50 protein-coding genes and 2 pseudogenes (2 of these 52 running past the window's edge) are annotated in these 56,558 nt (G+C 73.7%); 39 read left to right on the top strand and 13 right to left on the bottom strand.

Features of this window, described 5'->3' with window-relative positions; translation table 11 throughout:
* Nucleotides 1–51 carry the 5' end (the start) of a hypothetical protein gene (locus tag EDJALFJO_RS21620; protein ID WP_088288424.1) on the bottom strand. The gene continues 294 nt to the left of window position 1, outside the view, so only the first 51 of its 345 coding nucleotides appear in the window; the start codon lies at nucleotides 49–51; its stop codon lies off the left edge, out of view.
* 200 nt (nucleotides 52–251) lie between these two features.
* On the opposite strand from EDJALFJO_RS21620, the gene EDJALFJO_RS21615 reads away from it, so the two are divergent.
* Nucleotides 252–1,313, top strand: a complete 1,062-nt coding sequence (locus tag EDJALFJO_RS21615) for a YbhN family protein (protein ID WP_143448688.1) — start codon at nucleotides 252–254, stop codon at nucleotides 1,311–1,313.
* On the opposite strand, the gene EDJALFJO_RS21610 is transcribed toward EDJALFJO_RS21615, so the two are convergent.
* Both EDJALFJO_RS21610 and EDJALFJO_RS21605 read right to left on the bottom strand, forming a co-directional pair.
* Nucleotides 1,244–3,961 (bottom strand): HAD-IC family P-type ATPase, encoded by a 2,718-nt coding sequence (locus EDJALFJO_RS21610; RefSeq protein ID WP_088288358.1) that lies wholly within the window; start codon nucleotides 3,959–3,961, stop codon nucleotides 1,244–1,246. The two genes, EDJALFJO_RS21615 and EDJALFJO_RS21610, sit on opposite strands and share 70 nt — an antisense overlap.
* 140 nt (nucleotides 3,962–4,101) lie before the next feature.
* The gene (locus EDJALFJO_RS21605) at nucleotides 4,102–5,004 is read right to left on the bottom strand and encodes a LysR substrate-binding domain-containing protein (RefSeq protein ID WP_088288357.1); all 903 of its coding nucleotides are present in this window, start codon (nucleotides 5,002–5,004) and stop codon (nucleotides 4,102–4,104) included.
* Between the two features lie 75 nt (nucleotides 5,005–5,079).
* Between EDJALFJO_RS21605 and EDJALFJO_RS21600 the strand changes: the two genes are divergently transcribed.
* From EDJALFJO_RS21600 to EDJALFJO_RS21590, 3 genes are read left to right on the top strand one after another with little or no spacing between them, the layout of a single operon-like run.
* Complete coding sequence (locus tag EDJALFJO_RS21600) at nucleotides 5,080–6,279, top strand: thiolase family protein (RefSeq protein WP_088288356.1); 1,200 nt, start codon at nucleotides 5,080–5,082, stop codon at nucleotides 6,277–6,279.
* Nucleotides 6,276–6,941, top strand: a complete 666-nt coding sequence (locus tag EDJALFJO_RS21595) for a 3-oxoacid CoA-transferase subunit A (RefSeq protein WP_088288355.1) — start codon at nucleotides 6,276–6,278, stop codon at nucleotides 6,939–6,941. Before EDJALFJO_RS21600 ends, EDJALFJO_RS21595 begins: the two co-directional genes overlap by 4 nt.
* 59 nt (nucleotides 6,942–7,000) lie before the next feature.
* Nucleotides 7,001–7,633, top strand: coding sequence for a 3-oxoacid CoA-transferase subunit B (locus EDJALFJO_RS21590; protein WP_088288423.1), 633 nt, complete (start codon nucleotides 7,001–7,003; stop codon nucleotides 7,631–7,633).
* A gap of 35 nt (nucleotides 7,634–7,668) precedes the next feature.
* On the opposite strand, the gene EDJALFJO_RS21585 is transcribed toward EDJALFJO_RS21590, so the two are convergent.
* Entirely contained in the window at nucleotides 7,669–8,397 is a 729-nt protein-coding gene (locus EDJALFJO_RS21585; RefSeq protein WP_088288354.1) for a GntR family transcriptional regulator, read from the bottom strand.
* Nucleotides 8,398–8,528: 131 nt separating this feature from the next.
* Here EDJALFJO_RS21585 and EDJALFJO_RS21580 point away from each other — a divergent pair, with 131 nt between their 5' ends.
* The 10 genes from EDJALFJO_RS21580 to EDJALFJO_RS21535 all read left to right on the top strand — a co-directional run bounded on the left by EDJALFJO_RS21580 (nucleotide 8,529) and on the right by EDJALFJO_RS21535 (nucleotide 18,541).
* Entirely contained in the window at nucleotides 8,529–9,617 is a 1,089-nt protein-coding gene (locus EDJALFJO_RS21580; RefSeq protein WP_198950525.1) for an ABC transporter permease, read from the top strand.
* Nucleotides 9,614–10,390 carry an ATP-binding cassette domain-containing protein gene (locus tag EDJALFJO_RS21575; protein ID WP_088288353.1) on the top strand — a complete coding sequence of 259 codons (777 nt, stop codon included), beginning with the start codon at nucleotides 9,614–9,616 and terminating at the stop codon, nucleotides 10,388–10,390. Before EDJALFJO_RS21580 ends, EDJALFJO_RS21575 begins: the two co-directional genes overlap by 4 nt.
* A 112-nt stretch (nucleotides 10,391–10,502) precedes the next feature.
* A complete protein-coding gene (locus EDJALFJO_RS21570) occupies nucleotides 10,503–11,516 on the top strand; it encodes a sugar ABC transporter substrate-binding protein (protein WP_088288352.1) in 1,014 nt (337 codons plus the stop codon).
* 91 nt (nucleotides 11,517–11,607) lie between these two features.
* Nucleotides 11,608–12,636 carry an alcohol dehydrogenase catalytic domain-containing protein gene (locus EDJALFJO_RS21565; RefSeq protein ID WP_088288351.1) on the top strand — a complete coding sequence of 343 codons (1,029 nt, stop codon included), beginning with the start codon at nucleotides 11,608–11,610 and terminating at the stop codon, nucleotides 12,634–12,636.
* Complete coding sequence (locus EDJALFJO_RS21560; protein ID WP_198950524.1) at nucleotides 12,633–12,959, top strand: UxaA family hydrolase; 327 nt, start codon at nucleotides 12,633–12,635, stop codon at nucleotides 12,957–12,959. The genes EDJALFJO_RS21565 and EDJALFJO_RS21560 overlap by 4 nt, the downstream gene beginning before the upstream one ends.
* The gene (locus EDJALFJO_RS21555; RefSeq protein WP_198950523.1) at nucleotides 12,956–14,164 is read left to right on the top strand and encodes a UxaA family hydrolase; all 1,209 of its coding nucleotides are present in this window, start codon (nucleotides 12,956–12,958) and stop codon (nucleotides 14,162–14,164) included. The genes EDJALFJO_RS21560 and EDJALFJO_RS21555 overlap by 4 nt, the downstream gene beginning before the upstream one ends.
* Entirely contained in the window at nucleotides 14,161–15,606 is a 1,446-nt protein-coding gene (locus EDJALFJO_RS21550) for a mannitol dehydrogenase family protein (protein WP_088288419.1), read from the top strand. Before EDJALFJO_RS21555 ends, EDJALFJO_RS21550 begins: the two co-directional genes overlap by 4 nt.
* A 4-nt stretch (nucleotides 15,607–15,610) precedes the next feature.
* Nucleotides 15,611–16,297 (top strand): bifunctional 4-hydroxy-2-oxoglutarate aldolase/2-dehydro-3-deoxy-phosphogluconate aldolase, encoded by a 687-nt coding sequence (locus EDJALFJO_RS21545; RefSeq protein WP_369812565.1) that lies wholly within the window; start codon nucleotides 15,611–15,613, stop codon nucleotides 16,295–16,297.
* Entirely contained in the window at nucleotides 16,294–17,403 is a 1,110-nt protein-coding gene (locus tag EDJALFJO_RS21540) for a sugar kinase (protein ID WP_233149966.1), read from the top strand. Before EDJALFJO_RS21545 ends, EDJALFJO_RS21540 begins: the two co-directional genes overlap by 4 nt.
* A 112-nt stretch (nucleotides 17,404–17,515) precedes the next feature.
* Nucleotides 17,516–18,541 carry an aldose epimerase family protein gene (locus tag EDJALFJO_RS21535; protein ID WP_158220518.1) on the top strand — a complete coding sequence of 342 codons (1,026 nt, stop codon included), beginning with the start codon at nucleotides 17,516–17,518 and terminating at the stop codon, nucleotides 18,539–18,541.
* Between the two features lie 14 nt (nucleotides 18,542–18,555).
* On the opposite strand, the gene EDJALFJO_RS21530 is transcribed toward EDJALFJO_RS21535, so the two are convergent.
* Complete coding sequence (locus EDJALFJO_RS21530) at nucleotides 18,556–19,542, bottom strand: LacI family DNA-binding transcriptional regulator (protein WP_088288349.1); 987 nt, start codon at nucleotides 19,540–19,542, stop codon at nucleotides 18,556–18,558.
* A gap of 239 nt (nucleotides 19,543–19,781) precedes the next feature.
* On the opposite strand from EDJALFJO_RS21530, the gene EDJALFJO_RS21525 reads away from it, so the two are divergent.
* The 9 genes from EDJALFJO_RS21525 to EDJALFJO_RS21485 all read left to right on the top strand — a co-directional run bounded on the left by EDJALFJO_RS21525 (nucleotide 19,782) and on the right by EDJALFJO_RS21485 (nucleotide 31,103).
* Nucleotides 19,782–20,456 (top strand): L-ribulose-5-phosphate 4-epimerase, encoded by a 675-nt coding sequence (locus EDJALFJO_RS21525; RefSeq protein WP_088288348.1) that lies wholly within the window; start codon nucleotides 19,782–19,784, stop codon nucleotides 20,454–20,456.
* 8 nt (nucleotides 20,457–20,464) lie between these two features.
* The gene (araA, locus tag EDJALFJO_RS21520) at nucleotides 20,465–21,985 is read left to right on the top strand and encodes an L-arabinose isomerase (protein ID WP_088288347.1); all 1,521 of its coding nucleotides are present in this window, start codon (nucleotides 20,465–20,467) and stop codon (nucleotides 21,983–21,985) included.
* Between the two features lies 1 nt (nucleotide 21,986).
* Nucleotides 21,987–23,567, top strand: coding sequence for a xylulokinase (locus EDJALFJO_RS21515; RefSeq protein ID WP_088288416.1), 1,581 nt, complete (start codon nucleotides 21,987–21,989; stop codon nucleotides 23,565–23,567).
* 227 nt (nucleotides 23,568–23,794) lie between these two features.
* Entirely contained in the window at nucleotides 23,795–24,802 is a 1,008-nt protein-coding gene (locus EDJALFJO_RS21510; protein ID WP_088288346.1) for an ABC transporter substrate-binding protein, read from the top strand.
* A 90-nt stretch (nucleotides 24,803–24,892) separates the two neighbouring features.
* A complete protein-coding gene (locus EDJALFJO_RS21505) occupies nucleotides 24,893–26,470 on the top strand; it encodes a sugar ABC transporter ATP-binding protein (RefSeq protein ID WP_088288345.1) in 1,578 nt (525 codons plus the stop codon).
* Nucleotides 26,470–27,525, top strand: coding sequence for an ABC transporter permease (locus EDJALFJO_RS21500; protein WP_088288344.1), 1,056 nt, complete (start codon nucleotides 26,470–26,472; stop codon nucleotides 27,523–27,525). Before EDJALFJO_RS21505 ends, EDJALFJO_RS21500 begins: the two co-directional genes overlap by 1 nt.
* Nucleotides 27,522–28,535 carry a hypothetical protein gene (locus EDJALFJO_RS21495; RefSeq protein WP_088288343.1) on the top strand — a complete coding sequence of 338 codons (1,014 nt, stop codon included), beginning with the start codon at nucleotides 27,522–27,524 and terminating at the stop codon, nucleotides 28,533–28,535. The genes EDJALFJO_RS21500 and EDJALFJO_RS21495 overlap by 4 nt, the downstream gene beginning before the upstream one ends.
* Before the next feature lie 20 nt (nucleotides 28,536–28,555).
* On the top strand, nucleotides 28,556–30,067 hold the full coding sequence (locus EDJALFJO_RS21490) for a sugar ABC transporter ATP-binding protein (protein WP_088288342.1): 1,512 nt from the start codon (nucleotides 28,556–28,558) through the stop codon (nucleotides 30,065–30,067).
* The gene (locus tag EDJALFJO_RS21485) at nucleotides 30,060–31,103 is read left to right on the top strand and encodes a LacI family DNA-binding transcriptional regulator (protein ID WP_088288341.1); all 1,044 of its coding nucleotides are present in this window, start codon (nucleotides 30,060–30,062) and stop codon (nucleotides 31,101–31,103) included. The genes EDJALFJO_RS21490 and EDJALFJO_RS21485 overlap by 8 nt, the downstream gene beginning before the upstream one ends.
* Before the next feature lie 27 nt (nucleotides 31,104–31,130).
* On the opposite strand, the gene EDJALFJO_RS21480 is transcribed toward EDJALFJO_RS21485, so the two are convergent.
* The gene (locus EDJALFJO_RS21480) at nucleotides 31,131–31,595 is read right to left on the bottom strand and encodes a phage tail protein (RefSeq protein WP_088288340.1); all 465 of its coding nucleotides are present in this window, start codon (nucleotides 31,593–31,595) and stop codon (nucleotides 31,131–31,133) included.
* A gap of 193 nt (nucleotides 31,596–31,788) precedes the next feature.
* Between EDJALFJO_RS21480 and EDJALFJO_RS36525 the strand changes: the two are divergent.
* The 4 genes and pseudogenes from EDJALFJO_RS36525 to EDJALFJO_RS21465 form a co-directional block, all read left to right on the top strand.
* Nucleotides 31,789–32,387: pseudogene (locus tag EDJALFJO_RS36525) on the top strand (DivIVA domain-containing protein); the annotation flags it as partial.
* A 1-nt stretch (nucleotide 32,388) separates the two neighbouring features.
* Nucleotides 32,389–32,826, top strand: a pseudogene (locus EDJALFJO_RS35735) (hypothetical protein); the annotation flags it as partial.
* A gap of 116 nt (nucleotides 32,827–32,942) precedes the next feature.
* Nucleotides 32,943–33,647: a response regulator transcription factor gene (locus EDJALFJO_RS21470; protein ID WP_198950521.1), complete on the top strand. Its 705-nt coding sequence runs from the start codon at nucleotides 32,943–32,945 to the stop codon at nucleotides 33,645–33,647.
* Between the two features lies 1 nt (nucleotide 33,648).
* Entirely contained in the window at nucleotides 33,649–35,346 is a 1,698-nt protein-coding gene (locus EDJALFJO_RS21465) for a GAF domain-containing sensor histidine kinase (RefSeq protein ID WP_088288337.1), read from the top strand.
* Here the strand turns inward: EDJALFJO_RS21465 and EDJALFJO_RS21460 are convergent.
* From EDJALFJO_RS21460 to EDJALFJO_RS21440, 5 genes are all read right to left on the bottom strand, one after another.
* On the bottom strand, nucleotides 35,327–36,274 hold the full coding sequence (locus tag EDJALFJO_RS21460; protein WP_088288336.1) for a TIGR03619 family F420-dependent LLM class oxidoreductase: 948 nt from the start codon (nucleotides 36,272–36,274) through the stop codon (nucleotides 35,327–35,329). The genes EDJALFJO_RS21465 and EDJALFJO_RS21460 overlap by 20 nt on opposite strands.
* A gap of 19 nt (nucleotides 36,275–36,293) precedes the next feature.
* Nucleotides 36,294–37,286, bottom strand: coding sequence for an LLM class flavin-dependent oxidoreductase (locus tag EDJALFJO_RS21455; protein WP_088288335.1), 993 nt, complete (start codon nucleotides 37,284–37,286; stop codon nucleotides 36,294–36,296).
* A 131-nt stretch (nucleotides 37,287–37,417) separates the two neighbouring features.
* Nucleotides 37,418–38,971: an AMP-binding protein gene (locus EDJALFJO_RS21450; protein WP_088288334.1), complete on the bottom strand. Its 1,554-nt coding sequence runs from the start codon at nucleotides 38,969–38,971 to the stop codon at nucleotides 37,418–37,420.
* 139 nt (nucleotides 38,972–39,110) lie between these two features.
* Nucleotides 39,111–40,046: a helix-turn-helix transcriptional regulator gene (locus tag EDJALFJO_RS21445; RefSeq protein ID WP_088288333.1), complete on the bottom strand. Its 936-nt coding sequence runs from the start codon at nucleotides 40,044–40,046 to the stop codon at nucleotides 39,111–39,113.
* 65 nt (nucleotides 40,047–40,111) lie between these two features.
* A complete protein-coding gene (locus EDJALFJO_RS21440) occupies nucleotides 40,112–40,681 on the bottom strand; it encodes an HD domain-containing protein (protein ID WP_088288332.1) in 570 nt (189 codons plus the stop codon).
* Nucleotides 40,682–40,872: 191 nt separating this feature from the next.
* Here EDJALFJO_RS21440 and EDJALFJO_RS21435 point away from each other — a divergent pair, with 191 nt between their 5' ends.
* The 5 genes from EDJALFJO_RS21435 (at nucleotide 40,873) to EDJALFJO_RS21415 (ending at nucleotide 47,701) form a co-directional block, all read left to right on the top strand.
* On the top strand, nucleotides 40,873–42,063 hold the full coding sequence (locus EDJALFJO_RS21435) for an endo-1,4-beta-xylanase (RefSeq protein ID WP_088288331.1): 1,191 nt from the start codon (nucleotides 40,873–40,875) through the stop codon (nucleotides 42,061–42,063).
* A gap of 123 nt (nucleotides 42,064–42,186) precedes the next feature.
* A complete protein-coding gene (locus EDJALFJO_RS21430) occupies nucleotides 42,187–43,497 on the top strand; it encodes an ABC transporter substrate-binding protein (protein ID WP_088288330.1) in 1,311 nt (436 codons plus the stop codon).
* Nucleotides 43,498–43,502: 5 nt separating this feature from the next.
* Nucleotides 43,503–44,525: a carbohydrate ABC transporter permease gene (locus EDJALFJO_RS21425; protein WP_369812564.1), complete on the top strand. Its 1,023-nt coding sequence runs from the start codon at nucleotides 43,503–43,505 to the stop codon at nucleotides 44,523–44,525.
* A complete protein-coding gene (locus EDJALFJO_RS21420; RefSeq protein WP_088288329.1) occupies nucleotides 44,522–45,397 on the top strand; it encodes a carbohydrate ABC transporter permease in 876 nt (291 codons plus the stop codon). Before EDJALFJO_RS21425 ends, EDJALFJO_RS21420 begins: the two co-directional genes overlap by 4 nt.
* Nucleotides 45,398–45,493: 96 nt before the next feature.
* A complete protein-coding gene (locus tag EDJALFJO_RS21415; RefSeq protein WP_088288414.1) occupies nucleotides 45,494–47,701 on the top strand; it encodes a glycoside hydrolase family 3 N-terminal domain-containing protein in 2,208 nt (735 codons plus the stop codon).
* Nucleotides 47,702–47,725: 24 nt separating this feature from the next.
* Here EDJALFJO_RS21415 and EDJALFJO_RS21410 read toward each other — a convergent pair whose 3' ends face one another.
* Entirely contained in the window at nucleotides 47,726–48,703 is a 978-nt protein-coding gene (locus tag EDJALFJO_RS21410; protein ID WP_088288413.1) for a LacI family DNA-binding transcriptional regulator, read from the bottom strand.
* A 151-nt stretch (nucleotides 48,704–48,854) separates the two neighbouring features.
* Nucleotides 48,855–49,625, bottom strand: a complete 771-nt coding sequence (locus EDJALFJO_RS21405) for a FadR/GntR family transcriptional regulator (protein ID WP_088288412.1) — start codon at nucleotides 49,623–49,625, stop codon at nucleotides 48,855–48,857.
* Between the two features lie 164 nt (nucleotides 49,626–49,789).
* Between EDJALFJO_RS21405 and EDJALFJO_RS21400 the strand changes: the two genes are divergently transcribed.
* The 7 genes from EDJALFJO_RS21400 to EDJALFJO_RS21370 all read left to right on the top strand — a co-directional run.
* On the top strand, nucleotides 49,790–50,938 hold the full coding sequence (locus EDJALFJO_RS21400; RefSeq protein WP_088288328.1) for a mandelate racemase/muconate lactonizing enzyme family protein: 1,149 nt from the start codon (nucleotides 49,790–49,792) through the stop codon (nucleotides 50,936–50,938).
* A complete protein-coding gene (locus EDJALFJO_RS21395; protein WP_088288327.1) occupies nucleotides 50,935–51,837 on the top strand; it encodes an amidohydrolase in 903 nt (300 codons plus the stop codon). Before EDJALFJO_RS21400 ends, EDJALFJO_RS21395 begins: the two co-directional genes overlap by 4 nt.
* Entirely contained in the window at nucleotides 51,834–52,859 is a 1,026-nt protein-coding gene (locus tag EDJALFJO_RS21390) for a zinc-binding dehydrogenase (protein WP_369812563.1), read from the top strand. The genes EDJALFJO_RS21395 and EDJALFJO_RS21390 overlap by 4 nt, the downstream gene beginning before the upstream one ends.
* Nucleotides 52,852–53,628: an SDR family oxidoreductase gene (locus EDJALFJO_RS21385; protein ID WP_088288326.1), complete on the top strand. Its 777-nt coding sequence runs from the start codon at nucleotides 52,852–52,854 to the stop codon at nucleotides 53,626–53,628. Before EDJALFJO_RS21390 ends, EDJALFJO_RS21385 begins: the two co-directional genes overlap by 8 nt.
* An 89-nt stretch (nucleotides 53,629–53,717) precedes the next feature.
* On the top strand, nucleotides 53,718–54,965 hold the full coding sequence (locus EDJALFJO_RS21380) for an ABC transporter substrate-binding protein (RefSeq protein WP_088288325.1): 1,248 nt from the start codon (nucleotides 53,718–53,720) through the stop codon (nucleotides 54,963–54,965).
* An 85-nt stretch (nucleotides 54,966–55,050) separates the two neighbouring features.
* Complete coding sequence (locus EDJALFJO_RS21375) at nucleotides 55,051–55,971, top strand: carbohydrate ABC transporter permease (RefSeq protein ID WP_198950517.1); 921 nt, start codon at nucleotides 55,051–55,053, stop codon at nucleotides 55,969–55,971.
* Nucleotides 55,972–55,975: 4 nt separating this feature from the next.
* Nucleotides 55,976–56,558, top strand: the 5' portion of a protein-coding gene (locus EDJALFJO_RS21370) for a carbohydrate ABC transporter permease (RefSeq protein ID WP_088288324.1). 251 nt of this gene lie beyond the right edge of the window; the window shows 583 of its 834 coding nt (coding positions 1–583); it begins with the start codon at nucleotides 55,976–55,978; the stop codon falls past the right edge of the window.

The raw sequence follows: 56,558 nt of genomic DNA, 5'->3' as shown, positions 1-56,558 counted from the left end.
GGCGACCCGCAGGCATCCTGCGATCGTGGCCTGACCTCGGGTGGAGCTCATGACGGTCATCTCCTGGAGCGTCGTGGTGCGGGTCGAGCACGGTGCCGAGGTCGGTGGCCGGCCCGCCCCTGCGTCCTCATGCTCGTCCCGGGCGCCGGCTCCCACCAGGGGGCGAACGGCATGACGGCCCCTGCCCCCGTACGCTGACGGTGTCGTCCCGGACCCGGCGGCGCTCGATCCGTCGGCGCGCAGGAGAAGTCGTGGCGGTACCGGCAGGGCACGTGGACGGGCCGGTGCCCGGACGCGCGGTGTGGCTGCGGCGCGGCGGCCTGCTGCTCGTCATGGCCCTCGTCGTGGAGTACGCGGTGCTCCCGCAGCTCGCCGGGGCGCGCAGCGCGCTCGCCCTGCTCTCCTCGGTGTCGCCCGGGTACCTCGCGGCCGGCATCGTGCTGGAGCTGGGGTCGCTCGGCGCCTACTCCGCCCTGACCCGCGCCGTCCTGCCGGCCGCCGGCCGGCCGTCGCTGTGGACCCTGCTGCGGGTCGACCTGTCGGCCCTGGGCCTGAGCCACCTCGTCCCCGGCGGCGGTGCGACGTCCAACGGCCTGCGCTACCGGCTGCTCACGGTCGCCGGCCTCGCGCCGGCGGACGTCGTCACGGCGGCCGCGCTGCAGACGGCGGGCGCAGCGGCGATGCTCGCCGTCGTGTTCACGGCCGGGGTCGCGCTGGCCCTGCCCGGCGGCGGCGACACCCCCGCGTTCCTCGTGGTGGACGGCGTCGCGGTGACGGTCCTCGTGCTGGCGGCGGTGTGCGTCGTCGGGCTCGTGCGCCGTCCCGCCGTCGTCGTGGGGTGGGCGCGCCGGGGCGCGCACGTGGTGCCCCGGCTCGAGCCGGCCACCGCGGCCCGCGTCGTCGGCCGGCTCGCCGAGCGGCTCACCGCGCTCGGCGCGGACCGCGCCGTCCTGCGCCGCGCACTCGGCTGGGCCAGCGCCAACTGGCTCCTCGACGCGGCGGCCCTGTGGGTGTTCCTGCGGGCCTTCGGCCCGGCGGAAGGGCTCGAGGGTCTGCTGCTCGGCTACGGGCTCGCCGGGCTCGTCGCCCTCCTGCCGCTGACCCCCGGCGGCCTGGGTACCGTCGAGGCGACGCTCATCTCCGTGCTCGTCGGGTTCGGGACGCCGCACGCGCACGCCGTCCTCGGCGTCATCACGTGGCGGCTCGCCGAGTTCTGGCTGCCGATCCCGCTCGCCGCACTCGCCTACCTGTCGCTGCGCACCGGGGTCCTGCGCCCCGGCGCGCTGAACCAGGCGGCCCGGCGCCGCAGGTGAGCGTGCGGCCTCGGCCGCCGCAGCGCCGGTGCGGCGGTCCGCGCGGCCGAGAAGAAGACCCGCTTGCCCGCCTCGATGAGGGCCAGGTACCCGACGACCATGCCGGCCAGGGCGGCGAAGTACGCCCACGGCAGCGGCTGGAAGCCGAGCGCCCCGCTCAGCGGGCTGCCCGGGAGCAGCGCACCGACGAGGACGACCGCGGCGGCGGCGAGCATGAGGGCCCGGCTGGGGCGGCTGCGGAAGAAGGGGACGCGCCGGGTCCGGATGACGAAGACGACGAGTGTCTGCGTCGCGAGCGACTCGACGAACCAGCCGGAGCGGAACTGCGCCGGGCCGGAGTGGAAGACCGCGAGCATGACGACGAACGTCAGCGCGTCGAAGAGCGAGCTGAGCGGGCCGAAGAACAGCATGAAGCGCTTGATGAACCCGATGTCCCAGTGCGACGGCTTGCGGAGCTGCTCCTCGTCGACGCCGTCCGTCGGGATCGCGAGCTGACCGGCGTCGTAGAGCAGGTTGTTGAGCAGGATCTGCGAGGGAAGCATCGGCAGGAACGACAGGAACACGGACGCACCGGCCGCGGAGAACATGTTCCCGAAGTTGCTGGACGTCCCCATGAGGACGTACTTCACCGTGTTCGCGAAGATCCGCCGCCCCTCGGTGACGCCGTCCGCGAGGACGTCGAGGTCCTTCTCGAGGAGGATCACGTCGGCGGCGTCCTTCGCGACGTCCGTCGCGGAGTCCACCGAGATCCCGACGTCCGCGGCGTGCAGCGCGAGGGCGTCGTTGACGCCGTCCCCGAGGAACGCCACGCCGCCGGTGCTCAGTCGCTGCACCCGGACGATCCGGGCCTTGTGCTCGGGGCTGACCCGGGCGAACACCGTCGTCAGCGGGATGGCGGCGGCGAGGGCCTCGTCGTCGAGTGCGTCGAGGTCGGCGCCGGTGAGCACGCCGGCACCGGGCGTGCCGTCGTCGCCGTCCGGTGCGGCGGGCAGCAGCCCGAGGGTGCGGCACACCGTGACGGCGACCGCCGCGTTGTCCCCGGTCACCACCTTCACGGTGACGCCGAGCCCGGCGAGCCGCGCGAGGGCCTGGGCCGCACCGGCTTTCGGCGGGTCGAGGAAGACGAGCAGCCCGACGAGGTGCAGGCCGTGCTCGTCGTCGGGGGTGAGCGGCCCGGCGTCCGCGCGCGGCCGGCTGGCCACGGCGACGACCCGGTGGCCGGTGGCGAACTGCGCCGCCAGGGCCTCCCGCGCCTTCGGCGGCACGTCGGTGCACCGCTCCAGGACCGTCTCCGGCGCGCCCTTGGTGACGAGCGTGAGGTCCCCGGACCGGCTGCGCACGAGGACCGAGACCATCCGTCGCCCGTGGTCGAACGGCAGCACGGACAGATGGGTGTACCGGTCGAGCCAGGGCTGCAGCGACACCGCCTCCGGGGCGTCCCACAGCGCTTCGTCGAGCGGGTTGGCTCCCGCCGCCGCGCCGTCGGCGGAGCCGCCTGACTCGGTGCACAGCAGGCCCCAGCGCAGCGCGTCGCCGTCCGGGGCGGGCATGGCGTACCCGGGCGGGACCGTCGGGTCGGCGGCCGCGCCGTCCGCCCACCGCGCCCCGGGAACCGCTGCGGCGTAACGGACCCGGCCGTCCGTCAGGGTGCCGGTCTTGTCGGTGAAGAGGACGTCGACGTCCCCGAGGTCCTCGATGCACACCAGCCGCTTCACGAGGACGCGGCGCCTGCGCATCCGCCCCGAGCCGGCCGCCAGGCTCGACGACACGACCGCGGGGAGCAGCTGCGGGGTGATGCCGACCGCGATCGCCAGCGAGAACAGCAGGGCGTCCAGGAGCGGCCGGCCGAGCAGCACGTTCAGCACGAAGATCGCGGTGGTCAGGGTCGCCGCGACGCGCACCAGGAGCATCGAGAACCGGCGAAGACCGACCTGGAACTCGGTGTCGAGCGGGCGGGTCCGCAGGCCCGCGGCGATCGCGCCGAGCTGGGTCCGCGGACCGGTGGCGACGACGACCGCGACACCGCGGCCGGCGTGGACGACGGTCCCCATGAGGGCGGCGTCGGACAGGTCCGCGATCGCGGTGCCCGGCGCGGTCGCCGTGACGCCCTTGTCCGCGGGGAGCGACTCACCGGTGAGGACCGACTCGTCGCACTCCAGCCCGTCCGTCTCGACGAGGCGCAGGTCCGCCGGCACGATGTCGCCGAGCGCCAGGGCGACGACGTCGCCGACGACGAGCGTGGTGACGTCCACGAGCACGTGCCGGCCGTCGCGCAGCACGCGCGCGCGGTGCACGATCCGGTCGTGCAGGTCCTCCGCGGCCCGCTCGGCGCGGAACTCGTTGACGAAGCCGAGGGCGACCGACAGCCCGACGATGACGGCAATGATCGCCGCGCTGCCGCGCTCGCCGACGAGCGCGGACGCCGCGGCCGCGACGAGGAGCAGCCCCAGCAGCGGTGAGCGCAGCTGGTGCCAGAGGACGGCGAGCGGTCGGGCCTCGTGGGACGCGACGGCGTTCGGGCCGTCGCGCAGCAGCCGCCGTGCCGCCTCGTCGGAGGTCAGACCGGCCTCGAGGGTGACGTCGAGCGAGCGCAGCACGTCGGGCGCGTCCGCACCGGCGGCGCTCAGCAGTGCCGTCGTGTCCGGCATCGGGATCCTTCGGGACGGCTCGCGGCCCGGCGGCGGCCGGGTCGTCCGTCACCGGGGTCCGGGGCGACGTCGTCCACGGTACCGAGGTCCGCGCCGTGCGTGCCCCGGACGTCGGTCGTCAGGCGGTCGTCAGGCGGTCGTCACGTCCGTGGTCCCGCGGATGCCGCGACCAGGTCGACGACCGCGTCCGCCGCCCGCAGCAGGTGCGGCTCGGCCCGGTCCCGCAGCCGCGCGAGGGCCAGCTCGACGGTCCCGGCACCCCGCAGCGGCAGGTGCACGACGCCCGGCAGCCCGAGGGTGGTCGCCGGCTCCGGGACGACGGCGACGCCGAGCCCGCCCGACACCAGGGTGAGCAGGGTCGACGTCTCGGCCGCCTCGTGCCGCACCCGCGGCTCGAAGCCGGCGTCCCGGCAGAGGCCCACGACCCGGTCGAACATCACCGAGCCGCCCCCTCCGGTGTGCACGAGCAGGTCGACGTCGCGCAGGTCCCGGACGGCGAGCCGGCGCCGCCCGGCGAGGGCGTGGTCGGCCGGCAGCGCGACGACGAGCCGGTCCTGCCGCAGCGGGAGCACGACGACCGACGGCTCGTGGACGGGCGTGCGCAGCAGCGCGAGGTCGATGTCGCCCGACCGCAGCGCCGCGAGCTGGTCCGGGACGAGCATCTCCCCGCGGAAGGAGAACTCGACGCCGGGCAGCGCGGCCGTCAGGCCGCGGGCGAGCCGGGGGAGCAGGCTGTAGGTGACCGAGCCGACGCAGCCGACGGTCAGCGTCCCGACGCTGCCGGTGGCCACCAGCCGGGCCTCCTGGGCCGCGTCGTCCAGGTCGGCGAGCACCCGGCGGACCCGCTCCAGGTACGCCGACCCCGCGGCGGTCAGGTCCACCCGCCGGGTCGTCCGCCGCAGCAGCTCGACCCCGAGCTCGCGCTCGAGCGCACGGATCTGCTGGGACAGCGGCGGTTGCGCCATGTGCAGGCGCTCGGCGGCCCGGCCGAAGTGCCGCTCCTGCGCGACCATCGCGAAGTAGCGCAGGTGACGCAGCTCCATAGATACTTCCTGAGTCTCAATCGGACGCGATCCTGGTCTTGGAGAATATCGGTGAATCCGCGTAGCGTCGCGTCTGTGACCGACTCCTACCTCTACGCCGCCGTCCGGACGCCGTTCGGCCGCTTCGGCGGGGCGCTGGCCGGCGTCCGGCCGGACGACCTCGCCGCGACCGCGCTCGACGCCGTGCTGCGCCGGGTGCCCGCGCTCGACCGCGCCGAGGTCGACGAGGTCGTGTGGGGCTGCGCCAACCAGGCCGGCGAGGACAACCGCAACGTCGGCCGGATGGCGCTGCTGCTCGCCGGCCTGCCGACGTCGGTGCCCGCGACGACGGTGAACCGGCTCTGCGGCTCCTCCCTGGACGCCGTGATGCAGGCGTCCCGGCTGGTCGAGACCGGCGACGCCGAGGTCGTCGTCGCGGGCGGCGTGGAGTCGATGACCCGGGCGCCGTGGGTGCTGCCCAAGCCGGACCGGACCTTCCCGGCCGGCAACGTCACCGCGGTCTCCACGACGCTCGGCTGGCGGCTGGTCAACGAGCGGATGCCCGCCGAGTGGACGGCGTCGCTCGGGGAGTGCAACGAGCAGGTCGCGCAGAGCACCGGCATCACCCGGCAGCAGCAGGACGACTTCGCCGCCCGGTCGCACCGGCTCGCCGCGCAGGCCTGGGCAGAGGGCTTCTACGACGACCTCGTCGTCCCGGTGCCGGGGGTCGACCTCGCCCGCGACGAGAGCATCCGCGACGGCACCACCCCGGAGAGGCTCGCGGGCCTCAAGCCGTCCTTCCGGCCCGACGGCACGATCACCGCCGGCAACGCCTCGCCGCTCAACGACGGCGCCAGCGCCCTGGTCCTCGGCACGGCGTCCGCCGCGGACCGGCTCGGCACCGTGCCGCTGGCCCGGGTCGCCGGCCGCGGGGCCACGGCGAACGACCCGAACCTGTTCGGCCTGGCCCCGATCGAGGCCGCCGGTGCCGCGCTCCGCCGGGCCGGGATCGCCTGGTCCCAGGTCGGTGCGGTCGAGCTCAACGAGGCCTTCGCCGTCCAGTCGGTGGCCTGCGTGGACGCCTGGCTGAAGGACGGCCTGCGCGACCCGGAGCTGGTCAACGCCAAGGGCGGCGCGATCGCGATCGGTCACCCGCTCGGCGCGTCCGGTGGACGGGTCGTCGCCACCCTCGCCGCCCGGCTGCGGGCCGACGGGGAGCGGTACGGCGTCGCGGCGATCTGCATCGGCGTCGGTCAGGCGCTGGCCGTCGTCCTGGAGAACGAGGACGCGGCATGACCACCCTGCTCTGCGCCGACCCGGACGAGGCGGTGGCCGGCGTCCGCGACGGCTCGACCGTCCTCGTCGGCGGCTTCGGGATGGCCGGGATGCCGGTCGCACTCATCGACGCGCTGATCCGGCAGGGCGCCACCGACCTGACCGTCGTCTCGAACAACGCCGGCAACGGGGACACCGGGCTGGCCGCGCTGCTCGCCGCCGGCCGGGTCCGCAAGGTGGTCTGCTCCTTCCCCCGCCAGGCCGACTCCTGGGTCTTCGACGGCCTCTACCGGCAGGGTCGCGTCGAGCTCGAGCTCGTGCCGCAGGGCACGCTCGCCGAGCGGATGAGGGCCGCCGGCGCCGGGATCGGCGCCTTCTACTGCCCGACCGGGGCGGGCACGCCGCTCGCCGAGGGCAAGGAGACCCGTGAGATCGACGGCCGCAGCCACGTGCTGGAGTACCCGCTGCGCGGTGACGTCGCGCTCATCGGTGCGTACCGCGCCGACCGGATGGGCAACCTCGTCTACCGCAAGACCGCGCGCAACTTCGGTCCCGTGATGGCGACCGCCGCGACGACCGTCGTCGCCCAGGTCCGGGAGGTGGTCGACGTCGGAGCCCTCGACCCGGAGGCGGTCGTCACCCCGGGCCTCTACGTCGACCGGGTCGTGGAGGTGGGGTCGTGAGCACGCACGCCCTGGTCGCCGGTGTGCTGGCCGGGCCGGCCGACCTGGACGCCGTCCCGATGACGGCACCCGGGCCGCTCGACAAGCACGCGATGGCGGCCCTGGTGGCCCGCGACATCCCGGCCGGTTCGTTCGTCAACCTCGGGATCGGGCAGCCGACGCTCGTCGCCGAGCACCTCCCGGCAGACTCCGGCGTCGTCCTGCACACCGAGAACGGCATGCTCAACATGGGCCCGGCCGCCGTCGGCGACGAGGTCGACCCGGACCTGACGAACGCCGGCAAGATCCCGGTCACCGAGCTGCCGGGGGCCGCGTACTTCCACCACGCGGACTCCTTCGCGATGATGCGCGGCGGGCACCTCGACGTCTGCGTCCTGGGGGCGTTCCAGGTCTCCGCCCGCGGGGACCTCGCCAACTGGCACACCGGTGCGCCGGACGCGATCCCGGCGGTGGGCGGGGCGATGGACCTCGCGACCGGTGCCAGGCAGGTCTTCGTGATGATGACCCTGTTCGCCAAGGACGGCACGTCCAAGCTCGTGCCGGCGTGCACCTATCCGCTCACCGGGCTGGCCTGCGTCTCCCGGCTCTACACCGACCACGCGGTCTTCGACCTCGGGCCGGACGGCGCGGTGCTGCGCGAGACGTTCGGCTGCAGCGCCCGGGCGCTCGTCGAGCGGCTCGGCCGGGGGTAGTCGCCGCAGGTCGGCGCCCGCGGCCGGCCCGGAGCTCAGGCCGTCGGCGGGATCGCGGCCTGGCCCGAGGCGAAGACGTCGTCGATCCGGCGCATCGCCGTGGTCAGGTGGGCGCGCATTGCCTCCGCCGCGGCGTCGGGGTCGCGCTGGGCGATCGCCTTGGCGATCGCGAGGTGCTCGGGCTTGGTGGCCGCGGCCTGCTGCGCGTGGTGGTAGAGCCGGTACATGTGCAGATGGCTGCGCAGGTGCCCGAGCGACTCGCGCAGCCACGGGTTGCCGGACAGCTCAGCGACCCGGTCGTGGAACGTCGCGTCGTACAGCATGTCGAGCCGGTTGGCCGCCGCGTCGTTGTTGCCGCCGCTGCCCCCGGTACGGGCGAACGCGCGCAGCGCGGCGGCCTGCTCGGCGGTCACGGCGCGCGCCGCGGCCGCCGCGGCCGCGGGCTCGACGATGAGCCGGAAGTCGATGAGCGACCTGAGCTCCTCCAGCCCGATGAGCGGCGCCACGGTGTAGCTGCGGCGCGGCTCCTTGACGACCAGACCGCCGGCCTCCATGCGTGCGAGCGCCTCCCGGACCGGGGTCGGCGAGACCCCCAGGGCGCGGGCGAGCGCCTCGATGTTCAGCCGGGAGCCGGGCTCGAACGCGTGGTTCATGAGCATGTCGACGAGGACGTCGTGCACGTCGTCGACGAGCGGCTGACGCCGCGCGAGGCGCTCGACGAACGCCGGGGCGTCCGCGGCGGGTGCGAGGTCGGGGTGCTCCACGGGTCTCCATGCTGTCGTCGCTCAGCGCATCATAGAGGACGTCTCCAGGAAGGATCCTATAGGAAATTGTCTGTTGACTCTATGGGATCGGATCGCTAACGTTCCGGCCCACCAGCACAGGAAGGGGCGACGTGGCCCGACAAGCTCCGCAGACGGCGCTCGCCGTGGCCGGCGGCAGTGCTCCCCAGGAGCCGCCCCGGGCCGCGGCGGCAGCGCGTGGGCTGACGCTCGCGCTGGCGGTCCTGCGTGCGGGACCTGCGGCGATCCTGGGCCTGCTCGTCCTCGTGCTCGGCCTGGTCTCGGACGTCTTCTGGTCGCTGGAGAACATCGGCAACGTCCTCAACCAGTCGGCCGTGATCTGCGTCCTGGCGCTCGGGCAGCTGCTCGTCGTCGTGACCCGCGGCATCGACCTGTCGGTCGGGTCGAACCTCTCGTTGAGCGCCGTCGTGGGGGCGCTCGTGTGGCAGCACCAGTCGTCCACGGTGCTCGCCGTCGCCGCGGCGCTCGCGACGGGCACGGCCGTCGGGCTGGTGAACGGCCTGCTGTTCGTCAAGGGCCGGCTGCCGCACCCGTTCATCCCCACGCTCGCGATGCTCACCGCGGCGAGCGGGCTGGCCCTCTACCTCTCCCACAGCGAGACCATCCAGGGGGCGCCGCCGCTGGTGGACGAGGTCGGTGCCGGCCGGATCGCCGCCGTCCCCGGTGGCGGCGACATCGGGTGGTTCCCGACGGCGACCTTCGTCGTCGTCGTGGTCGCCGCCCTGCTCGTCCTCGCGACCCGCGGGCTCGTCTGGGGGCGCTGGGTCTACGCGGTCGGCGGCAACCCCGAGGCCGCGGTCCGCAACGGGATCCCGGTGCCCTCGGTCCTCGTCTCCGTCTACGCCGTCTGCGGTCTGCTCGCCGGGGTGGCCGCGCTGCTGACGATGGGCCGGGCGGACGCCGGGTCACCGACGGCCGGCGCCCTGGCCGAGCTCGACGCGATCGCGGCGGTCATCATCGGCGGCGCGAGCTTCCTCGGCGGCCGCGGGACGGTGCTCAACGCGCTGACCGGCGCCTTCGTCATCGCGGTGATGCGCAACGGGCTCAACCTGCTGGGCATCGACCCGAACTGGCAGTACATGGCCACCGGCGTGGTCATCGTCGTCGCCGTCGAGCTCGACGTCGTCCGGGGGCACCTGGAGAGCCGGTTCCGCAGCCTGCAGGCGGTGAGCGCGCCGTGACCACGACCTCCGCACCGCCCGTGCTGCAGGTGCGGGACGCCGCCAAGCGCTTCGGTGCGGTCCGGGCCCTCGACGGAGTCTCCTTCGACGTCGGCCGCGGCGAGGTGGTCGCCCTGCTCGGTGACAACGGCGCCGGGAAGTCCACGCTCATCAAAGCCATCAGCGGTGTCCACCGGCTCGACTCCGGGACCGTCCTGCTCGACGGCGTCGACATCACCGCGGCGGGAGCGATGGCGGTGCGGGCGCACGGGGTGGAGACCGTCTACCAGGACCTCGCGCTCTTCGACAACCTCGACGCGGCAGCCAACTTCTTCGCCGGTCGCGAGCTGGCCGGGCCGTCCCGGATGCCGCGTGCGCTGCGGCTCATGCGGCACCGGCAGATGACCGACCGGACCCGCGAGCTGCTCGACCGCCTCCAGGTCAGCCTGCCGGACCTCGACGCCCCGGTCGCGCTCATGTCCGGCGGCCAGCGGCAGGCCGTGGCGGTCGCCCGGGCCGTGGCGTTCTCCTCGAAGCTCGTCATCCTCGACGAGCCGACGGCGGCGCTCGGCCTGCGGGAGTCGGCGCGGGTCCTCGACCTCGTCCGGCGCCTCAAGGACGACGGCGTCGCCGTGATCCTCATCTCGCACAGCATGGACCAGGTGATGGCGGTCGCCGACCGGGCCATCGTCCTGCGCCGCGGCCGGTCGGTCGGGGAGACGGTCCCCACGGCCGAGAACCACGAACGCCTGGTGGCGTGGATCGTCGGCGCCGCCGGCCACCAGACCATCTGACCCGCACCATCCGACCCGCACCGTCCGACCCGCACCGTCCGACCCGCAACGGTTCCGCCTCCACCCTGTCCGCGATCGCCCCNCCCGCCCATCACCCAGCCAGGGAGTCATCATGAGAAGCCGGAAGATCCTCGTCTCGGTGGGGGGCGCGCTCGCGCTGGCCACCGCCGGTTGCGGAGGCGGCAGCAGCGGCGCGACGCCCGCCGCCTCGTCGCAGGCCCCGTCGTCGTCCGCGTCACCGGCGGCGGAGACCTCGACCGCCGCCGCGGCCGGCCCGGTGAAGGTCGCCTTCATCACCAAGTTCCCCGTCGCCTTCTTCACCGCGATGGAGGACTCGGCGAAGGCCTGGTCCGACCAGAACGCCGGCGCCGCCGACATCTCGTACTTCTCGTGCAAGTCCCCGTCGGACGTCCCGTGCCAGACGGCACAGATCGAGGACGCCGTCGCCAAGGGCTTCCAGGCGATCGTCATCACGCCGATGGGCCCGGAGGTCGTGCCGGCGATGAACGCCGCCGCCGACAAGGGGCTCAAGGTGATCCTCGTCGACAACAACCTCGAGGCCTTCACCAAGCGGACCGCCGTCGCCGCGACGGACAACGTCAAGGGCGGCGAGGCCGCGGGCGCCTACCTGAAGTCCGTGCTCAAGTCCGGCGACACGATCGGTCTCATGGAGGGCGTCCGTGGCGTCCCCGCCCTCGACGCCCGGATCAAGGGGGTCAAGGACGCCCTGGAGGGCACCGGGGTCAAGGTGATCATCGGTGGCGCGGAGACCAAGTGCGACGCCGCGAAGGGGGCGACGGTCGCCCAGGACCTCCTGACCCGGGCCCCGAAGCTCACCGCCATCTACTCGGCCTGCGACGACCCGGCGATCGCCGCGGCGAAGGTGGCCAAGCAGAAGGGCAAGAAGGTGCTCGTCATGGGCTACGACGGCCTGCCGGACGCGGCCAAGGCGATCCAGGCCGGTGACATGCGGGCCACCATCGCCCAGTTCCCGGGGAAGATGGCGTCCCTCGGGGTCGAGGCGGCCGTCAACGCCGTCCAGGGCAAGCCCGTCGAGGCGTTCATCGACACCGGCACGGCGCTGGTCACGACGGACAACGCCGCGGACTTCCTGAAGTTCCAGTGAGCCGGGGCGGGCCCGCGGCGGCCGCCGCCGACGCTGCCGCGGGCCCGCTCCTTCGACGTCCCCCGGGGGGACCGGACGAGAGGTACGGCTCGTGCTCGCGGCAGTGCTGACAGGACCGGGACGGCTCGAGCTGGTCGAACGGCCGGAGGAGCCGGAGCCGGGCCCGGACGAGGTGCTCGTCGCCGTCCGCCGGGTCGGGATCTGCGGGACGGACTACCACGCCTACGACGGCACGCAGAACTTCATCGAGTACCCGTGCGTCCTCGGGCACGAGCTCGCCGTCGAGGTCCTGGCCGTCGGCCGTGACGTCACGCGGGTCGCGCCCGGTGACCGGTGCGCGGTGATGCCCTACCTGTCGTGCGGCGTGTGCGGCGCCTGCCGGCGCGGCCGCAGCAACTGCTGCGAGCGCATCGAGGTGCTCGGCGTGACCCGCCCGGGCGGCCTGCGGGAGCGGATGCTGCTGCCGGCGGCGCAGCTCTTCCCCGGCGACGGGCTCGCGCTGGAGCAGCTCGTCCTCGTCGAGACGCTCGGGATCGGCTGGCACGCCGTGCGGCGGGCAGACCCCGGCCCCGACGACACCGTGCTGGTCCTCGGCGCGGGACCGGTCGGGCTCGCGGTCGCGCAGGCCGCGCAGCGGACGGCGGCGCGGGTCCTGCTGGCCGACCCGGTGCCCCGGCGGGTCGGCTTCGCGGCAGGTGCCGGGCTGCGCGCCTTCGCCGTCGGCGGCGACCTCGTCGCGCGGGTCCGAGAGCACGCGGACGGTGACCTGCCCTCGGTGGTGTTCGACGCCAGCGGGAACCACGCCTCGATGGAGCGGGCGTTCGAGCTCGTCGGCCCGGGCGGCCGGCTCGTCTTCGTCGGGCACACCCGCGGCGTCGTCAGCTTCGCCAACCCGGGCTTCCACGCGCGGGAGGTGACGCTGCACGCGTCCCGCAACGCGACCGCGCAGGACTGGGAGCAGGTGCTCGCCGCCGTCCGCGACGGGTCGCTGGACGCCACCACCTGGGTCAACCACCGCAGCACGCTGACGTCCGTCGTCGACGACCTGCCCCGCCTCGCGTCGTCCCCGGGGGACGTCGTCAAGGCGGTCGTCGACCTCGGCCCCGAGGGGGCGCCGTGAGCGGGACCGCCGGGACGCCGGCCGCCGACGGGCCCTACGACCTGCTGCTGCTCGCCGCCGGCGACGACGTGGCGGTCGCCGTCCGGGACCTCGCTGCAGGGCCGTGGCGGACGTCGGACGGCCGGGTCCTGCGGACGTCCGGACCGGTCCGCCTGGGGCACAAGGTCGCGGTGCGCGACATCGCCGCCGCGGAGCACGTCGTCCGGTCGGGGATGTCCATCGGCTCGGCGACCGCCCCGGTGGCCGCCGGGGACTGGGTCCACACCCACAACCTCAGGAGCGACTACATCGTGACCTTCGCGCACCGTGGCGGTGAGGCGTGACCACGTCCCCCGCGCCGTTGCTGGGCTACCCCCGGTCCGACGGCCGGGTGGGCATCCGGGACGTCGTCGCCGTCGTCTACCTCGTCGAGTGCGCGCGCGTGGTCGCGGACGCCATCGCCGCCGGCCGCGACGACGTCCACGTCATCGGCTTCGGGGGCTGCTACCCGAGCGCCTACGCCTACCGGATGCTCGAGCAGCTCTGCACCCACCCGAACGTCGGTGCGGTGGTCCTGGTCTCCCTGGGCTGCGAGGGCTTCGACCGGGAGGCGCTCGCGCGCACCGTGGCGGCGTCCGGGCGGCCGGTGACGACGCTCGTCATCCAGGCCCTCGGCGGTACCCGGTCCACCGTCGCCCGCGGGCGGGCGTGGGTCGACGCGACCCGGGCCAGGTCGGCGCGTGGCCGGATGGTGCCGTTCGACCTGGCGGACCTCGTCGCCGGGACCATCTGCGGCGGCTCGGACGGTACGAGCGGGATCACCGCGAACCCGGTGGTGGGCCGGGTCTTCGACCGGCTCGTCGCGGCCGGGGGGACGGCGGTCTTCGAGGAGACCGGCGAGCTCATCGGGTGCGAGCACCACATGGCCGAGCGGGCCGTCACCGCGGAGCTCGGTGCGCAGATCGTCGGCCGGGTCGAGAAGGCGGCCGCGTACTACACGGCGATGGGGCACGGCAGCTTCTCGCCCGGCAACGCCGAGGGCGGGCTCACGACGCTCGAGGAGAAGTCTCTCGGGGCGTACTCGAAGTCCGGCAGCGGACCGATCCACGGCGTCGTCACGCCCGGGCAGCCGATCCCGGCGCCCGGGCTGTACCTGCTCGACGTCGTTCCCGAGGGGCCGCCGCGCTGGGGGTTCCCGAACATCAACGACAACGCCGAGATCGCCGAGCTCGTCGCCGCCGGGTCGCACGTGGTGCTGTTCACGACCGGGCGGGGCTCGGTGGTCGGGTCGGCGGTGTCGCCGGTCGTGAAGATCTGCGCCAACCCGGAGACCTACCGGCGGATGAGCGAGGACATGGACGTCGACGCCGGCCGGATCCTCGAGGGCCGGGAGGGGATCGACGACGTCGCCGACGAGGTGCTCGACCTGCTGCACGCGGTCGCCGGCGGCCGGCCCACCGCGAGCGAGGAGCTCGGTCACCGCGAGTTCGTGCTCACCTACAAGTCGAGCGAACCGACCGGGCCGGCGTGCCTCCCGACGGTGCGATGACCCGGGCACCGCGGTGGACCGGCTACGACCGCAGCCGGCTGCGGCCGACCGTCGTGCACATCGGGCCCGGCGTCTTCCACCGTGCCCACCAGGCGGTCTACTGCGACACGGTGCTGCGCACCGGTGAGCGGGTCGGGGCCGTGCACGGGATCTCGCTGCGCTCGTCCGGTGCGCGGGACGCGCTGGCGCCCAACGGTTTCGTCTACCACGTCATCGAGCGTGGCGCGGCGGAGCGGGTCCGGGCCGTCGGGTCGGTGCTCGGCATCGACGTCGCGCCCGAGGACGTCGGGGCAGCCCTGGCGGCGCTCACCGACCCCGCCGTGACGGTCGTGACCGTGACGGTCACCGAGCACGGGTACTGCGCGGTCGCGCCGGGCGGGCCGCTCGACGTCGACCGCCCGGAGGTCCGGCAGGACCTCGTGACCCCCTCGGCCCCGCGCTCGCTGCCCGGGCTGCTCGTCGAGGCCCTGCGCCTGCGGCGGGCGGCCGGAACGCCGCCGTTCACCGTCGCCTCCTGCGACAACCTGCCGGGCAACGGCAGGGCGGTCGGCCGGGTCGTCGCGGACCTCGCGGAGTGCCTCGACGCCCGGCTGGCGGAGTGGGTCCGCGGCAGCGTCGCGTTCCCGTCGTCCATGGTCGACCGGATGGTGCCGGCGACGACCGATGCCGACCGCGCCCGGCTCGCCGCCTCCGGGGTGCAGGACGCCTGGCCCGTCGTCACGGAGCCGTTCTCGCAGTGGGTGCTCGAGGACGTGTTCCCGACCGGCCGGCCGCGCTGGGAGCTCGCCGGTGTCGAGCTCGTCGCCGACGTCACGCCCTACGAGCACGCGAAGCTGCGCGTCCTCAACGCCGCGCACTCGGCGTTCGCCTACTGGGGGCTGCTCGCCGGGCACCGGTTCGTGGCACAGGCCGCGCAGGACCCGGCCCTGCTGGCCGCCGTCCGGGACCTGCTCGCCCACGAGGTGGTCCCGACGCTCGAGTGCCCGCCGGGGTGGGACCTCGCGTCCTACGCCGAGGACGTGCTGCGCCGGTTCTCGAACGCGGCGCTGCCGTACACGACGGCGAAGGTGGCCGGGGACGGCTCGCAGAAGCTCGCCGTGCGGGTGCTGCCCACGGTGCGGGCGCGCCTCGCCGCCGGGCTGGCGGCTCCGGGCTGCGCCCGGCTGCTCGCCGCCTGGGTCGTGTGCCTGGCGGGCCCCCGCGCCCCCGGCCTCGGGGTCGCGGACGCCGCCCTCCGGGCCGCCGGGCACCCGCCGGCCGGATCGGGAGGCCCGGACGCGGCGTCCGACCGGCTCCTCACCCTGCCCGGTCTGCTCGACCCCGCCGAACCCCGCGAGCGTGCGTACCTCGCGCACGTGCGCGAGGCCGTCCGCGCGCTCTGGGACGTCGCCCCGGCGCAGGCGGCGACGGCGCCCGCACCCTCGACCGTGGAAGGAAGGTAACGCCATCACCGGTCACATCAGCTCCTCCGCCGGCCCCGTCCCGCGGGGCACGGCCGACGGGTCGCTCACCGACCTGCTCGCCGGCGTCCCCGTGGTGCCCGTCGTCGTCCTCGACTCGGGCCGCGAGGTCCCCGCACTGGCGGCCGCGCTGCGTGACGGCGGGCTGCCCTGCGCCGAGGTCACCCTGCGCACCCCCGGCGCGCTGGACGCCCTGCGTGCCTTCGCCCGCGAGCCGGGCATGGTCGTCGGCGCCGGAAGTGTCAGGACCGTCGACCAGGTGGACGAGGTGGTCGACGCGGGGGCCCGGTTCGTCGTCAGTCCCGGTCTGAGCGCGCAGGTCCTCGCCCGCTGCCGCGCGCGCGGCGTGCCCGCCCTGCCGGGGGTGGCCACGGCCACCGAGATCATGCGGGCGCTCGACGCCGGCGTCGACGTCGTCAAGGTGTTCCCCGTGGGCCGGCTCGGCGGCCCCGGCGGGGTCCGCGACCTGGCGGCGCCGTTCCCGGGCCTGCGGTTCGTGCCGACCGGGGGTGTCCGGGCGGCCGACCTCGCCGAGTACCTCGCGGTCAACGCCGTGGCCGCGGTGGGCGGCAGCTGGATGGTCGCGGCGCCGCTGGTGCGCGCCGGCCGCTACGACGAGGTCCGGCGGCTCACGCAGGAGTGCGTCACGATCGCCCGCGAGGTCCGGCCGTGACCGGCGGGGCGGTGCTCGTGACCCGGCCGCCGGGCGGGTGCCGGTGGGACGCGGTGGCGCTGGGGGAGGTGATGCTCCGCCTCGACCCGGGCGAGGGCCGGATCCGGACGGCGCGGCAGCTGCGGGTCTGGGAGGGCGGCGGCGAGTACAACGTCGCCCGCGGGCTGCGCAAGTGCTTCGGGCTGCGGACGGCGGTCGTCACGGCGCTGGCGGACAACGAGGTCGGTCGCCTCGTCGAGGACCTGATCTGCACCGGAGGGGTCGACACCGCGCTGCTGCGGTGGGTGCCGTACGACGGGCTGGGGCGCTCGGTGCGCAACGGCCTCAACTTCACCGAGCGCGGCTTCGGCGTCCGGGGCGCCGTCGGTGTCTCCGACCGCGGGCACACCGCCGCCTCCCGGATGCGCCCCGAGGACGTCGACTGGGACCACCTGTTCGGCGTCGACGGGGTCCGCTGGCTGCACACCGGGGGCATCTTCGCCGCCCTCGGCGAGCACACCGCGGACGTCGCCGAGGCGGCCATGTCCGCTGCGCACCGGCACGGCACCGTCGTCTCCTTCGACCTCAACTACCGGCCCAGCCTGTGGCGCGACTTCGGCGGACCCGCACGGGCCCGGGAGGTCAACCGCCGTCTGGTGCAGCACGTCGACGTCCTCATCGGCAACGAGGAGGACTTCACCGCGGCCCTCGGCTTCGAGGTGCCGGGGGTCGACGAGAACCTCACCGACCTCGACGTCGACGCGTTCGCGACGATGATCGACGCCGTCGTCGCCGACCTGCCGCACCTGTCCGTCGTCGCGACGACGTTGCGGGAGGTGCGTTCGGCGACCCGGAACGACTGGGGCGCGGTCGCGTGGGCCGGCGGCCGGCTGCACCGGGCCACGCCACGGCCGGACCTGGAGATCCTCGACCGCGTCGGCGGCGGCGACAGCTTCGCCTCCGGACTCGTCTACGGGCTGCTGAGCGGGCTGGACGTCGCACAGGCCGTCGAGTACGGCGCCGCGCACGGCGCGCTCGCGATGACGACGCCCGGCGACACCTCGATGGCCACGCTCGCCGAGGTCCGGCGGCTCGTCGAGGGCGGGGGCGCCCGGGTCGCCCGATGAGGCGGTCCGACCGGACCGCGCGGATTCGGAACCGACTGTTGACGCAGGGCTGTTAGCGCTAACTATGCTGCCGCCTGCACCGTCGACCGCACCGACCGGAAGAGGCTGCCCCGTGGCGCACCGAGACGAGAACGAGATCGTGACCTGCTCCTCGGGCGGTGTCCTCCTGGAGACCCTGGCCACCGGGGCCCGGGTGCGGCGGCTCCGGGTCGAGGCCGGCACCGGGCCCAGGGAGGTCGTCCTGGGGCACCGGGAGGTGGCCGAGTACGCGGCGGCGGGCGACCACATGGGTGCGACGGTGGGGCGGTTCGCGAACCGGATCGCGGCGGCCCGCCTGGAGCTGGGCGGACGCTCGTACCCGCTGTCCGCGAACGAGAATGGCAACACGCTCCACGGCGGGCGGGAAGGGTTCGGGTCCCGGGTGTGGACCCTCGTGTCGTCCACGCCGGACCGGGTGGAGTACGCGCTGACGAGCCCGGACGGCGACCAGGGGTTCCCCGGTGCGGTGCATGCGACGTCCGTCTACCAGGTGCACCCGGACGGGGTCGAGCTCGAGCTGCGGGCCACCTGCGACGCGCCCACGGTCGTGAGCCTGACGAACCACGCCTACTTCAACCTGGCGGGCGGCGGCTCGATCGACGACCACGTGCTGACGGTCCCGGCCGACTCCTACACGCCGACGGACGACCTGCTCATCCCGACCGGCGAGGTCGCCCCCGTCGCCGGGACCGCGCTCGACCTGCGCGCACCGACGCGGATCGGCACGGCGGTCCGCCGACCGGACGACGACGTGCTCACCGCCCCCCGGGGGATCGACCACAACCTCGTCCCGCGCGGCGCGGGCCTGCGGGTCGTGGCCGTGCTCGAGGTGCCGGACCTGCGCCTGACCGTCCGCAGCGACGCGCCGGGCCTGCAGGTGTACACGGGCAACTTCCTCGACGGGTCCACCCGTGGGCTCGACGGGGCGCCGATCCGGCAGGGCGACGGGCTCTGCCTGGAGCCGCAGGACTTCCCGGACACCCCGAGCACGCCGGCCTTCGGGTCGAGCGAGCTGCTCCCGGGGCGGACGTGGCTGCGCAGGATCCGGTGGACCTTCGAACCGCTCGTCGCCGGCGCGCCGGCGACGGCCGGCGGGTAGCGGACGCCGAAGGGTCAGGCCCGGGCCGGCGGTGCGCTCGAGGCCCGGACGACGAGCTCGGGGCGGATCGTCGTCCGGTGCGGCCCGGTGGGCTCGTGGACGTGGCCCAGCAGGACGTCGAGCGCCGTCCGGGCCAGGGCCGCGAAGTCCTGCCGGACCGTCGTCAGCGGCGGGCGGAAGTAGGCCGACTCCGGGACGTCGTCGAAGCCGACGACGCTGACGTCCTCCGGGACCCGCCGGCCGTGCTCGCCGAGGGCCCGGAGGATGCCCAGCGCCAGGTGGTCGTTCGCGGCGAACACGGCGGTCACGTCCGGCATGCGCGCGAGGAGCTGGCCCGTCTCGAAGCCCGCGGCCGCCGTCCAGTCTGCCGGCAGCAGCGGGGGGACCTCGCGGCCCGCCTCCTCGAGCGTGCGCCGCCAGCCGTCGATCCGGCCCGTGCTGTCGAACCAGCCGGCGGGCCCGCTGACGTGCCACACCGTCTCGTGCCCGAGCCCGAGCAGGTGCTCGGTCGCGAGCCGGGCGCCGAGCGCCTGGTCGACCGAGACGACGCTGCGGTCGATGTCCGGGCCGGCGTCGATGAGGACCAGCGGCAGGTCCGGCGCGATCGACGCCAGCGCGAGGTCCGGCGTCGCCACCGGGGCGAGGATCGCGATCCCGCTGACCTGCTGCGCCAGCAGGCTGTCGACCGCCTGCGAGATCGACCGGCCGTCGAGCTCGCGCAGGCTCGCCACGCTCACCGCGAACCCGGCGTCCGCCGCGGCCTGGCCGAAGGCGGTCTGCATGGAGGCCGGCCCGTAGAGCGTCGACCCCTGGGCGATGATCCCGACCGTGTCCGAGCGCCCGGTCGCCAGCGCCCGCGCGGCCCGGTTGGGCCGGTAGCCGAGCTCCCGGATCGCCGCGAGGACGCGCAGCCTGGTGCGGTCGCTGACGTTCGGGTGGTCGTTGAGCACACGCGACACGGTCTGGTGGGAGACCCCGGCCAGCCCGGCGACGTCGGCCATGGACGGGTCGCGCGTCTGCCTCCCGCCGGTCATGCCCGACGGCCCGGGGCGGGGCGGCTCTGAGTCACGGCTGCATGATAGCCAGCCCGGTGTTAGTGCTCACCACGAGGCGCGAGCCGTCGTCATCGCATGCCCCGTGGCCGTGTGCGAAGCCTTGACCGGTCGGCGATTGCGTCTTGACGGCGGAATTGTCGAGCGCTAACAATCTGTGCGGGACGACCGACGCTGGACGGAGTGGCATGAGCGTGATCGCGGACGTCGCGGCGACCGTGGCGCGGCTGCGGGCCGAGGTGTCGGCCCTGCACGCGGAGCTGCCGCGCTACGGCCTCGTCGTGTGGACGGCAGGCAACGTGTCGGCCCGGGTGCCGGGGGCCGACCTGCTCGTCATCAAGCCGTCCGGGGTGTCGTACGACGAGCTCTCGGCGGACGCCATGGTCGTGACCGACCTCGACGGCGTCCTCGTCGACGGCGGGCGGACGCCCTCGTCCGACACCGCGGCGCACGCCTACGTCTACAAGCACCTGCCGCAGGTCGGCGGCGTCGTCCACACCCACTCGACGTACGCGACCGCCTGGGCGGCGCGCGGCGAGCCGGTGCCGTGCGTCCTCACGATGGCGGCGGACGAGTTCGGCGGCGACATCCCGGTCGGGCCCTTCGCGCTGATCGGCGACGACTCGATCGGGCGCGGCATCGTCGAGACCCTGCGCGCGAGCCGCTCCCCGGCCGTCCTCATGCGCAACCACGGGGTCTTCACCATCGGTGCGACCGCCAGGGCCGCGGTCAAGGCCGCCGTGATGTGCGAGGACGTGGCCCGGACCGTGCACGTCGCGCGGCAGCTCGGCGAGCCGCTGCCGATCGACCAGAGCGACATCGACTCGCTGTACACCCGCTATCAGAACGTCTACGGACGCTAGGAGCCGTCGTGTCCCAGGCAAAGACGCCGAACAAGACCGTGTGGTTCGTGACCGGCAGCCAGGCGCTGTACGGGCCCGAGACGCTCGAGCAGGTCGCCGAGCAGTCGCGGCAGGTGGTCCGGCAGCTCGCCGACGGGCTGCAGGCCCCGGTCGAGCTGGTCTGGAAGCCGGTCGTCCTCACCGCCGACCAGATCCGGCGCACGCTGCTGGACGCCACGTCGGACGACGACTGCGTCGGGGTTGTCGTCTGGATGCACACCTTCTCGCCGGCGAAGATGTGGATCGCCGGCTTCGAGGTGCTGCACAAGCCGCTGCTGCACCTGCACACCCAGGCCAACCAGTCGCTGCCGTGGTCGACCATCGACATGGACTTCATGAACCTCAACCAGGCGGCCCACGGCGACCGTGAGCTCGCGCACCTCGCGGCCCGCGCCAACGTCGCACGCACGATCGTCGTGGGTCACCCGACGAGCCCCGCGGTGGCCGCCAAGGTCACCGACTGGGCGCGGGCCGCCCTGGGGTGGCACACGATGCGGACCCTGCGGCTGGCCCGGTTCGGCGACAACATGCGCTTCGTCGCCGTCACCGACGGCGACAAGACCGGCGCCCAGCTCGCGCTGGGGATGTCGGTCGAGCAGTACGGCGTCAACAGCCTCGTCGACGCCGTCGCCGAGGTGGCCGACGCGGACGCGGAAGCTCTCACCGCGGAGTACGAGGAGCTGTACGACGTCGCGCCCGAGCTGCGCCGCGGCGGGGACCGGCACGAGAGCCTCGTCTACGGCGCGAAGATCGAGATCGCCCTGCGGCACCTGCTCACGGCCGGCGGCTTCGGCGCCTTCACGAGCAACTTCGAGGACCTCGGCGGCCTGCGCCAGCTTCCCGGCCTGGCCGTGCAGCGGTTGATGGCCGACGGGTACGGCTTCGGCGGCGAGGGCGACTGGAAGACCTCCGCGCTGCTCGCGACGATGAAGGCGATGACGACGCCCGGCGGCGGTACCTCCTTCATGGAGGACTACACGTACCACTTCGGGCCGGGGCCGGAGCGCGTCCTCGGGGCCCACATGCTCGAGGTCTGCCCCTCGATCGCCGACGGCACGCCCCGCATCGAGATCCACCCCCTGGGCATCGGCGGCCGTGAGGACCCGGTCCGGATGGTCTTCACCGGCCGGCCGGGTCCGGGCCGCGTCGTGTGCCTGGTCGACCTCGGCGACCGGTTCCGGTTCGTCGCCAACGAGATCACCGTCGTCGCCCCGGACGAGTCGCTGCCGAACCTGCCCGTCGCGCGTGCGGTCTGGGAGCCGGCGCCGGACCTCGCGACCTCCGCCGAGGCGTGGATGCTCGCCGCCGGCAGCCACCACACCGTCCTCACCACGGACGTCCCGCTCGCCGCCGTCGAGCACCTGGCGCGGATGGCTGCCTCGGAGCTCGTGGTCATCGACGGCGGGACGACGATCCGTCGGCACCGCGCCGACCTCGAGGCGGGTGCCGCGTACCACCGGCTCGCGGCCGGGCTCACCGGAGGCCGGTGACATGTCCCGCGACGTGATCGCCGGCGGTCGCGCGGTGCTGGGCATCGAGCTCGGCTCCACGCGGATCAAGGCCTGCCTCGTCGACGACGGCGGCGCCGTGCTGGCCACCGGCAGCCACCAGTGGGAGAGCAGCCTCGTCGACGGCGTGTGGAGCTACTCCCTCGACGAGGTCTGGGCGGGCCTGCAGGACTGCTACGCCTCGCTCGCGGCGCAGACCGAGCGCCTCTTCGGCGTGCGCCCCTCGACCTACCGGGCGATCGGCGTCTCGGCCATGATGCACGGCTACCTGGCGTTCGGGGCCGACGACGAGCTGCTCGTCCCGTTCCGCACCTGGCGCAACACCTCGACCGGGCCGGCCGCGGCACGGCTCACGCAGGCCCTCGGGCAGAACATCCCGATGCGCTGGTCGGTGGCGCACCTGTTCCAGGCGGTCCTGGACGGCGAGCCGCACCTCGCGGACCTGACCCGGTTGACCACCCTGGCCGGCTACGTGCACGAGCGGCTGACCGGGCGCCGGGTCCTCGGCGTGGGGGACGCCTCGGGGATGTTCCCGGTGGACCCCGTCACGTGCACCTACGACGCCGCCATGCTCTCCGCGACGGACCGCCTGCTGGCGTCGCGCGGGGACCTGCCGCCGCTCGTCGCCCTCCTGCCCGAGGTCCTCCCGGCCGGCCGGCCGGCGGGCACGCTCACCGCGGAGGGGGCCCGGCTCCTCGACCCCGGCGGCGCGCTGCGGCCCGGTGCGCCGCTGTGCCCGCCGGAGGGTGACGCGGGGACGGGCATGGTCGCCACCAACGCCGTGAACCCCCGGACGGCCAACGTGTCGGTGGGGACGAGCATCTTCGCCATGGTCGTCCTCGACGCCCCCTTGCCCGGCGCCGAGGAAGCGATCGACGTCGTCACCACACCGGCCGGGCTGCCGGTCGCGATGGTCCACTGCAACAACGGTGCCCACGAGATCGGCGTCTGGACGGGGCTGTTCACCGACTTCGCCGCGGCGCTCGGCCTCGACGTGGAGGCGGACCGGATCTACGCCGCACTGCTGCGCACGGCGCTCGACGGCGAGCCCGACGCCGGTGGCGTGCTGTCCTACAACTACCTCGCCGGTGAACCGGTCACCGGGCTGGCGGCGGGCCGGCCGCTCGTCGTCCGGACCCCCGACGCGCGGTTCACGCTGGCCAACGTCATGCGTTCCCAGGTCTACGCGTCCTTCGCCACGCTCGCACTCGGCATGCGCCTGCTGCGCACCCGTGGCGTCAAGGTCGCCGTGATGCATGCCCACGGCGGCCTGTTCCGCACCGAGGGCGTCGCGCAGCGGCTCCTCGCCGCCTCGATCGACACCCCCGTGTCCGTCGCGCAGACCTCCGGCGAAGGCGGGGCCTGGGGGATCGCGCTGCTCGCCGGCTACCTGCGGCACGCGGCGGTGACCGACCTCGGGACGTACCTCGACGAGCAGGTCTTCGGGGCCTCCTCCGGCAGCGTCGTCGCGCCCGACCCGCGGGACGTCGCCGGGTTCGCCGAGTTCCTCGCGCGCTTCGAGGCGGGCCTGGAGGTCGAGCGCGCCGCCGTCCGGGCGCTCTAGAACATCTGCTTGTGAGCCGTCACATCCTGGATGTGACGGCTCACAAGCAGGTGTCCTGAGCACGGAAACCTGCGCAGGAGAGCACGAATCTGTTACCGAAGTGTTACCGCGAACAATCTGCCCGACGGTCAAATGTGAAGGCTAACATTCGGCAGACGCCGAGCGCGTCAGACGTTCGCCCAGAAGGCAGTCCGGCATCGAGGCCGGCGTGACCAGGAGGTTCCACAATGAAGGTGAAGCTCTTGTCGGGAGTCGCGACCGTGGCCGTCCTGGCCCTGGCGCTGACGGGCTGCGGCGGGGGGTCCTCCAGCGGCGGCACGTCCGCCGGCGGCGCGTCCGACGGTGGGTCGGCCGCGGCCAAGACCATCAAGGTCGGGTTCGCCCAGACCGGCTCCGAGTCGGGGTGGCGGGCCGCCAACACGAAGTCGATGAAGGAGGCCTTCTCGAAGGAGAAGGGCTTCGACCTCGTCTTCAACGCGGCGGACAACGACCCCGCTGCGCAGATCGCCGCCGTCCGCAGCTTCATCAGCCAGGGCGTCGACGCCATCGTCATCGCGCCCATCGTCTCGGACGGCTGGGACGACGTCCTCAAGGAGGCGCAGTCGGCGAAGATCCCCGTGATCCTCGAGGACCGCACGGTCAGCGCCTCGCCAGACCTGTACGCCGCGTGGGTCGGCGACGACTTCAAGGCCGAGGGCGAGACGGCCGGCAAGTGGGCCGCGTCGACGCTCGGCACGGCCGACACGAACATGGTCGTCCTCGAGGGCACGACCGGCTCGGCGCCGGCCAACGACCGCGCCGAGGGGTTCGCCTCCGCGATCGCGGGCACGAAGATCAAGACGATCGCGAGCCAGACGGGCGACTTCACCCGTGACGGCGGCAAGAAGGTCATGGAGGGCTTCCTCCAGAAGTACGGCGTCAAGGGGATCAACCTCGTCTACGCGCACAACGACGACATGGCGCTCGGCGCGATCGAGGCCATCGAGGCGGCGGGCGGCAAGCCGGGCACGGACATCAAGATCGTGTCCATCGACGCCGTCCGCGACGGGATGCAGGCGCTCATCGACGGGAAGATCAACTACATCGTCGAGTGCAACCCGCTCCTCGGCGACCAGGCTGCCGAGCTGGTGAAGAAGGTCGTCGCCGGCGAGCCGGTGGAGAAGGTCCAGTTCGCCAAGGACAGCGCGTTCGACAAGGACGCCGCGGTGGCGGCCTTGCCGACCCGGGCCTACTGACCCGACCGGACCGACCGTTCGCAAGGCCCGCCCGGCGCCGGCACACCGGCGCCGGGTGGGCCGCTCCACGACCAGCTGGAGGCTCCGCGCATGTCCCCGACGAACCCGCCGCTGCAGGCCCGGCCCACGGAGCGGGACACCGTGATCGAGATGAGCGGCATCACGGTGCAGTTCCCCGGCGTCCTGGCGCTCGACGGGGTCGACCTGCGGCTGCGGCGCGGCGAGGTGCACGCCCTGCTCGGTGAGAACGGGGCCGGGAAGTCCACCCTCATCAAGGCACTGACCGGGGTGCAGGGCATCGACGCCGGCAGCATCGCGGTCGACGGCGTCGGCCGGACCTTCGCCTCGACGGCGGACGCGGAGCGCGCCGGGATCGCCACCGTGTACCAGGAGGTGAACCTCTGCCCCAACCTGTCGGTCGGCGAGAACATCACCCTCGGGCACGAGCCCCGTCGCCGCGGCCGCATCGACTGGCGTGCCGCGCACGAGTCGGCGCTCGGCCACCTGCGCCGCTTCGGGCTCGACGTCGACCCCCGCTCGACCCTCGACAGCCATCCGCTCGCCGTCAGGCAGCTCGTGGCGATCTGCCGCGCGATGGTCCTCGACGCCCGCGTCCTCATCCTCGACGAACCGACCTCGAGCCTGGACCGCGGAGAGGTGGAGCGGCTGTTCACAGTCGTCCGGGACCTGCGCGACCAGGGCGTCGCCGTCGTCTTCATCAGCCACTTCCTCGACCAGGTGTACGAGATCTGCGACCGCATCACCGTGCTGCGCAACGGCCGGCTGGTCGGGGAGTACCTGGCGGACGAGCTGCCGCGCGGCGAGCTCGTGAGCAAGATGATCGGTCGCGAGCTCGAGGAGCTCGAGACGATCGCCCGCAGCGCCGCCCGAGTCGTCGACCGGACCCCGCCGCCGGTGCTCCGGGCCACCGGGATCGGGCGCGCCGGCTCGCTGGAACCGGTCGACGTCGACGTGTACGCCGGCGAGGTCGTCGGGCTGGCCGGGCTGCTCGGTTCCGGGCGGACCGAGCTCGCGCGCCTGCTGGCCGGCGCCGACACCACGACCAGCGGGACGATCGAGGTGCGCGGTGAGCCGGTGCGCCTGTCGACCCCGCGCCAGGCGATGCTCCAGGGGATCGCCTTCTCGTCCGAGGACCGCCGGGGCGAGGGAGTGGTCGGCGACCTGACCGTCGCCGAGAACATCCTGCTCGGTCTGCAGGCCCGCCGCGGCTGGCTCCGGCCGCTGCGCCGGTCCGAGCGGACCGCCGTCGTCGCCGAGTACATGCAGGCGCTCGGCGTCCGGCCCGCGGACCCGGACATGCTGGTGCGCAACCTGTCCGGCGGCAACCAGCAGAAGGTGCTGCTCGGCCGGTGGCTCGCCACGGCGCCGGAGCTGCTCATCCTCGACGAGCCGACGCGCGGCATCGACGTCGGGGCGAAGGCCGACATCCAGCGGAAGGTGGCGGAGCTCGCCGACCGCGGCCTGTCCGTACTGTTCATCTCCTCCGAGCTCGAGGAAGTGCTTCGATTGGCCCAGCGGATCGTGGTCATGCGTGACCGGCGGCGGATCGGTGCGGTGGACTCCCGCGAGACCGACATCGACGGTCTCGTCGCGTTCATGGCACATGCCGGCCGGCCCGGCGCGGGGGATCCGGAGGAGGTCCGGTGATGGCCCGGACGGTGCACCACCGCCTCTTCTGGCCGGTGCTCTCGCTGCTCGCGCTCGTCGTGCTGAACGCCGCCGTCCGGCCCAGCTTCATCCGGGTCGCCGTGCGGGACGGGCACCTCTACGGCGCCCTCGTCGACATCCTGCGGCAGAGCGCGCCGCTCATGATGGTCGCGCTGGGGATGACGCTGGTCATCGCCACCCGCGGCATCGACCTGTCGGTCGGGGCGGTGATGGCCGTCTCCGGCGCGGTCGCGCTGACCCTCATCGACCGCTCCGCCGACCCCGGTGACGTCGGCACGGTCATCGTCGCGATCGCTGCGGGCGTCGGGATCGGCGTGGTCCTCGGCATGTGGAACGGGTTCCTCGTGACCGTCCTGCGCGTCCAGCCGATCGTCGCCACCCTCGTGCTCATGCTGGCCGGCCGCGGTGTCGCCCTGCTCGTCACCGGCGGGTTCATCACCACCGTGGTGAGCCCGCCGCTGAAGTTCGTCGCGAGCGGCTACCTGCTGGGCCTGCCCTTCGCCCTGTTCCTGTCGGCGTCCGCGATCGCCGTCGTCGCCCTGGTCGAGCGGCGCACCGCCCTGGGGCTGCTCACCGAGGCGGTGGGGATCAACCCCGAGGCGAGCCGGCTGGCCGGCGTCCGCTCCCGCGGCATCGTCTTCACGGCCTACGTGGCCAGCGGCGCGCTCGCCGGGCTCGCGGGCATCCTCTACAGCTCGAACATCATGGCTGCGGACGCGAACGCCGCCGGGGAGTTCATCGAGCTCTACGCGATCCTGGCCGTCGTCCTGGGCCGCACGTCCCTGCTGGGCGGCAAGTTCAGCATCGCCGGCACCGTGGTCGGCGTCCTCGTCATCCAGACCCTGCAGTCGACGGTGCTCTTCCTCGGCGTCTCGTCCGCCCAGAGCCCGGTCTTCTTCGCGGTCGTCGTCGCGGTCGTCGTGCTCGTCCAGTCCCCGCAGCTGCACAGCCGGGTCCGCCGGCTGTCCGGCCGACGGCGCAGGGCAGTCCCCGCCCCCGAGAAGCCCGCCCGAGACGTGGAGGTGTCCGCATGACGACCCTCGAGCCCCCGGTCGTCGCCCGCCCGACGGCAGGGCTCTCCCGCCTGGTCGACCGGCACGCGTCGGCGCTGCCGACCGCGGCCGCGGTCGGCATCCTCGCCCTGCTGCTCGTCGGCGCGCAGGTCTACTTCGGCAACTTCCTCACGCCGCGCAACCTGTCGGCCCTGCTGCTGGACCACGCCTACCTGATCATCCTCGCGGTCGGGATGACCCTGGTCATCCTCACCGGTGGGATCGACCTGTCGGTGGGCTCGGTGCTCGCGTTCACCGGGATCCTCGGGGCGAGGATGCTGGCGTCCGGCCTGTCGCCGGCCGTCGTCGTCCCCGTGATGATCCTCGGCGGCGCGGCCATCGGCCTCATGATCGGCGTCCTCGTCCAGTACTTCGACGTCCAGCCGTTCATCGCCTCGCTGGCAGGCCTGTTCCTGGCCCGGGGGCTCGCCTTCGTCGTCAGCCTGCAGTCCGTCAAGGTGCAGAGCTCCTCGATCCTGTGGCTGCAGTCCACCCGGTTCGGGGTCGGCGACTGGTACATCACCCCCACCGGGATCATCGCCGTCGTCGTGCTGGCGGCGGGGGCGTTCACCCTGGCCTACACCCGGTTCGGGCGCACCGTCTACGCCATCGGCGGCGACGAGCAGTCGGCACGCCTCATGGGCCTCGACGTGGCCCGGACCAGGGTGCTGGTCTACGTGGTGAGCGGGGCCTGCAGCGGTCTCGGCGGCCTGGTGCTCACCGCCTACTCCGGTGCGGGGTACCCGCGCAACGGCATCGGCACAGAGCTGGACGTCATCGCCGCCGTGGTCATCGGCGGGACCCTGCTGAGCGGCGGGGTCGGGTACGTCCTCGGATCCCTGGTCGGTGTGCTCGTGTATGGCACCATCAAGACCATCATCTCGTTCAAGGGGGCCGAGCAATCCTGGACCCAGATCACCATCGGGATGCTGCTGCTGGTCTTCATCGTGATCCAGCAGGTGATCGTCGTGCGATCGGCCCGGCGACGCTAGAGCGCGCCGTCCCGGAGACGGTGGAGCCGACCCCCCTGCTGGAGCTCAGGGGCGCCTCGGTGCGCCTGGGCGACGAGCTGGTCCTCGACGGCGTCGACTTCCGGCTGCTCCCGGGGGAGATCCACTCCCTGATGGGCGAGAACGGCGCGGGCAAGTCGACCCTCGTCAAGGCGATCACCGGTGCGCTCCCGCTCGCCGCGGGCGTCATGACGGTCGACGGCCGCCCGTGCGTCTTCCGCAACCCGCTCCAGGCCCAGCGCGCCGGTGTCTCGTCCGTCTACCAGGAGATCGACCTCCTGCCCAACCTCTCCGTGGCGGAGAACATCTGCCTCGGTCGCGAGCCCCGGCGCTTCGGGATGGTCGACTGGCCCGCGATGCGCGAGCACGCCCGCCGTGCGCTCGACACCCTCGGGGTGAGCCTCGACGTGATGTCGCAGCTCGGGACGCACTCGCTCGCGGTGCAGCAGCTCGTCGCGATCGCGCGGGCGGTCTCCACCGACCTGCGGGTGCTCGTCCTCGACGAGCCGACCTCCAGCCTCGACGCCGACGAGTGCGCCGAGCTGTTCCGCGTCGTCCGGCAGCTCAAGGCGCGCGGTGCCGCCGTCCTGTTCGTGTCGCACTTCCTCGAGCAGGTCTACGAGCTGTGCGACCGCGTCACCGTGCTGCGCGACGGTCGCTGCGTGGGGGAGTACCTCACGCGGGAGCTGCTGCGGATCGACCTCGTGCAGGCGATGGTCGGCGACCGGCGCGTCGCGCGGCGGCTCGCGCCGGTGCTGCGCGTCGCCGGGCCGCAGGAGCCCCCGTACCTCAGCGCCCGCGGGCTGGTCGCGACCGGTGTGCACGGTGCCGACGTCGACCTGCTGCCCGGCGAGGTCCTCGGGGTGGCCGGGCTGCTCGGCTCGGGCCGCTCCGAGCTGGCCCGGGCCATGACCGGGATCGACCCGGTCCGCGGCGGTGTCCTGCGGGTCCGGGGCGACGAGGCGTCGTTCCCCGGGCCGCGTCCGGCGATCCGCCTCGGGGTCGTCTACTCCTCGGAGAACCGCCGCACCGAGGGCATCATCAGCGAGCTGAGCGTGGCGGAGAACATCACCCTCGCCCTGCAGGCGGAGCGCGGCGTCCTGCGCCGGCTGCCCGAGGCCCGCAAGCGTGAGCTGGCCGCGAGCTGGGTGGAGGCGCTGGACATCCGGCCGGCCGACCTCGACCGCCCGGCAGGCACCCTGTCGGGCGGCAACCAGCAGAAGGTGCTGCTGGCCAGGCTTCTCGCACTCGCACCGCGGGTGCTCGTCCTCGACGAGCCGACCCGAGGCATCGACGTCGGTTCGAAGGTCGAGGTGCAGAACCTCGTCCGCGAGCTGGCCGACAACGGGGTCGCGGTGATGTTCATCTCGGTCGAGCTCGACGAGGTGCTCCGGGTCGGCAACCGGGTCGCGATCCTGCAGAGTGGGCGGGTGCTGGAGACACTGGCGGCGGAGGACCTCACGGTCGACTCGCTCACGGCGCTCGTCACGGGAGCCGACGGGATCGATGGCTGAGCCCGGCACGTCGGCGGTCCCCGGGCGCCGGGACCGGGACGCCAACATCTTCGACGTCGCGCGGCTCGCAGGCGTGTCCCACCAGACCGTCTCGCGCGTCATCAACGACCACCCGAGCGTCCGGCCGGCGACACGGGCGCGCGTGCAGAAGGCCATCGCCCAGCTCCAGTACAGCCCCTCGCCGGCGGCCCGGGCCCTGGTCACCCGACGCACCCGGACGATCGGGCTGGTCACGCCCGGGGTCTCCGACTACGGCCCGACGTCGATCGCCATGCACTTCAGCTTCGCGGCCCGTGCCGCGCGCTACCACGTGCAGTCGGTGAGCGCGCCCGACGACCCCCAGGCGGTCCGCGAGGTCATCGACGGGCTGCTGCGCCAGCGGGTCGACGGGCTCGTCCTCGTCGTCGCCGACGTCTCGGTGCTCGAGGCCGTCAAGGGCCTCGACCTGGCGGTCCCCCTCGTCGCCGCGGCGTCCGCGGCCCGGCGCGGACCGCTCGTGGTGTCGATCGACCAGTACCGGGGGGCGCGGTCCGCCGTGCGTCACCTCGCCGAGCTCGGCTACGAGCGGATCCTGCACCTGGCCGGCCCTCCCACGGCGCTGGACGCCATCGAGCGGGTCCGCGGCTGGCGGGACGAGCTCGCCTCCCGCCGCCTCGAGGTGGTCGAGCCGGAGCACGGCGACTGGAGCGCCGCGAGCGGGTACCGGCTGGGGCTGCAGCAGGCGCTCGGGCCGGGGGACGCCGTCTTCGTGGGCAACGACCACATGGCCATCGGGCTGCTGTCGGCGCTGCGGGAGCGCGGGCTCGCGGTCCCCGAGGAGGTCGCGGTCGTCGGGTTCGACGACGTGCCCGAGGCCGGCTACCTGTACCCGGCGCTGACCACCGTGCGGCAGGAGTTCGAGCAGCTGGGACAGCTGATCATGCAGAAGGTCCTGCTCGCCGTCGAGGAACCGCTCACGGTCACCGAGGACACGCCGATCCCGACCCGCCTCGTCCTGCGGGCGTCCACCCCGGCACCGGCGCGCGGCGCGCGCTGAACCTCGTCGTCGTACGCACCGCGCTCGTCAGTGCTCGCCCTTGATGACGAAGAAGGAGCCGCGGATCGTGCCGGCGAGCGTGGACCGCTGGGTCGCGAACTTGAACCGGGACGCGAGCTCGTCCGGGACCGGCATGCCCTCGGACAGCTTGAAGCCGACGGCGCGCTTCCCGCCGTCCTCGAGCCCGTACATGACGTTGATCGCCAGCCCCGACTCGTAGAAGACGTACGCGAAGCGGATCCCGCCGGTGACGAAGCCGCAGGCCTCGAGCGGGCGCGACGCGACGACGATGTCGCGCTCGGTCTCGAGGATGCGGTGCACCCAGGCGATCGTGTCCGCCGCGTCGTCCGCGGCCTCGACCGTGAAGACGTGGTCGTACTTGTTCTTGAAGTAGCGGGCCTCGTTGGCCCGCAGGCCCGCCAGCGCGTCGGCGACGGGGGAGGACTCCAGACCGGTCGTGGAGACCGTCCGGAAGTCGACGACATGTGGCACAGGGACCTCCGACGTCCCAGCGGCGGCGCCGGGGCTCGTTCCGGGGACACGACGGCTCAGATGCTAGTGGGCCGGAGCAGCGGCGTTCTCCGGCGGACCTGCGCGTCCGGGCCTCCCGGGGCACCGGCCGTGGGATGCTTAACACGTCGCCCCACCGACTCCGAGGGCTCAGCGATCTGCGAGGTGCACGGGCGTGGACGCAACGGACAGCAGGCCCGACTTCCGGACGGTCTCCCGCGGCTACGACCGCGGTGAGGTCGACGCTGCGGTGGCCCGTCTCGAGGCGGCCGTGGCGGATGCGCAGGCCCGGGTCGAGGCGATCGACCACCGGGCGGAGGGCCTCGCCGACCAGGTGGCCCAGGCCCGCGGCCAGGTGCACGAGGTGCAGCGGGTCTCGCGCAGCAGCGGCCTCGGCGCCGGGGTGGACCGGCTGCTGCGGCTGACCCAGGAGCAGGCCTGGGACGTCGTCCAGCTCGCTGCCGCGGACGCCGCCCAGATCGAGGGTGACGCCGCCGTCCGGGCCCGCGCCCTGCGCGACACGGCACGCAGCGAGTCCGCGGACCTCAGGGTCGCCGCCCACGGAGAGTCCGAGCAGCTGCGCCGGTCCGCCGCCGAGCACGCCGAGCAGGTCCTCACCGCCGCGAACCGGGAGGCGGCCGACCTCCTCGCAGGCGTGGAGCGGGAGGCCTCGGCGCTCCGGTCCGCCGCGGAGCAGGAGACCGCCGCGCTGCGGACCGGGGTGAAGCGCGAGCTCGCCCCGCTGCGCGCCGCTCGGCGACCTCGCGCTCGGTGNGCCGAACGGCTCGGCCGCGAGCGTCAGGACCAGTCCGTCGCCGGGACGACCCGGCAGCTCGCGGACGCGACGGCCCGGCGGGAGGCGGCCGAGCAGGAGGAGGCGACGGCGATCGCCCGGGCGGAGAAGGCCCGCCGGGACGCCGAGGAGTACGCGACGACCCTCGTCGCTGACGCGCAGCAGACGGCGGACCAGACGCTCGCCGAGGCCCGCGCGCTCGCCGACCGGACGACGGCCGAGGCCGACACCGAGGCCGGGTCGGTCCGCGGCGCGGCCGGGGACGAGGTCGACGCGCTGGTCCGGCAGCGGGACGAGATCGCGACGCAGATCGACCAGCTCCGCGGGATCCTCGGCCCGGCGGCGACGGCCGACGCCGACGCCGGTGCGGTCAGCGGCGCCGTCGGCGCGGTGCAGGAGCAGGCCGGGTCCACGGCGTAGGCCCGGTCCGCACGCACCGACGGCATCTCGATCGCCCCGCGGACGGCCGCCCCCCATTGCCGCGGAGCCGCCCTCCCGGCACGATCAGGGCACGCCTCGACGGTGAGGAGGTGCCGGTGGCTGCCGCGACCCGCGTGCTCGTCGTGGACGACGACGAGCGGATCCGCACGCTCCTGTCCTGGAAGCTCGAGGCAGAGGGGTACACCGTGGTGTGCGCCGAGAACGGTGGCGCCGCACTCGAGCGGCTCACCCAGGACCGGCCCGACCTCGTCGTCCTGGATCTGTCGATGCCCGGGGTGGGCGGGCTCGACGTCCTGCGGCGGGTCCGGGCGACGGGTGACGGGGCGCTGCCGGTCATCATCCTGTCCGGCCGCAGCGGCGAGACGGACCGCATCGTCGGTCTCGACCTGGGCGCCGACGACTACCTCGCCAAGCCCTTCTCGCCGGCGGAGCTCGCCGCGCGCGTCCGGTCCGTGCTGCGGCGTGCGGCCCGGCCGGTCGGCACGGAGGACCCGCCGGCCGCCGGCCCCGTCGCGGGTCTTCGGGTGCACGCCGCGGCCCGTGAGGTCCTCGTCGACGGTCGTGCGGTCGACCTCACCGCGCGGGAGTTCGACCTCCTGGCGTTCCTCGTCGCGCACCCGCGGCAGGTCTTCACCCGGGCGCAGCTGCTGACCCGGGTGTGGGCCAGCGACGCGGGCTGGCAGGGCGAGGCCACCGTGACCGAGCACGTGCACCGGATCCGGTCCAAGGTCGAGCCGGACCCGTCGCGACCGCGGTGGCTGCGGACCGTCCGCGGCGTCGGCTACCGGCTGGAGCCCTGACGTGACCTCTCCGACGGCCTCTCCCGTCGCGCCGCCCGGGCCCGCGGCGGGCGGCCTCGCCCGGGACGACACCCTGCGGCTGCTCGACTCCCAGACGAGGGTCCTGGAACTCATCGCGGGCGGGGCGCCGCTGGGCGACGTCCTCTCGTCGGTCGTCACCGCGCTCGAGGGGCTGCTCGACGCCGCCCGCTGCTCGATCCTCCTGCTGGACAACGCCACCGGGACGCTGCGGCACGGCGCGGCGCCGAGCCTCCCGGCGCAGTACGTCGAGGCCATCGACGGCCTCGGCATCGGCCCGGACGCCGGGTCCTGCGGGACCGCGGCCCACACCGGGCACCCTGTCGTCGCCGAGGACGTCATGACCGACCCGCGCTGGTCGCGCTACCGCGAGACGGCCCGCCCGCACGGGCTGCGCTCGTGCTGGTCGACACCGATCCGGGCCCGCTCGGGCATCGTCGGCACGTTCGCCGTCTACACCGGTCACCCGCACCGGCCGACACCTCGCGAGGAGCTCCTCGTCGAGCGGCTCACGCACCTGGCGTCCGTCGCCATCGACCACGCCGGGCTCTTCGGGGCGCTCGCGGAGAGCGAGGAGCGCTTCCGGCACGCGTTCGAGGACAACGCCGTCGGGATGGCCCTCACCGACCTCGACGGCCGCTTCGTCAAGGTCAACGAGGCGCTCGCCCGGATGCTGGGCCGCGGCGAGACCGCGCTGCTCGGGACGGCGCTCGCGGACGTCGTCGCGCCCGTGCCCTCCGGTGACCCGGGCGCGCCGGCCCCGGTCGCCGGGATCGTCGGGGGGGCCACACAGGGGAGCGCGCACCTCGAGGCGCTGGCCCGCCGTCCGGACGGCACGGTGCTGCGGCTGGCGGTCACGGCGTCCGCGGTCCGGGCGGCGGACGGCGTCCCGCGGCTGGTGAGCCTCAACCTCCTCGACGTCACCCAGCGGGACATCGCCGAGGCCGAGCGCCGCGGCCGTCGTGAGGCCGAGGTGGCCCGCAGCGTCGCCGAGGCGGCCAGCCGGGCCAAGACGGACTTCCTCTCCGCGATGAGCCACGAGATCCGCACGCCGCTGCAGGCCATCCGCGGCTTCACCGAGCTGCTGCGCACCCTGGAGCTGCCGCCGGACCGGCGGACGGCCGCGCTCGAGCACATCGAGGCGGCGTCCGCGCACGTCACCGCGCTCGTCGACGACGTCCTCGACATCTCCCGGATCGAGGCCGGTGCCCTTCCCGTGGAACAGGTCCGGGTCGACGTGGGCCTGCTCTTCCACGAGGTGGTCGAGCTGCTCGCCCCGGTCGCCGCGGCGGGCGCGGTCACCCTCGTCGTCGGGCCGGGGCCCGCCGTGCACGCCCGCGCGGACGAGCGCCGGCTCCGCCAGGTGCTCATCAACCTGGTGTCGAACGGGATCCGCTACAACCGGACGGACGGAACGGTGACGCTCACGGCGGCCGGGCCGGACGACGACGGGTGCGTCGTCCTGCGGGTCGAGGACACCGGTCGGGGGATCCCCGAGGACCTGCGCGAGCGGCTCTTCGTCCCGTTCGACCGGCTCGGGAGCGAGCTGGCCGCGGACGGCGGGATCGGGCTCGGTCTCTCGCTCGCCCACGGCCTCACCACGACGATGGGCGGCCGGCTCGGGATCGAGAGCGCCGTCGGCGTCGGGACCACGGTCACCCTCACCCTGCCGGCGGGCTGAGGCGGACCGGGGCGAAGGCGTCGAGCACGTGCTCGGCGTAGGCGAGCGACGCGTGCTCGACGGCGTCGGGCGCGCTGACCCGGGGCGCGAGGTTGAGGTCGAGGAAGACCTCGGTGACGCCCTGCGCGCTCAACGCGGCGAGGTCGTCGAGCACCTGCTCGCGCGTCCCCTGCAACGGTCGGCGGGTGCCGCCGGGGGCGCGGTCGACGAGGTCGACGACGCCGCGCACGACGATCCGCAGCGCGTGCGGGTCCCTGCCCGCCTCGCGCGCACCCTCGCGGACCGCCGCGACGCAGTCGCCGATCGCGGCGGGGTCGTGCCGGCTGCTGCCGATCCAGCCCTGCGTCAGCCGGCCCGCGCGGCGCAGCGCCGGGACGGCGGTGCCGCCGAGCAGCACCGGCGGGTGGGGGCGCTGCACCGGCGGCGGCCCCGTGCGCGAGCGCGGGACCGTGTAGAACTCGCCGGAGAACTCCACCGGGTCCTGCGTCCACAGCGCGTGGAGGCAGTGCAGGTACTCCTCCATGCGTGCGCCGCGGCGCTCGAACGGCACGCCGGCCGCCGCGTACTCCTGCGGCAGCCAACCGATCCCGAGCCCGGCGGTGAGCCGGCCGCCGGACAGGACGTCCAGCGACGTCAGCGTCTTGGCGAGCACGACCGGCGGCGTGAACGGCGCGCAGATCGTCGCCGTCCCGAGCCCGATCCGCGTCGTCCAGCCGGCCGCGAGGGTCAGGGCGACCACGGGGTCGAGCACCGCCCGGTGGGCAGGCTCGAGGTCCGCGTCGTCCGGCCGGAGCAGACGCTGGAAGGTCCACAGCGACGCGTACCCGAGCGCCTCGGCCTGCCGGGCGACCCGGCCGATGGTCGCCTGGGTCGCCCAGCTGCCCGCGACGGGGAGCCCGCACCCCAGCAGGGGCAGGGCATCCGTCATCGGCAGGACCCGGTGCGGGTCAGCTGGCCTCGACCTTCGGCATGATCTCCTCCTTGAGCCGCTTCAGGTCGTCGAGCGTCTTGGAGACGGGGACGTCCGCGAACGGCGGCCACAGCAGAGGCATCGTCATACCCGCCTCCTTGTAGCGCTTGAGGGTGTCGGTGATCTGCGCGGCGGTGCCGGCGAGCAGGTTGGTGCCCTTGCCGGCGGGGGTCTGGTCGGTCTCGGTGTCGGTGATGACGAACCAGATCATGCTGCAGATGTCGAGGTCCTCGACCGACCGCGCGCTGCCGATGTCCTCGAGCTCGCGGTGGATCGCCGTCCGCCAGTTGGCGAGCTCCTCAGGGGTGTCCTGGATGCCGATCCAGCCCGCCAGGTCGTACTTGGCGATCCGGGCGGCAGAGCGCTTGGGGTCCTTGAGGCCGCTGAAGTAGATCGGCGGGTGCGGGTCCTGCAGCGGCTTGGCGCCGAAGCCGCAGCGCTCGAAGTCGGCGAACTCCCCGTGGTACTCGAAGAGGTCGTTGCCCCAGATGCCCTGCATGATCTCGATGGTCTCCCGCACGTGCGCGTGCCGCCGGGGGAACAGGTGCGCGGCGCTGGAGGCCGCGAACTCCTCCGGCATCCAGCCGGAGCCGATGCCGACGTTGAGCCGGCCGTTCGAGAGGTGGTCGACGGTCGCGAGCTCGGCCGCGAGGACACCGGGAGCGCGGTACGGCGTGTCGATGATGCTCATGCCGATCCGCACCTTCGACGTCTTCGCCGCCAGCCAGGGGATGAGCGGCCAGCCCTGGTACCACTCGCCGCGCGAGGAGACCGGCAGCGCCTTGGGGAACTCGGTCATCATCCCGAACGGGAACTGCAGCTCCCCGCGGTCGGAGGCCTCCGGGACGACGATCCGGTCGAGGGTCCAGACCGAGTCGAAGTCGAGCTCCTCGGCGAGGGCGGTCAGGTCCTCGAGCTCCTTGACCGTGACCTTGTCGCGGAAGTTGGGCAGGTACAGGGCGAGCTTCATGACGACCTCCGGACGGCGCTGTACGGGATCCCACGGCCCGGTGAGCCGCGGCACGACGCCCGGTGACCTGGCCTGCTGCCCGGACATTAACAGCGCGACCACCGCAGCGGAACGGTCCGCGGCAGCGTTGTTCATCCGTTGAGGAAGGCGCTCCCGGGCTCGTCCCGGAGCCGCTGCCGCAGCTCCCTCTTGACCACCTTGCCGTAGTTGTTCGTCGGGAGGGCGTCGACGAAGCGGTACTCCTTGGGGCGCTTGTAGCGGGCGATCCGGTCCAGGCAGGTCCGGTCGAGGTCGGCGGGCGGCGGTGCTGCCTCGCCGTCGGCCACGACGAAGGCGACGACGGCCTCGCCCCACTCGGGGTCCGGCCTGCCGACGACCGCGGCCGCGCGAACGCCCGGGTGGGTGAGCAGCGCCTCCTCGACCTCGCGCGGGTAGATGTTCATCCCGCCGCTGATGATGAGGTCCTTGGACCGGTCGCGCAGGGTGAGGTAGCCGTCGGCGTCGAAGCTGCCGACGTCCCCGGTGTGCAGCCATCCGCCCCGGAGCGTCTCGGCCGTCGCCGCAGGGTCGTCCCAGTAGCCGGCCATGACGACGTCGCCGCGGACGACGATCTCGCCGGGCTCGCCGGCGGGCAGCTCACGGTCCTCGTCGTCGACGACCCGGACCTCGACGTCGGTGCGCGGGGTGCCGACGCTCTGCATGCGTGCACGCCACCGGGGGTCGTCCCGGTCGGCGTGGTCCGCCTTCGAGAGCGCGGTGATCGTCATCGGGGTCTCGCCCTGGCCGTAGATCTGGGCCAGCCGCGGGCCGAAGACCTCCAGGGCGTCCTCGAGGTCGGCCAGGTACATCGGTGCCCCGCCGTAGATGATCGTCTTGAGGTGGTCCCGCGCGACGGCCGCCACGGCCGCGTCGCCGGCCAGCCGCTTGACCATCGTGGGTGCGGCGAAGAACGACGTGCCCGGCCAGCGCTGGAGAAGTGCCGCGATCTCCGCGCCGTCGACGCCGCCCGACCGCGGGACGACGCTCACGGCGCCCCGGGCCACGTGCGGCAGGCCGTAGAGGCCGGAGCCGTGCGACAGCGGGGCCGCGTGGAGGACGGCGTCCTGCGCCGAGACCGGGTCGATGTCGGCGAAGTAGCTGAGGGAGGCCATGAGCAGGTTGCGGGCGGTGAGCGTGGCTCCCTTGGGCCGCCCGGTCGTGCCGCTGGTGTAGAAGAGCCATGCCGGGTCCAGCGGCCGCAGGGTCGCCAGCGGTGCGGCGGGGGCGGCGACGAGCCGGGTCCACGCCTCGCCGGGAGCCACCACCGCCGCCCGCAGGGAGGCGACCTCACCGACGAGCGAGCGGACGTCGTCCGCGTGCTCCTCGTCGGTGAGCACGACGGCCGCCGCGCTGTGCCCGAGGATGTACGCGAGCTCCTCGCGGTGGAGCCGGGCGTTGACCGGGACGGCGACGAGACCGGCGTGCCAGACGGCGAACAGCGTCTCGAGGTACTCGGGCCGGTTGCGCATGACGATCGCGACCCGGTCGCCGGGCGCGAGGCCGAACCCGGTCCGCAGGCCGCCGGCGACGGCGGCCACGGTCGCGGCCCAGCCGGCCCACGTCGAGTGCACCTGCTCGCCCTCGGCGAGCGCCGGGCGGTCCGGCCGCTGCCGCGCGTTCCGCTCCACCCAGGAGGCCGGGTTCACCGCTGCCCCTCGGTTCCGACGGTGCAGCCCGGACGCGCATGCTGAGGTCGCCGCTTCACGAGGGGATGGTAGGGCCGCACCGCCGCGTGACGGCAGACCCGTTCTGCGCGAGCGGGTGACCGACGCCGGCCGACGCGGTTCAGCCCGCGTCGGACCGCTCGGCGCGGGTGGCCGGCCGGGTGGCGTCCCAGGCGGCGAGCAGCGTCAGCCCGTCGGCCGTCGGCGTTCCTGCGGCCGCCGTGTAGACGTTCAGCTGCAGACCGGGTTCGGCGGCGAGCGACATCGCCTCGAAGTCGAGGTCGAGGAGCCCGACGACCGGGTGCCGCAGCCGTTTGCGTCCGCTGCGGTGGTGGCGGACGTCGTGCGAGGCCCAGTGCCGCCGGAACGTGGGGCTGCGCGTCGACAGCTCGCCGACGAGCTCGACGAGCGCCTTGTCGTGCGGGGCGCGGCCGGCCTCGAGGTGCAGGATGGCGGCCGCGTCCCGCGCGACCTGGTCGTAGTCGACGAAGAACGCCCGCGCCGCGTCGGGGTCGAGGTAGACGAAGCGGGCCGTGTTGGCTGGACGGCGCGGGTCCGCGGTCACGGGGGAGTCGAGCACGGGGGAGTAGAGGGCCCGTGCGAGCGGGTTCGTCGCGAGGATGTCGTGGCGGCCGTTGCGGACCCACGCCGGGGCGCCCGTGACGGCGTCGAGGACCTGCTGGACCTGGGGCCGGACGGTGTGCGCCGGTGTGCGCCGGCGACGCGCCCGGCCGGCGGAGGCCGACCCGCGCGCGAGCGCGTAGAGGTGGTCACGCTCGGCGTCGTCGAGCTGGAGGGCGGTCGCGAGCGCGTCGAGGACGCCCTCGGAGGCGCCGGCGAGGCTGCCGCGCTCCAGCCGGACGTAGTAGTCGACGGAGACGCCGGCGAGCATGGCGACCTCTTCGCGGCGCAGGCCCTTGACCCGGCGGTTGCCGCCGAACGCAGGCAGTCCCGCCTGCTCGGGCGTCAGCCGGGCCCGGCGGGAGCTGAGGTACTGCCGGATCTCGGCCCGCAGGTCCGTCGGGTCCGTCGGGTCCGTCGGGTCCGTCGGGTCCATGTGCTCACCGTAGGTCGGGGTGCGCTGTCCAGGCAGGCCCTGCTGGTACCCGGGACGAGCGGCCGTCAGCTGATGCCCTCCTGGAGGTACCGCGGCGCGGAGAGCACCCGTCGCAGGACCGGCTCGAAGTGCTCGACGGGCAGTGCGTCGTACTCCGGGTCGAAGCAGTTCTGGTCGTACCTCTCGCAGAACTCGGCGCAGGCCTCGAAGTGCGGCGACTCCCGGAACCGGTCCCGGGCGTTGCGGTCGGCCCCGACGTGGTGGCCGTAGTAGAAGAGCTGGAACACCCCGTGGTGCTTGATCACCCAGGTCAGCTCGGGCCGGACGTACGGCTTCAGCACGGCCGCGGCGAGCTCGCCGTGGGTGTAGGGCGCGAGGTCGTCGCCGATGTCGTGGAGCAGCGCGGCGACGACGACGTACTCCTCGTCCCGGCCGTCCCGCTCGGCCCGCGTCGCGGACTGCAGCGAGTGCTCGAGCCGGGTGATCTTGTACCCGCCGAGCGAGGACCTCAGCGCGTCCAGGGCCTCGAGCAGCCGGTCCGGGAGGGCGGCGACGAAGGCGTCCTCGTGCTTCTTGAGCAGGGCGTAGTCCTCCTGCGTGCCGTCGGCCATGGCGATGAACGAGACGGTCTCCATGCGCCCAGCCTGTGCCCTCGACGGGGTCGCGGCAAGGGTCCGGCACGGCAGCGAGGGGCGGGCCGGTCCTGCGGGGCCATGTCCTCGGGACAGTGCCGTGGGCACCCTCTTGTCCGGTTTCATCCAGGTGTCTATGGTGTGTCAAACGATATCGATAACGATATCGTCTCGACTGCACTGGGGGAGTCGTCATGAGACCTCGTCGGACTCTGGTCATCGGGCTGGCGGTCGTCGCCGCCCTGAGCGGCGGTGCCACGACGACGGCTGTCGCCGGCCGGCCGGCCTCGCCGCCGTCCCAGGACAGCACCTTGCGAGCCCTGGCGGACCGCCACCGGCTCGCGATCGGGACGGCCATCGACGTCGACGCCCTCGACGACCCGCAGTACCGGCAGATCGCCGGCACCGACTTCTCGACCGTCACGGCCGAGAACGTCATGAAGTGGGAGGTGCTCGAGCCGGTCCGCGGTCAGTACGACTGGTCGCAGGCCGAGAAGTTCATGGCCTTCGCGAAGAGCAACGACCAGCGGGTCCGCGGTCACGTGCTGGTCTGGAACAACCAGCTGCCGGCATGGCTCACCGAGGGCGTGGCCGACGGCTCGATCACGAAGACCGAGCTGCGGGGCATCCTGCGCAACCACGTCAAGACCGTCGCCGGGCACTTCAAGGGCCGGATCTGGCAGTGGGACGTGGTCAACGAGGCCGTCACTGACTCGTTCGACGCGACCGACGGCCGCATCGGGTACAAGGGGTTCTGGGCGCAGAACCTCGGCCCCGGGTACGTCGCCGACGCGTTCCGGTGGGCCCGCGAGGCCGACCCGAAGGCGCTGCTGTTCTACAACGACTACAACATCGACGCCTTCGGCGACGGCGGCCCGCTGGACAAGACCCAGTTCGTGTACGACATGGTCCGCGACCTGCGCCGCAAGGGCGTCCCGATCGACGGTGTGGGCAGCCAGGCCCACCTGTCGACGCGCTACGGGAACTACTCCGCGTTCCAGCTGGCCGACATGCACCTGCGGTTCGCGAAGCTCGGTGTCGCCACGGCGCTGACCGAGGTCGACGTGCGCAACCTGCTGCCGGAGACCCAGACCGGCGACACCGTGAACCCGCTGCTGCAGGCCCAGGCCTACGACTACGCCGCGCTGCTGCAGGGGTGCCTCGCCAGCCGGCAGTGCATCTCGTACACGGTCTGGGGGTTCGACGACGGCCGGAGCTGGACCAACACCTGGGACTTCGGCTCCGGTCCCGGGCGCGAGGCGCTGGCCACCATCCGTGACGCGAGCTACCAGCCGAAGCTCGCCTACCGGGCCCTGCAGGCCGAGCTGGCCTGGGCCGGGCCGCCGCTCGTCCTGCCGCGGGTGACGCAGCCGCCCGGCCGCTGACCGCCGTCCGGCTCCGCCCCGCGGTCCGGTGCGTGACGATAACGTTATCGATAACGATTGACGAGCCGCTCGCCGCGATGCGACGGTGAGGTCTCAACTCACTCGAGGACGAGGAGCGTCGATATGAGGCGGAGAACGGTCACGTCGGTTGCCCTCGGGGTCGCCGCGATGACGGTGCTCGCAGCGTGCGGGACGGGTGGCGACGACACCGGCGGGAGCGACGCACCGGCGTCGAGCAGCGGGGCGGCCACGACCATCACGTGGTGGCACAACTCGAACACCGACCCGGGCAAGGCGTACTACGACGAGGTCGCGAAGAAGTTCGAGGCCGCGAACCCGGGCGTGACCGTGCAGGTCACCGCCATGCAGCACGAGGACATGCTCACCAAGCTGGACGCGGCGTTCCAGAGCGGCGACGCCCCGGACGTCTACATGGAGCGCGGCGGCGGCGAGCTCGCCGACCACGTCGAGGCCGGCCTGGTCAAGGACCTCTCGGCCCCGGCCCAGGACGTCGTCACGAAGCTCGGCGGGTCGGTGGCCGGGTGGCAGGTCGAGGGCAAGACGTACGCCCTGCCGTTCTCCGTGGGCGTCGTCGGGTTCTGGTACAACAAGGCGCTCTTCACGAAGGCCGGCATCGACAAGCCCCCGGCCACGGTCGAGGAGCTCATCGCGACCTCGGACACGCTGCGCCGGGCGGGCGTCGAGCCCATCTCCGTGGGGGCGGGCGACAAGTGGCCGGCCGCCCACTACTGGTACTACCTGGCGCTGCGGCAGTGCCCGCAGCAGGTCCTCCAGGACGCCGTCAAGAGCCTCGACTTCTCCGACCCCTGCTTCGTGGCCGCGGGCACGGAGCTGGAGAAGATCGTCAAGGCGAAGCCGTTCAACAAGGGCTTCCTGTCGACGCCGGCCCAGACCGGCCCGACGAGCGCGTCGGGGCTGCTGGCGACCGGCAAGGTCGCCATGGAGATGCAGGGCCACTGGGAGCCGGGCGTCATGCAGGGCCTGACCGAGGACAAGAAGGGGCTCGGCGAGAACCTCGGCTGGTTCCCCTTCCCGGCGGTGTCGGGCGGCAAGGGTGACCCGGCGTCGGCCCTGGGCGGCGGTGACGCCTGGGCGGTCGCGAAGGACGCGCCGGACGCGGCGGTCGACTTCGTCAAGTACCTGCTGTCCGACGAGGTGCAGACCGGCTTCGCCGAGCGCGACATGGGTCTGCCGACGAACCCGGCGGCATCCGGGTCCGTCAAGGACCAAGCCCTGGCCGGCCTGCTCAAGGTCCGGGACCAGGCGCCGTTCGTCCAGCTGTACTTCGACACGGCGTTCGGGCAGGCCGTCGGCGGCGCCATGAACGACGAGATCGCACTGCTGTTCGCCGGCAAGGCGGGCCCGCAGGACATCGTCGAGAAGACCCAGGCCGCGGCGGACGACGCGAAGTGACGTCCCTGCTCGGCCGCTCCAGCGCCGCCCCGCACCCCGGGCCCGGCGTGACACCCGGCACCGCCGACCGCGCCACCGCGCGGTCGGCGGTCCGCCGGGGCCCGTCCAGGTCCGGGGGCGGCCGGCTGCGGACCGCTCTGGAGGTGCTGTTCTTCGTCGGGCCGGCGCTCGCGCTGTTCGTGCTCTTCGTCGTCTGGCCGGTCGCCCGGGCCGTCCAGTTCTCGTTCTACCGGTGGAAGGGCTTCGGCCCGCTCGACGACTTCGTCGGGCTGCGCAACTACGTGTCGGTGCTGCAGAACGAGGTGTTCGTCGGGGCCTTCGTCCACAACATGGTCATCGTCGGGCTGTCGATCGTCGTCCAGCTCCCGCTCGGGCTCGGCATCGCCCTGCTGCTCAACCGCTCGATGCGCGGGCAGGGTCTGCTGCGCACGGTGATCTTCGTCCCCTACGTGCTCTCCGAGGTCATCGCGGGTGTGGTCTGGTTCCAGCTGCTCCAGCCGCAGTACGGCGTCGTCGACGGGATCCTCGGCGCGGTGGGCGTGGCGGGCCCGGAGCAGGGCTGGCTCGGCACCCCGGACATCGCGCTGTACACCGTGTTCGGCGTGCTGACCTGGAAGTACCTCGGGCTCGCGGTGCTGCTCTTCCTCGCCGGGCTGCAGGGCGTCCCGCACGAGCTGGTGGAGGCGGCCCAGATGGACGGCGCGTCGTGGTGGCAGGTCCAGCGGCGGATCACTGTGCCGCTGCTCGGCCCCACCGTCCGCACGTGGGCGTTCCTGTCGATGATCGGGTCGATCCAGCTCTTCGACATGGTCTGGATCCTCACCGGCGGCGGGCCGGCCAACGCGACGACGACGATGGCGACGTTCCTCATCAACGAGGGCACCAAGCGCTACAACTACGGCATCGCCACGGCGGCGTCGGTGATCCTCTTCGCGGTCGCGCTCGTGTTCGCCCTGCTCTACCAGTACTTCGTCCTGCGTCGCGACGTGGCCGACGCCGACGCCGACGCCCGCAGGGGTGTGCGATGAGCGGCGTGTCCGCCCTCCGGCGGTCCGTGCCCGGGGCGTCGAGGGCGGGTGGCCCGCACCGCGGTGCCTCCCCGCTGGTGTACCTCGTCGCGCTCGTCGTCGTCGGGTTCACCCTGGGCCCCGTGCTCTACGCGGTGCTGGGCGGGTTCCGCACCAACGCCCAGCTCGCGCAGTCCCCCGCGGGCCTGCCGGACCCGTGGGTGCTGGACAACTACAGGCGCGTCCTGACCGGCTCCACGTTCTGGACCTACGCGCTGAACTCGACCGTCATCGCGGTCGTCACGACGGTCGTCGCTGTCACCTTCGGCCTCATGGCGGCATACCCGTTGGCGCGGTACCAGTTCCGCTGGCGCGAGCCGCTCTACATGGTCTTCGTGCTCGGGCTCCTGTTCCCGGCGACGGTCGCGATCATCCCGCTGTTCGTCATCATCACCCGGCAGCTCCAGCTCGGGAACACGTGGTGGGGTGTCGCGCTGCCGCAGGCCGCGTTCGCCCTGCCGACGACGATCATCATCCTCCGGCCGGTCCTCATGGCCATCCCGACCGAGCTCGAGGAGGCCGCCGTCCTGGACGGCGCGAGCCGGATCCAGTTCTTCTGGCGGATCGTCGTGCCGCTGTCCGGGCCCGGCGTCGTCACCGTCGGCGTGCTCGCGTTCGTGGCGTCGTGGAACGCGTACCTGCTCCCGCTGCTGCTCCTGCAGGAGGACCGCAAGACGCTGCCCCTCGGGGTCGCGGACTTCTCCTCGCAGTACTCCTCGGACACCGCGGGAGTGTTCGCGTTCACGACGCTCGCCATGGTCCCCGCGCTCGTCTTCTTCCTCGCCATGCAGCGCCGCATCGTCAACGGGCTGCAAGGCGCCGTCAAGGGCTGAGCCCGAACCGCACCGTCGGAAGGTTCCACTGTGACCCAGCTGCACCACGCCCCGCAGGCCGTCGCCGCCGACCGCGTCGCCGGGCTCCTCGCCCGGATGACGCTCGAGGAGAAGCTGGCCCAGATCGTCGGCTTCTGGGACAAGGACGCCGGGGAGGCGGTCGCGCCGCTGCAGGACAACTTCGCGCCGCCGGCGAGCCTGGACGACGCGGCCCGGCACGGCCTGGGCCATCTGTCGCGGGTGTACGGCACCCGGCCGGTGGACGCCGGGGAGCGGCTGAGCTGGCTGTGGGGCCGCCAGCGACGGTTCGTCACCGAGACCCGCCTCGGCATCCCGGCGCTCGTCCACGAGGAGTGCCTCACCGGGCTCGCCGCGTGGGGAGCCGCGACCTTCCCGGTGCCGACGGCTTGGGGCGCCGCCTTCGACCCCGCGCTCGTGGAGCGGATGGGTGCGGCGATCGGCCGGTCCATGCGCGGTCTCGGGGTCCACGTGGGTCTGGCTCCGGTGCTGGACGTCATCCGCGACCCGCGGTGGGGGCGGGTCGAGGAGTGCGTCTCGGAGGACCCGTACCTCGTGGGCACCGTCACGACGTCGTACGTCCGCGGGCTCCAGTCCGAGGGTGTGCACGCCACCCTGAAGCACTTCGTCGGACACTCCGGTCCTCAGTCCGGCCGCAACTTCGGGCCGGTGCACGCCGGGCCGCGCGAGCTCCGGGACGTGTTCATGGTGCCGTTCGAGATGGCGCTGCTGGACGGCGGCGCGCGGTCGGTGATGCCCGCGTACAACGAGGTCGACGGGGTGCCCGTGGCCGCCGACGAGCGGCTGCTCACCGATGTCCTGCGCGGCGAGTGGGGCTTCGACGGGACCGTCCTCGCCGACTACTTCGAGGTCGCCTTCCTGCACGTGCTGCACGGCGTCGCGGCCGACCTGGCGGACGCGGCGGGTCAGGCCCTGGCGGCCGGCATCGACGTCGAGCTCCCGACCGGCGACGCCTACCTCGCCCCGCTGGCCGCGGCGGTGCGCAGCGGCGCCGTCGACGAGGCCCTCGTGGACCGGGCGGTCCGCAGGGCCCTGCGGCAGAAGGAGGAGCTCGGTCTGCTCGACGCGACGTTCGAGGGCGAGCCGCCGGTCGCGCCCGACCTGGACGACGCCGAGCACCGCGACATCGCGCGTCGCCTCGCCGAGGAGTCGGTGGTCCTGCTCACGAACGACGGGACCCTGCCGCTCGCCGCGCCGCGTCGCGTCGCGGTCCTCGGGCCGAACGCCGACCGGACGGAGGCGATGTTCGGCTGCTACTCCTTCGTCAACCACGTGCTGCCGCACCACCCCGGGACCGAGGCGGGGATCGCCGTCCCGACGGTGCTGGACGCGCTGCGCGGCGAGCTGCCCGGGACCGAGGTCGTGCACGTCGCAGGGTGCGACGTCGAGGGGGACGACACCGCCGGGATCGCCGCGGCGTGCGCCGCCGCGCAGGGCGCCGACGTCGCGGTCGTCGTCGTCGGCGACCAGGCCGGGCTGTTCGGCCGCGGGACCGTCGGCGAGGGCAACGACCGCGAGGACCTCGAGCTGCCCGGTGCGCAGCGTCTGCTCGTCGAGGAGGTCCTGGCGACCGGGACGCCCGTCGTGCTCGTGCTGGTGACAGGACGCCCCTACGCGGTCGGCTGGGCGCTGGACAGGTGCGCGGCCGTCGTCCAGGCGTTCTTCCCCGGCGAGGAGGGCGGTCCGGCGATCGCCGGGGTCCTCGGCGGGCGGGTCAACCCCTCCGGCCGGCTGCCCGTGAGCATGCCCCGTTCCGCCGGGGCACAGCCGTTCTCGTACCTGCGTCCGCAGCTGGGGACGGACGGCGAGGTGACGAGCCTGTCCAGCGCTCCCGCGCTGCCCTTCGGGCACGGCCTGTCGTACACCGAGTTCCGTTACGAGGACCTCGCGGTCCTGGGCACGCCCACGACGGGCGGCGGCCTGCTGGTGTCGGTGCAGGTGTGCAACACCGGGCCGACGGCCGGCGACGACGTCGTCCAGCTCTACGGCCGCGATCTCTTCGCGAGCGTCACGCGTCCTGTCGCGCAGCTGCTCGGCTACCGCCGGGTCCACCTCAAGCCCGGGGCCGGGGCCGTCGTGCGGTTCCGGGTCCCGGCAGGACGCCTCGCGTTCACCGGGCGTGACGGCCGTCGCGTCGTCGAGCCGGGCGACCTCGAGCTGTGGGTCGGGACGTCGGCCGACCGGGCGGTGCAGACCTCGACGGTGATCGAGGGACCGGTGCACCCGGTGACCGTGTCCGACGGGCGATGGACCGTTGCCGAGTGAGCTCCGCCCGGGCCCGGTGACGGGTCAGAGCGCCCGGCAGGTCGCGCGTTCGACCATCGTCGTGGGGAGGTGGACGTGCACCGGGTCCGGCGTGGCGCCGGCGAGCATCGCCACGAGCATCCGCAGCGCCGTCGCCCCGATCGCCTTGAGCGGCTGCGCGATGGTCGTCAGCGGGGGAGTCGCCAGGGCCGACTCGGGCACGTTGTCGAAGCCGATGACGGACAGGTCCGCCGGGACGGCGAGACCCAGCGAGTCCGCCACCTCCATCGTGCGGATCGCCGACAGGTCGTTGGCCGCGAACACCGCCGTGGGCCGGTCCGGGCGGGTCAGCAGCTCGCGGGCCGGCGCCTCGGCCGACTCGGCGCGGAACCCGCCCACGACGACGAGGCTCTCGTCGACCTCGACCCCGGCCCGGGCCATCGCGTCGCGGAACCCGCGTTCGCGCAACCTGGCCGACTCCAGGTCCGGCCGCCCGCTGAGGTGCGCGATCCGGCGGTGCCCCAGGGACAGGAGGTACTCGGTGGCGTGCACGGCGCCGGTGTGGTTGTCGGCGTCGACCGTCGGGACGTCGAGCGGCCCGGTGTGCGGGTCGACGGCGACGACGGGGATGCCGCCGATGCTCGCGTCGACGATCGTCGGGGTCACGACGATGGCGGCGTCGATGACGGACCCCGCCAGCCGGACCAGCGACCTGCGCTCCCAGCCCACGGTGTCGTGATGCCCGCCCGAGTACGCGATCAGCTCGTAGCCGGTGTCGCCGATCGCCTCCGACACGCCCTTGAGGAGCTCGGTGCTGAACGGCTCGAACTCGGCGACGAGCACGCCGATCACGTTGGTCCGCAGGCTGCGCAGGCTCCGTGCGCCCAGGCTGCCCTCGTACCCGAGGTCGGCGATGACACCCATGACCTTCGCGAGCGTGGCCTGTGAGACGCCGTAGCGGCCGTTGACCACCTTGGAGACGGTCGCCACGGAGACGCCGGCCTCGCGGGCGACGTCCGCCATCTTCACGCGGCCGAGGGGTTGCACATCCGGATCCTACCGATGTGCAACGACTCCTTCGGGTCGCTTCTGACAACGTTATCGCCGAGATCGTTCGCAGGCGGCGCCGCCGGTGTCGGCGGACGCCCGCGAGGACGGGCCGCGTGCGACCGGGTCAGCGGGCCAGCCGGGTCGCGTCCCCGCGGCCCTCGCGCCGGACGAGCCAGGCCTCGGTGATGTGGGTGAACATCGCCTCGGACGCCTGCTCCGGGCGGTGGGCGGCGATGGTCTCGTAGATCCGGCGGTGACCGCGGTTCGACGCGACGCACTGCTCGCGGTACGGGTGCCCCATGTAGCGCACCGTGTTGACGACCTGGCTCTCCAGCGCCCGCACGACCGCCCGGGCGATCCGGTTGCCGGACGTCTGCATCACCAGGTCGTGGAAGGCGCGGTCGTGCTCGGCGTAGGCGACGTGGTCGTCGACGAGGTCGTCCATCCGGTCGACGAGCGCCCGCAGGCGCCCGACGATCTCGTCGTCCGCCAGGCGGGCGGCCACGAACGCCATGTCGGACTCCAGCAGCCGCCGGGTGACCACGAGGTCGTCCAGCGCCGCCAGCCCGTCCTCCTGGCCGATCGTCGCCGCGAGCACCAGCTCGTCGAGCAGGTTCCACAGGGCGGGCTGGGTCACGGTCGTCCCGGACCCCTGGCGGACCTGGACCAGGCCCTTCTCCTGCAGCATCTTCACGGCCTCGCGGACGACGGTCCGGCTCACCGAGAACGTCTCGCACAGCACGGGTTCGGTCGGCAGCGGCGACCCCGGCGGGTGCGCGCCGCCGACGATCCGGGCGACGAGCTCCGCCGCCACCGCGCTGGCGAGGTTCGCCGGCCGGCGGGCCCACGGCGGCGCGGCGCCCGCGGTCGCGGGTGCCTGGTCCGAAGCCGTCATGGTCCCTCCGGTCGTGCCGCCGGACACCCGAGTCCGGTCGCGCCGAGTATAGCCACCCCAGACGTTGACATCATTCGTCATACGACTTACGTTTGCCGCCGATGTCGGCGGCGCGCCGTCGCCGGCATCCGGGGCACGACGTCGACGGAGCAGGAGGGGACGCCATGCAGGTCACGGGCTACCGGGCCCTGACGACGCTCCAGCGCTGGGGTCGTCCGGTCGGCGACGCCAACGGGGCGTTCTCCGACGGCCTCGTCCCGGTGCCGCTCGTGCTCGTCGACACCGACGAGGGCGTCACCGGGGTCGGGCTCGGCCCGCACGTCGGGCTCGACGCGGTGTTCGCCGCGATCGAGGGCGAGGACCCGCGCTGCGTCACGGCGCTCTACGACCGGATGCTGCGCCGCACGTTCAAGGCGGGGCACGCCGGAGCGGTCTTCGGCACGATCGGTGCGCTCGACACCGCCCTGTGGGACATCAAGGCCCAGCTGGCCGGGGAGCCGCTGTGGCGCCTCCTCGGCGGTCGCGACCGCACCGTCACCGCGTACGCCTCCGGCCTCGACATGGGGCTGCCGGACGACGCCCTCGTCGAGGTCTACCGGGCGTACGCGGAGCGCGGTGTGCGGGCCGCAAAGCTCAAGGGCGGCCTCGACGTCGACGAGGACCGCCGCCGGCTCGGCCTCGTCCGCGACGTGCTCGCGGACACCTCCGGCGGAGGTCGCCCCGGGCTCATGCTCGACGCCAACGAGTCCTGGACGCGCAAGCAGGCCGTGCGGCACGTCCACGAGCTCGAGCGGTCGCTCGACCTGATCTGGGTGGAGGAACCCGTCCGGCGCTGGGACGCCGAGGGGCTGGCCACGGTCGGCCGCGGGATCCGGGCGTCGGTCGCGACCGGCGAGAACCTCACCGGGTTGGAGCAGTTCCGGCCCCTGCTCGCGGCCGGGGCCGTCGACATCGTGCAGACCGCCGCGGTCTGGGGCGTCACGCACTTCCTGCGCGTCGCGGCCCTCGCGCAGGCGCACGACCTGCCGGTGAGCCCGATCGGGACGACGCCGACAGGGCTGCTGCACGCCGCCACCGCGGTGCCGAACCACATCGCCAGCGAGCTCCAGGACCTCGTGCCGCCGGTCGGGCTGCTCGTCGACGTCCGGGTCGAGGACGGCGCCTTCGTCCTCGGCGACAGCCCGGGTCTCGGGATCGTCGTCGACGAGGCCGCCGTGGCGGCCGTCGCGGCCGGCGAGCGGCCGCCCCCGTCCGGTCCCCACGTGCGGCCGGCCCGTGCCGGTCACCGCCTCGTCCCGGACCGGACGCCGTGAGCGCCGGCTACGTCGACGCCCACGTCCACCTGTGGGATCCCGGGCGCTTCACGTACCCGTGGCTCACCGGGTCGGCCGGGCTGGACCGGCCGTTCCTCGCGCCCGACCTGCTGGCCGCCGCCCGGTCCGCCGGTGCGCCCCCGGCCGGGGTCGTCGTCGTGGAGGCCGACCGGCTGCCACGGCAGGCGCGCGCGGAGGCGCAGTGGGTGCTGGCGGCGTCGACCCCGGACCTGCCCGTCCTCGGTGCCGTGGCACACGTCCCGTTCGGCCCCGGTACCGGCACCGGCCCCGCGACCACCGCCGGGGCGCTGGACGACCTGGCGGACCTGGTCGGCCTCGCGGGGGCCCGTCGCCTGCTCCAGGACGAAGCGCCGGGCTTCCTGGCCCGGCCGGACGTCGTCGCGGCGGTCGCGGCGATCGGTGCGCGCGGGCTGCCGTTCGACCTGTGCGTCCGCAGCCGGCAGCTGCGGGAGGCCGTCGAGCTGGTCGGGTGCCTGCCGGACGTCGAGTTCGTGCTCGACCACCTGGGCAAGCCGCGGATCACCGCTGACGCGTACGGCCCGTGGGCGCAGGACCTGCGGCGGCTGGCGGCGCTGCCGAACGTCCGGTGCAAGCTCTCCGGTCTCGTCACGGAGGCCGACCCGGACCACCGCGCGGCGTCCGACCTGCTGCCCTTCCTGCGCCACGCGCTCGACGTCTTCGGCCCCGGCCGGTGCCTGTTCGGCAGCGACTGGCCGGTGCTGACGCTCGTGACCACCTACGACCACTGGCTCGACGTCGTGCTGCAGGCGGTCGACGACCTCGACGGTGCGGCGCGCGACCTCGTCATGCGCGCCAACGCGGTCGCCACGTACACCCGGCCCCTCGCCACGACGACCGCAGGACGGAGGTGCTCGTGATGCGCGCCGTGCACTACACCGGAGCCGGTGCTCTCGAGGTCGCGGACGTCGAGGACCGGCCGCCCGGCGCCGGGCAGGTCACGCTCGACGTGGCGTACACCGGGATCTGCGGGACCGACCTGCACGTGCTGCACGGCGAGATGGACGCCAGGGTCAGGACTCCCGCCGTCCTCGGTCACGAGATGTCCGGCCGGGTCCGGTCGGTCGGGGCCGGTGTCACCGGGTGGGCGACGGGCGACCCCGTCACGGTGATGCCGCTGCGCTGGTGCGGCACCTGCCCGGCCTGCCGCCGCGGGTTCAGCCATGTCTGCCAACGGCTCGACTTCGTCGGGATCGACTCCCCGGGCTCGCTGCAGGAGCGCTGGACGGTGCCCGCCGAGCTGCTCGTCCGGCTGCCCGACGGCCTCGCGCTGCAGGCCGCCGCGCTCGTCGAGCCGACCGCCGTCGCCGTCCACGACGTCCGGCGCGCCGCACCGCGGCCGGGGGAACGTGCCCTCGTCGTCGGAGCCGGGCCGGTGGGCCTGCTCGTCGCACTCGTCACCCGGGCCGCGGGCGCCGAGCCGCTCGTCGCCGAGGTGGACGCCGTCCGCCGCCACCAGGCGCAGGCGCTCGGTCTGCAGGTGGTCGACCCGCGGGCGGCGTCCGTCCCGGAGGTCGTCGCGCAGTGGTCGGCGGGGGCGGGGGCGGACCTGGCGTTCGAGGTCTCGGGCTCGGGTCCCGGTCTGGACGACGCGGTGCAGTCGCTCGCGGTCCGGGGCCGGTTGGTCGTCGTGGGCATCCACCCGCACCCGCGACCGGTCGACCTGTTCCGCGTGTTCTGGCGCGAGCTCACCCTGCTCGGCGCCCGGGTGTACGAGCGGGCGGACGTCGAACGTGCCGTCGAGCTCGTCGCCGCCGGCGTCGTCCCCGCCGACCGGCTGGTCACCCGGGTCGTGCCGCTGGAGGCGGCGCCGGACGCCTTCGCCCGGCTCGACGCGGGCGGGGAGCTCAAGGTCCTCGTGAGGTGCGGGTCCGATGCCTGAGCCGACCACGAACCCCTTCGACCTCACCGGTCGGCTGGCCGTCGTCACGGGCGCGCGCCGCGGGCTCGGGCTGGCGATGGCGACGGCCCTCGCCGCGGCCGGCGCCGACGTCGTCGGGGTGTCGGCCCACCTCGAGGCGGAGGGCAGCGACGTCCAGCGCGCGGTCGAGGCGCTCGGCCGGTCCTTCACCGGGTACCGGGTCGACCTCGCGGACCGGGCGGCCGTGGCCGACCTCGCCGAGACGCTCTGCTCGGGCGAGCGCCCCGTCGACGTGCTCGTCAACAACGCCGGGACGATCGAACGGGCTCCGGCGGTCGACCACACCGACGAGATGTGGGACCGGGTGCTCGAGGTCGACCTGTCCAACCAGTTCGTCCTCACCCGCCGGGTCGGCCGGGACATGGTCCGCCGGGGCCGCGGCAAGGTGCTGTTCACGGCCTCGCTGCTCAGCTTCCAGGGCGGCCTCAACGTCGCGGCGTACACCGCGGCCAAGTACGGGCTCGCCGGGCTGACCAAGGCGCTCGCGAACGAGTGGGCGCCGCACGGCGTGAACGTCAACGCCGTCGCACCGGGCTACGTCGCGACCGACAACACCCGGGCGCTGCGGGACGACCCGGCCCGCGCCCGGTCGATCCTCGACCGGATCCCGGCCGGTCGCTGGGGCACCCCTGCCGACCTCGCCGGCGCGACCGTCTTCCTCGCATCGGCCGCCTCCGACTACGTCCACGGGGTCGTGCTCCCCGTGGACGGCGGGTGGCTGGGGCGATGACCGCCCCGGCCGCCGCGCCCCACCGCCGGTCCGCCCGGCTCGCTCCCCCACCGCCGTCCTCCGACGGCACTCACGAGAGGAACACCCAGATGCCCACACCTCGAAAGCGCGTCCGCGTCCGGCAGGTCCTCGCCGGCGCCTGCGCTGTGCCGCTGGTGCTGTCGGCCTGCGGCGGAGGCAGCGACGCCCCGTCCGGCGGCAGCAGCGGCGCGGCGGCGGTCACCTCCCTGCGCGTCCTGGACTACTACGCCAACGAACCCGACAACACCGTCGTCCAGCAGACCGTGGAGGCCTGCGGCACCCAGATCGGGGTGAAGATCGAGCGCGAGGCGGTACCCGGCGACAAGCTCATCGCCAAGGTGCTGCAGCAGAGCTCGTCGAAGACGCTCCCCGACGTCCTCATGCTCGACAACCCCGACCTGCAGCAGATCGCGGCCTCCGGCGCCCTCGCCCCGCTGGACGACTTCGGGCTGAAGGCCGACGGGTACCAGCAGGGTGTCGTGGACGCCTCGACCTACGAGGGCAAGCTGTACGGGCTGCAGCCGGTCACCAACACGATCGCCCTCATCTACAACAAGGACATCCTCGCCGAGGCGGGCGTGAGCGTGCCGACGACGTGGGACGAGCTCGAGGCGGCCTCGAAGAAGCTCACGAAGGGCGACCGGTACGGCGTCGCCTTCTCCGCGATCAACACGTTCGAGGGGACCTGGCAGTTCCTGCCCTTCATGTGGTCGAACGGCGGCGAGGAGAAGGACATCGCGACCCAGCAGACGGCGGACGCCCTCCAGCTGTGGGTCGACCTCGTCAAGGACGGGTCCGCCTCCAAGTCGGTCGTCACCTGGTCCCAGGCCGACGTGAACGACCAGTTCAAGGCCGGCAAGGCCGCCATGATGGTCAACGGGCCGTGGCAGTTCCCGGTGCTCGACTCGGTGGCTGGCCTGAACTACGACGTCGTGCCGGTCCCGGTGCCCAAGGCCGGGATGACGTCGGTCGCGCCGCTGGGCGGCGAGACCTGGACCGTGCCGCAGACGGGTGACAAGGCGCGGCAGGCCGCTGCCGCCAAGGTCGTGGCCTGCCTCAACTCCGACGCCAACCAGCTCGCGCTCGCCAAGGCCCGGCAGACCGTGCCGACCAGGACGAGCCTGCTCGGCGAGTTCGTGGCGCAGAACCCGAAGATGAAGGGCTTCACCGACGCGGTGCAGACGGCCCGTTCCCGGACCGGACAGCTCGGCCCGGACTGGCCGAAGGCGGCGACGAAGATCTACACCGCGATGCAGTCGGCGATGACGAGCGGCGAGGCTCCGCTGTCGGCGCTGCAGCAGGCACAGGCGGGCTGACGGCCCGGGCATGAACGCGCTGGAGACGCCGGTGGGCGGGAGAACGGCCCCCGCCCACCGGCCGATGTCGGACCGGAGGTGGCCGATGCTCCCGCTCGCACGCCGGCCGCGCCGGCGGACCGGTGGCCGGGTGCAGCACCTGGGGCGGGCGCTGTTCGTCGCGCCCGCCGCGCTGTACATGCTGGCCTTCTACGGGTACCCGCTCGTCAAGAACCTCGTGATGGGCTTCCAGGAGTACACGACCCGCACGTTCTTCACGGGCGAGGCCCCCTGGGTGGGCCTGGCGAACTACGAGCAGGTCATGGGCTCGCCGATCTTCGGCAGGTCGCTCGTCAACACGCTCCTGTTCACCGCGGGCTCGATCCTCGGGCAGTTCACCATCGGCCTGGCGCTCGCGGTCTTCTTCCGGCGCACGTTCCCGGGCGCCGGTGTGCTGCGCTCGCTGCTGCTGATGCCGTGGCTCATCCCGCTCATCGTGTCCGGCGCGGTGTGGAAGTGGATCCTCGACCAGGACAACGGGGCCCTGAACCGGATGCTGCGGGCCACGCAGCTGACCGACGCCCGCCCCGGCTGGCTGACCAGCACCACTCTCGCGCTCGCCGCGGTCGTCATGGTGAACATCTGGATCGGCATCCCGTTCAACGCCACGATCCTCTTCGGTGGCCTGCAGGACATCCCCGACGAGCTGTACGAGGCGGCGGCGCTCGACGGCGCGACCGGGTGGCGGGCGTTCCGGTACGTCACCTGGCCGCTGCTCCGCCCGGTCGTCAACGTGGTGCTCGTGCTCGGGGTGGTCTACACGCTCAAGGTCCTGGACATCATCCTCGGCCTGACCAAGGGCGGGCCCGCCAACGCGACGCAGACCCTGGCCACGCAGGCCTACCAGCTGTCCTTCGTCGAGTTCGACTTCGGGCAGGGGGCCGCGACGGGCAACCTGCTCATCCTCGTGTCGTTGCTGTTCGCCGTGCTGTACCTGCGCCTGAGCCGGCAGCGGGAGCAGGGGTGAGGCGATGACGACCGCATCCTCCGTGAGCCGGGGCCGGAGCGGCTGGGGGTCGACCGCGGTGGCGGTGCTGCTCGTCGCGGTGATGCTCTTCCCGGTCTACTGGATGCTCAACGTGTCGCTGCAGCCCGGTGGTGGTGGTGCCGTCGCGAGCCCGTGGCTGCCCCTGCACCCGGACGTGTCCGGCTACGCCAAGGCGCTGCGCGACCAGGGCCCGCACCTGCTGACCAGCCTCGTGGTGTCGCTGGGCAGCGTCGTCGTGAGCCTCGTCCTCGCGACGCCCGCGGCGTACGCCCTCGCCCAGTTCCGGCTGCGGTTCACCGACGCGTTCCTGCTGGGCATCCTCGTCAGCCAGATGGTGCCCGGCATCGTCGTGGCCAACGCGCTCTACGGGGTCTACAGCGACCTGGGTCTGCTGAACTCGTTGCCCGGGCTGGTGCTCGCCGACTCCAGCACCGGGATCCCGTTCGCCGTCCTCGTGCTGCGGGCCTTCATGGCCACGGTGCCGGGCGAGGTCGTCGAGGCCGCGCGGGTCGACGGCGCGGGTGAGCTGAGGACGTTCTGGTCCGTCGTCGTGCCGATGAGCCGCA

Source organism: Kineosporia sp. A_224 (genome assembly GCF_002198655.1).
Lineage (GTDB): Bacteria > Actinomycetota > Actinomycetes > Actinomycetales > Kineosporiaceae > R-H-3.
The sequence above is the reverse complement of the archived record's forward strand: the minus strand, read 5'-3'. Positions and strand labels throughout refer to the sequence as shown.

Excerpts from the sequence above, each read along its gene's own strand:
- EDJALFJO_RS21550 (WP_088288419.1), top strand. The coding sequence starts at position 14,161 with ATGACCCGGGCACCGCGGTGGACCGGCTACGACCGCAGCCGGCTGCGG.
- EDJALFJO_RS21410 (WP_088288413.1), bottom strand. The coding sequence starts at position 48,703 with ATGGCGGACGTCGCCCGCGAGGCCGGCGTCTCCGTGGCGACCGTCTCC.
- EDJALFJO_RS21495 (WP_088288343.1), top strand. The coding sequence starts at position 27,522 with ATGACGACCCTCGAGCCCCCGGTCGTCGCCCGCCCGACGGCAGGGCTC.
- EDJALFJO_RS21500 (WP_088288344.1), top strand. The coding sequence starts at position 26,470 with ATGGCCCGGACGGTGCACCACCGCCTCTTCTGGCCGGTGCTCTCGCTG.
- EDJALFJO_RS21455 (WP_088288335.1), bottom strand. The coding sequence starts at position 37,286 with ATGAAGCTCGCCCTGTACCTGCCCAACTTCCGCGACAAGGTCACGGTC.
- EDJALFJO_RS21375 (WP_198950517.1), top strand. The coding sequence starts at position 55,051 with ATGCTCCCGCTCGCACGCCGGCCGCGCCGGCGGACCGGTGGCCGGGTG.
- EDJALFJO_RS21515 (WP_088288416.1), top strand. The coding sequence starts at position 21,987 with ATGTCCCGCGACGTGATCGCCGGCGGTCGCGCGGTGCTGGGCATCGAG.
- EDJALFJO_RS21430 (WP_088288330.1), top strand. The coding sequence starts at position 42,187 with ATGAGGCGGAGAACGGTCACGTCGGTTGCCCTCGGGGTCGCCGCGATG.
- EDJALFJO_RS21530 (WP_088288349.1), bottom strand. The coding sequence starts at position 19,542 with ATGGCCGACGTCGCCGGGCTGGCCGGGGTCTCCCACCAGACCGTGTCG.
- EDJALFJO_RS21415 (WP_088288414.1), top strand. The coding sequence starts at position 45,494 with ATGACGCTCGAGGAGAAGCTGGCCCAGATCGTCGGCTTCTGGGACAAG.
- EDJALFJO_RS21590 (WP_088288423.1), top strand. The coding sequence starts at position 7,001 with ATGACGGCACCCGGGCCGCTCGACAAGCACGCGATGGCGGCCCTGGTG.
- EDJALFJO_RS21610 (WP_088288358.1), bottom strand. The coding sequence starts at position 3,961 with ATGCCGGACACGACGGCACTGCTGAGCGCCGCCGGTGCGGACGCGCCC.
- EDJALFJO_RS21570 (WP_088288352.1), top strand. The coding sequence starts at position 10,503 with ATGAGAAGCCGGAAGATCCTCGTCTCGGTGGGGGGCGCGCTCGCGCTG.
- EDJALFJO_RS21525 (WP_088288348.1), top strand. The coding sequence starts at position 19,782 with ATGAGCGTGATCGCGGACGTCGCGGCGACCGTGGCGCGGCTGCGGGCC.
- EDJALFJO_RS21405 (WP_088288412.1), bottom strand. The coding sequence starts at position 49,625 with ATGACGGCTTCGGACCAGGCACCCGCGACCGCGGGCGCCGCGCCGCCG.
- EDJALFJO_RS21605 (WP_088288357.1), bottom strand. The coding sequence starts at position 5,004 with ATGGAGCTGCGTCACCTGCGCTACTTCGCGATGGTCGCGCAGGAGCGG.
- EDJALFJO_RS21435 (WP_088288331.1), top strand. The coding sequence starts at position 40,873 with ATGAGACCTCGTCGGACTCTGGTCATCGGGCTGGCGGTCGTCGCCGCC.
- EDJALFJO_RS21400 (WP_088288328.1), top strand. The coding sequence starts at position 49,790 with ATGCAGGTCACGGGCTACCGGGCCCTGACGACGCTCCAGCGCTGGGGT.
- EDJALFJO_RS21440 (WP_088288332.1), bottom strand. The coding sequence starts at position 40,681 with ATGGAGACCGTCTCGTTCATCGCCATGGCCGACGGCACGCAGGAGGAC.
- EDJALFJO_RS21485 (WP_088288341.1), top strand. The coding sequence starts at position 30,060 with ATGGCTGAGCCCGGCACGTCGGCGGTCCCCGGGCGCCGGGACCGGGAC.
- EDJALFJO_RS21510 (WP_088288346.1), top strand. The coding sequence starts at position 23,795 with ATGAAGGTGAAGCTCTTGTCGGGAGTCGCGACCGTGGCCGTCCTGGCC.
- EDJALFJO_RS21505 (WP_088288345.1), top strand. The coding sequence starts at position 24,893 with ATGTCCCCGACGAACCCGCCGCTGCAGGCCCGGCCCACGGAGCGGGAC.
- EDJALFJO_RS21385 (WP_088288326.1), top strand. The coding sequence starts at position 52,852 with ATGCCTGAGCCGACCACGAACCCCTTCGACCTCACCGGTCGGCTGGCC.
- EDJALFJO_RS21445 (WP_088288333.1), bottom strand. The coding sequence starts at position 40,046 with ATGGACCCGACGGACCCGACGGACCCGACGGACCCGACGGACCTGCGG.
- EDJALFJO_RS21380 (WP_088288325.1), top strand. The coding sequence starts at position 53,718 with ATGCCCACACCTCGAAAGCGCGTCCGCGTCCGGCAGGTCCTCGCCGGC.
- EDJALFJO_RS21420 (WP_088288329.1), top strand. The coding sequence starts at position 44,522 with ATGAGCGGCGTGTCCGCCCTCCGGCGGTCCGTGCCCGGGGCGTCGAGG.
- EDJALFJO_RS21460 (WP_088288336.1), bottom strand. The coding sequence starts at position 36,274 with ATGACGGATGCCCTGCCCCTGCTGGGGTGCGGGCTCCCCGTCGCGGGC.
- EDJALFJO_RS21595 (WP_088288355.1), top strand. The coding sequence starts at position 6,276 with ATGACCACCCTGCTCTGCGCCGACCCGGACGAGGCGGTGGCCGGCGTC.